50 protein-coding genes (2 of these 50 only partly in view) are annotated in these 57,671 nt (G+C 64.1%); 24 read left to right on the top strand and 26 right to left on the bottom strand.

Annotation, left to right across the window (positions count from 1 at the left end; all coding sequences use genetic code 11):
• A protein-coding gene (gene pdxA / locus GO488_RS16820; protein ID WP_162319000.1) for a 4-hydroxythreonine-4-phosphate dehydrogenase PdxA crosses the window boundary here: on the bottom strand, positions 1 to 489 show its 5' portion. It extends 507 nt beyond the left edge of the window; 489 of the gene's 996 nt are visible here — the first part of the coding sequence; its start codon is at positions 487 to 489; its stop codon lies off the left edge, out of view.
• A complete protein-coding gene (locus GO488_RS16815) occupies positions 482 to 1,750 on the bottom strand; it encodes a four-carbon acid sugar kinase family protein (protein WP_162318999.1) in 1,269 nt (422 codons plus the stop codon). The genes pdxA and GO488_RS16815 overlap by 8 nt, the downstream gene beginning before the upstream one ends.
• 158 nt (positions 1,751 to 1,908) lie before the next feature.
• Between GO488_RS16815 and GO488_RS16810 the strand changes: the two genes are divergently transcribed.
• The 4 genes from GO488_RS16810 (at position 1,909) to GO488_RS16795 (ending at position 6,813) form a co-directional block, all read left to right on the top strand.
• Complete coding sequence (locus tag GO488_RS16810) at positions 1,909 to 3,222, top strand: nickel pincer cofactor-dependent isomerase, group 22 (protein WP_162318998.1); 1,314 nt, start codon at positions 1,909 to 1,911, stop codon at positions 3,220 to 3,222.
• Between the two features lie 139 nt (positions 3,223 to 3,361).
• A complete protein-coding gene (locus GO488_RS16805; protein ID WP_162318997.1) occupies positions 3,362 to 4,192 on the top strand; it encodes an ATP-binding cassette domain-containing protein in 831 nt (276 codons plus the stop codon).
• 347 nt (positions 4,193 to 4,539) lie between these two features.
• The gene (locus GO488_RS16800) at positions 4,540 to 5,754 is read left to right on the top strand and encodes a sugar ABC transporter substrate-binding protein (protein WP_162318996.1); all 1,215 of its coding nucleotides are present in this window, start codon (positions 4,540 to 4,542) and stop codon (positions 5,752 to 5,754) included.
• Between the two features lie 21 nt (positions 5,755 to 5,775).
• On the top strand, positions 5,776 to 6,813 hold the full coding sequence (locus GO488_RS16795) for an ABC transporter permease (protein WP_241692962.1): 1,038 nt from the start codon (positions 5,776 to 5,778) through the stop codon (positions 6,811 to 6,813).
• Between the two features lie 126 nt (positions 6,814 to 6,939).
• Here GO488_RS16795 and GO488_RS16790 read toward each other — a convergent pair whose 3' ends face one another.
• Complete coding sequence (locus tag GO488_RS16790; protein ID WP_162318995.1) at positions 6,940 to 8,070, bottom strand: hypothetical protein; 1,131 nt, start codon at positions 8,068 to 8,070, stop codon at positions 6,940 to 6,942.
• An 831-nt stretch (positions 8,071 to 8,901) separates the two neighbouring features.
• Here GO488_RS16790 and GO488_RS16785 point away from each other — a divergent pair.
• The 6 genes from GO488_RS16785 (at position 8,902) to GO488_RS16760 (ending at position 14,851) form a co-directional block, all read left to right on the top strand.
• The gene (locus tag GO488_RS16785) at positions 8,902 to 9,675 is read left to right on the top strand and encodes an IclR family transcriptional regulator (RefSeq protein WP_162318994.1); all 774 of its coding nucleotides are present in this window, start codon (positions 8,902 to 8,904) and stop codon (positions 9,673 to 9,675) included.
• Positions 9,676 to 9,875: 200 nt separating this feature from the next.
• Positions 9,876 to 10,829: a mannonate dehydratase gene (locus tag GO488_RS16780; RefSeq protein WP_206674427.1), complete on the top strand. Its 954-nt coding sequence runs from the start codon at positions 9,876 to 9,878 to the stop codon at positions 10,827 to 10,829.
• Positions 10,830 to 11,014: 185 nt separating this feature from the next.
• Positions 11,015 to 12,082 carry a TRAP transporter substrate-binding protein gene (locus GO488_RS16775; protein ID WP_162318993.1) on the top strand — a complete coding sequence of 356 codons (1,068 nt, stop codon included), beginning with the start codon at positions 11,015 to 11,017 and terminating at the stop codon, positions 12,080 to 12,082.
• Between the two features lie 25 nt (positions 12,083 to 12,107).
• Positions 12,108 to 12,656 (top strand): TRAP transporter small permease, encoded by a 549-nt coding sequence (locus GO488_RS16770; protein ID WP_162318992.1) that lies wholly within the window; start codon positions 12,108 to 12,110, stop codon positions 12,654 to 12,656.
• A 48-nt stretch (positions 12,657 to 12,704) separates the two neighbouring features.
• Positions 12,705 to 14,003 (top strand): TRAP transporter large permease, encoded by a 1,299-nt coding sequence (locus GO488_RS16765; protein ID WP_162318991.1) that lies wholly within the window; start codon positions 12,705 to 12,707, stop codon positions 14,001 to 14,003.
• A gap of 77 nt (positions 14,004 to 14,080) precedes the next feature.
• Positions 14,081 to 14,851, top strand: coding sequence for an SDR family NAD(P)-dependent oxidoreductase (locus GO488_RS16760; RefSeq protein WP_162318990.1), 771 nt, complete (start codon positions 14,081 to 14,083; stop codon positions 14,849 to 14,851).
• 20 nt (positions 14,852 to 14,871) lie between these two features.
• Here GO488_RS16760 and GO488_RS16755 read toward each other — a convergent pair whose 3' ends face one another.
• On the bottom strand, positions 14,872 to 15,915 hold the full coding sequence (locus tag GO488_RS16755; protein ID WP_162318989.1) for an NAD(P)-dependent alcohol dehydrogenase: 1,044 nt from the start codon (positions 15,913 to 15,915) through the stop codon (positions 14,872 to 14,874).
• 380 nt (positions 15,916 to 16,295) lie between these two features.
• Between GO488_RS16755 and GO488_RS16750 the strand changes: the two genes are divergently transcribed.
• Positions 16,296 to 17,384, top strand: coding sequence for a PLP-dependent cysteine synthase family protein (locus tag GO488_RS16750; RefSeq protein ID WP_162318988.1), 1,089 nt, complete (start codon positions 16,296 to 16,298; stop codon positions 17,382 to 17,384).
• 174 nt (positions 17,385 to 17,558) lie between these two features.
• On the opposite strand, the gene GO488_RS16745 is transcribed toward GO488_RS16750, so the two are convergent.
• Entirely contained in the window at positions 17,559 to 20,498 is a 2,940-nt protein-coding gene (locus tag GO488_RS16745; RefSeq protein WP_162318987.1) for a PAS domain S-box protein, read from the bottom strand.
• A 1,631-nt stretch (positions 20,499 to 22,129) separates the two neighbouring features.
• Here GO488_RS16745 and GO488_RS16740 point away from each other — a divergent pair.
• Complete coding sequence (locus GO488_RS16740; RefSeq protein ID WP_162319019.1) at positions 22,130 to 23,404, top strand: AAA family ATPase; 1,275 nt, start codon at positions 22,130 to 22,132, stop codon at positions 23,402 to 23,404.
• 881 nt (positions 23,405 to 24,285) lie between these two features.
• Here the strand turns inward: GO488_RS16740 and GO488_RS20305 are convergent.
• The 5 genes from GO488_RS20305 to GO488_RS16725 form a co-directional block, all read right to left on the bottom strand.
• Entirely contained in the window at positions 24,286 to 24,471 is a 186-nt protein-coding gene (locus GO488_RS20305) for a DUF8106 domain-containing protein (protein ID WP_164509653.1), read from the bottom strand.
• Positions 24,468 to 24,725, bottom strand: a complete 258-nt coding sequence (locus GO488_RS16735) for a DUF8028 family protein (protein WP_162318986.1) — start codon at positions 24,723 to 24,725, stop codon at positions 24,468 to 24,470. The genes GO488_RS20305 and GO488_RS16735 overlap by 4 nt, the downstream gene beginning before the upstream one ends.
• A gap of 284 nt (positions 24,726 to 25,009) precedes the next feature.
• Positions 25,010 to 25,495: a universal stress protein gene (locus GO488_RS16730; protein ID WP_162318985.1), complete on the bottom strand. Its 486-nt coding sequence runs from the start codon at positions 25,493 to 25,495 to the stop codon at positions 25,010 to 25,012.
• A 110-nt stretch (positions 25,496 to 25,605) separates the two neighbouring features.
• Positions 25,606 to 25,710 (bottom strand): C2H2-type zinc finger protein, encoded by a 105-nt coding sequence (locus GO488_RS19800; RefSeq protein WP_174242506.1) that lies wholly within the window; start codon positions 25,708 to 25,710, stop codon positions 25,606 to 25,608.
• A gap of 83 nt (positions 25,711 to 25,793) precedes the next feature.
• Complete coding sequence (locus tag GO488_RS16725; RefSeq protein WP_162318984.1) at positions 25,794 to 26,462, bottom strand: helix-turn-helix domain-containing protein; 669 nt, start codon at positions 26,460 to 26,462, stop codon at positions 25,794 to 25,796.
• Between the two features lie 140 nt (positions 26,463 to 26,602).
• On the opposite strand from GO488_RS16725, the gene GO488_RS16720 reads away from it, so the two are divergent.
• The 4 genes from GO488_RS16720 (at position 26,603) to GO488_RS16705 (ending at position 32,006) form a co-directional block, all read left to right on the top strand.
• On the top strand, positions 26,603 to 28,270 hold the full coding sequence (locus GO488_RS16720) for an ABC transporter substrate-binding protein (RefSeq protein ID WP_162318983.1): 1,668 nt from the start codon (positions 26,603 to 26,605) through the stop codon (positions 28,268 to 28,270).
• Complete coding sequence (locus GO488_RS16715; RefSeq protein ID WP_162318982.1) at positions 28,267 to 29,574, top strand: APC family permease; 1,308 nt, start codon at positions 28,267 to 28,269, stop codon at positions 29,572 to 29,574. The genes GO488_RS16720 and GO488_RS16715 overlap by 4 nt, the downstream gene beginning before the upstream one ends.
• A 70-nt stretch (positions 29,575 to 29,644) precedes the next feature.
• The gene (locus tag GO488_RS16710; RefSeq protein WP_162318981.1) at positions 29,645 to 30,331 is read left to right on the top strand and encodes an SPW repeat domain-containing protein; all 687 of its coding nucleotides are present in this window, start codon (positions 29,645 to 29,647) and stop codon (positions 30,329 to 30,331) included.
• Between the two features lie 103 nt (positions 30,332 to 30,434).
• Positions 30,435 to 32,006: a TrkH family potassium uptake protein gene (locus tag GO488_RS16705; RefSeq protein ID WP_162318980.1), complete on the top strand. Its 1,572-nt coding sequence runs from the start codon at positions 30,435 to 30,437 to the stop codon at positions 32,004 to 32,006.
• A gap of 36 nt (positions 32,007 to 32,042) precedes the next feature.
• Here GO488_RS16705 and GO488_RS16700 read toward each other — a convergent pair whose 3' ends face one another.
• The 10 genes from GO488_RS16700 to GO488_RS16655 all read right to left on the bottom strand — a co-directional run bounded on the left by GO488_RS16700 (position 32,043) and on the right by GO488_RS16655 (position 44,113).
• Entirely contained in the window at positions 32,043 to 32,324 is a 282-nt protein-coding gene (locus tag GO488_RS16700) for a hypothetical protein (protein ID WP_162318979.1), read from the bottom strand.
• Positions 32,325 to 32,383: 59 nt separating this feature from the next.
• Positions 32,384 to 32,656 carry a hypothetical protein gene (locus GO488_RS16695; RefSeq protein ID WP_162318978.1) on the bottom strand — a complete coding sequence of 91 codons (273 nt, stop codon included), beginning with the start codon at positions 32,654 to 32,656 and terminating at the stop codon, positions 32,384 to 32,386.
• Between the two features lie 96 nt (positions 32,657 to 32,752).
• Positions 32,753 to 33,091 carry a hypothetical protein gene (locus GO488_RS16690; protein ID WP_162318977.1) on the bottom strand — a complete coding sequence of 113 codons (339 nt, stop codon included), beginning with the start codon at positions 33,089 to 33,091 and terminating at the stop codon, positions 32,753 to 32,755.
• A gap of 17 nt (positions 33,092 to 33,108) precedes the next feature.
• Positions 33,109 to 35,520, bottom strand: a complete 2,412-nt coding sequence (gene fdhF / locus GO488_RS16685) for a formate dehydrogenase subunit alpha (RefSeq protein WP_162318976.1) — start codon at positions 35,518 to 35,520, stop codon at positions 33,109 to 33,111.
• Entirely contained in the window at positions 35,517 to 36,461 is a 945-nt protein-coding gene (locus tag GO488_RS16680; protein ID WP_162318975.1) for a 2Fe-2S iron-sulfur cluster-binding protein, read from the bottom strand. Before GO488_RS16680 ends, fdhF begins: the two co-directional genes overlap by 4 nt.
• Positions 36,462 to 36,536: 75 nt before the next feature.
• Positions 36,537 to 38,003 carry an NADH-ubiquinone oxidoreductase-F iron-sulfur binding region domain-containing protein gene (locus GO488_RS16675; RefSeq protein ID WP_338401344.1) on the bottom strand — a complete coding sequence of 489 codons (1,467 nt, stop codon included), beginning with the start codon at positions 38,001 to 38,003 and terminating at the stop codon, positions 36,537 to 36,539.
• A 1,118-nt stretch (positions 38,004 to 39,121) separates the two neighbouring features.
• Positions 39,122 to 40,123 carry an AIR synthase family protein gene (locus GO488_RS16670; protein WP_162318973.1) on the bottom strand — a complete coding sequence of 334 codons (1,002 nt, stop codon included), beginning with the start codon at positions 40,121 to 40,123 and terminating at the stop codon, positions 39,122 to 39,124.
• A gap of 41 nt (positions 40,124 to 40,164) precedes the next feature.
• Complete coding sequence (locus tag GO488_RS16665; RefSeq protein WP_162318972.1) at positions 40,165 to 41,217, bottom strand: ABC transporter ATP-binding protein; 1,053 nt, start codon at positions 41,215 to 41,217, stop codon at positions 40,165 to 40,167.
• Entirely contained in the window at positions 41,214 to 42,998 is a 1,785-nt protein-coding gene (locus GO488_RS16660) for an ABC transporter permease (protein WP_162318971.1), read from the bottom strand. The genes GO488_RS16665 and GO488_RS16660 overlap by 4 nt, the downstream gene beginning before the upstream one ends.
• A 2-nt stretch (positions 42,999 to 43,000) precedes the next feature.
• Positions 43,001 to 44,113 carry a thiamine ABC transporter substrate-binding protein gene (locus GO488_RS16655; protein WP_162318970.1) on the bottom strand — a complete coding sequence of 371 codons (1,113 nt, stop codon included), beginning with the start codon at positions 44,111 to 44,113 and terminating at the stop codon, positions 43,001 to 43,003.
• Between the two features lie 168 nt (positions 44,114 to 44,281).
• Between GO488_RS16655 and GO488_RS16650 the strand changes: the two genes are divergently transcribed.
• Entirely contained in the window at positions 44,282 to 45,127 is an 846-nt protein-coding gene (locus GO488_RS16650) for a ParA family protein (protein ID WP_162318969.1), read from the top strand.
• On the top strand, positions 45,124 to 45,597 hold the full coding sequence (locus GO488_RS19975; RefSeq protein WP_241692959.1) for a DUF7970 domain-containing protein: 474 nt from the start codon (positions 45,124 to 45,126) through the stop codon (positions 45,595 to 45,597). Before GO488_RS16650 ends, GO488_RS19975 begins: the two co-directional genes overlap by 4 nt.
• A 33-nt stretch (positions 45,598 to 45,630) precedes the next feature.
• Here the strand turns inward: GO488_RS19975 and GO488_RS16640 are convergent, their stop codons facing one another.
• The 4 genes from GO488_RS16640 to yicI all read right to left on the bottom strand — a co-directional run bounded on the left by GO488_RS16640 (position 45,631) and on the right by yicI (position 51,023).
• The gene (locus GO488_RS16640) at positions 45,631 to 45,960 is read right to left on the bottom strand and encodes a hypothetical protein (protein ID WP_162318968.1); all 330 of its coding nucleotides are present in this window, start codon (positions 45,958 to 45,960) and stop codon (positions 45,631 to 45,633) included.
• Between the two features lie 667 nt (positions 45,961 to 46,627).
• Entirely contained in the window at positions 46,628 to 47,407 is a 780-nt protein-coding gene (locus GO488_RS16635) for an IclR family transcriptional regulator (protein ID WP_162318967.1), read from the bottom strand.
• Between the two features lie 54 nt (positions 47,408 to 47,461).
• Positions 47,462 to 48,589, bottom strand: coding sequence for an ABC transporter ATP-binding protein (locus tag GO488_RS16630; RefSeq protein WP_162318966.1), 1,128 nt, complete (start codon positions 48,587 to 48,589; stop codon positions 47,462 to 47,464).
• A 91-nt stretch (positions 48,590 to 48,680) separates the two neighbouring features.
• Positions 48,681 to 51,023 (bottom strand): alpha-xylosidase, encoded by a 2,343-nt coding sequence (yicI, locus tag GO488_RS16625; protein ID WP_162318965.1) that lies wholly within the window; start codon positions 51,021 to 51,023, stop codon positions 48,681 to 48,683.
• A gap of 151 nt (positions 51,024 to 51,174) precedes the next feature.
• Here yicI and GO488_RS16620 point away from each other — a divergent pair, with 151 nt between their 5' ends.
• Both GO488_RS16620 and GO488_RS16615 read left to right on the top strand, forming a co-directional pair.
• The gene (locus GO488_RS16620; protein ID WP_162318964.1) at positions 51,175 to 52,440 is read left to right on the top strand and encodes a mandelate racemase/muconate lactonizing enzyme family protein; all 1,266 of its coding nucleotides are present in this window, start codon (positions 51,175 to 51,177) and stop codon (positions 52,438 to 52,440) included.
• Between the two features lie 24 nt (positions 52,441 to 52,464).
• Positions 52,465 to 53,430, top strand: coding sequence for a C-terminal binding protein (locus GO488_RS16615; protein WP_162318963.1), 966 nt, complete (start codon positions 52,465 to 52,467; stop codon positions 53,428 to 53,430).
• Positions 53,431 to 53,595: 165 nt separating this feature from the next.
• Here GO488_RS16615 and GO488_RS16610 read toward each other — a convergent pair whose 3' ends face one another.
• Both GO488_RS16610 and GO488_RS16605 read right to left on the bottom strand, forming a co-directional pair.
• Positions 53,596 to 54,462 carry a carbohydrate ABC transporter permease gene (locus tag GO488_RS16610; protein WP_162318962.1) on the bottom strand — a complete coding sequence of 289 codons (867 nt, stop codon included), beginning with the start codon at positions 54,460 to 54,462 and terminating at the stop codon, positions 53,596 to 53,598.
• Between the two features lies 1 nt (position 54,463).
• Positions 54,464 to 55,459 (bottom strand): carbohydrate ABC transporter permease, encoded by a 996-nt coding sequence (locus GO488_RS16605; protein ID WP_162318961.1) that lies wholly within the window; start codon positions 55,457 to 55,459, stop codon positions 54,464 to 54,466.
• A gap of 114 nt (positions 55,460 to 55,573) precedes the next feature.
• Here GO488_RS16605 and GO488_RS16600 point away from each other — a divergent pair, with 114 nt between their 5' ends.
• The 4 genes in view from GO488_RS16600 to GO488_RS16585 are tightly spaced (at most 49 nt apart) and all read left to right on the top strand, a layout consistent with a single transcriptional unit that may run on beyond the window.
• On the top strand, positions 55,574 to 55,711 hold the full coding sequence (locus GO488_RS16600) for a hypothetical protein (RefSeq protein ID WP_162318960.1): 138 nt from the start codon (positions 55,574 to 55,576) through the stop codon (positions 55,709 to 55,711).
• Positions 55,711 to 56,694 (top strand): YeiH family protein, encoded by a 984-nt coding sequence (locus GO488_RS16595; protein ID WP_162318959.1) that lies wholly within the window; start codon positions 55,711 to 55,713, stop codon positions 56,692 to 56,694. Before GO488_RS16600 ends, GO488_RS16595 begins: the two co-directional genes overlap by 1 nt.
• A gap of 49 nt (positions 56,695 to 56,743) precedes the next feature.
• A complete protein-coding gene (locus GO488_RS16590) occupies positions 56,744 to 57,067 on the top strand; it encodes a UxaA family hydrolase (RefSeq protein ID WP_162318958.1) in 324 nt (107 codons plus the stop codon).
• A 5-nt stretch (positions 57,068 to 57,072) separates the two neighbouring features.
• Positions 57,073 to 57,671 carry the 5' portion of a UxaA family hydrolase gene (locus tag GO488_RS16585; protein WP_162318957.1) on the top strand. It continues 568 nt past the right edge of the window, so the window shows 599 of its 1,167 coding nt (coding positions 1-599); the start codon lies at positions 57,073 to 57,075; the stop codon falls past the right edge of the window.

Below are 57,671 nucleotides of genomic sequence, written 5' to 3'. Positions count from 1 at the left end.
GTGCGTCACCATCAGGTCGTCCTCGATCAGCATCATCGAGTAGTCGTCGGTCCCGGTGTAGTCCGCGAGCATCCCCGTGTGGCCCGCGTACTCGCTGCCGGCCATCCGGGTCGCCTGCTTGTTGATCGGGGCGGTGGTTATCGCGTCTATCTCGCCGGCCTGTGCCAGTTCGATCGCTCGCTCGACGTACTCGAGGCTCGCCGCGCCGTTCGCTTGCGAGAGTTTCCCGTACTCGTGAGCGGCCACGTTGTCGAGGTCGATCACCGGCAGTGTCGCGGGGTCAGCCTCCGCCTCCAGGGGCGAGTCGACGCGACGGACGGTGAGGCCGGAGGCGAACCGGTCTGCTGCGTCCTCCAAGACGGCGGCGTCGCCGATGACGACGACGGTCGCCGTCTCGACCAGCGTCGGGTACGACTTGACTATGACTTCGCTTCCGATGCCCGCGGGGTCACCCATGGTAACCCCTACGGTGGGAGTTCGATCACTCATCACGAAGACCGAGACGAGCGAGGGACTTAATTATTGCCCGCTCGCCGCCGAAGCCGCCGGCTTTCGTCACGGCCGTCGCCCCGTCTGCGACGCCCCCTTCGACGGTCGCGAGCGGTATTCCCGGAGCGACGCCTTCGCCTGCCATGCGGAGCGCCGTCGCGTCGAGGCCGTCGAGAACCGCCCGAGCGGTCTCCCCGCCGGTGAGAAAGAGGTTCGACGCCTGTCCGTCGCCGACGACCTCGACAGCGCCCGCAGCGAGCGCCTCCGTGATCCGCCGTCGCACCGTCGCTCCGTCGACGCCGGCTCGCTCACCGGCCGCCATCGCCCGGTCGACGTCGCCGCGCTCGTCGGCGCTGTGGAGTAACACACCGCCGTGTTCGTCGACGGCGGCCGTCCCCCGAGTGGCCAGATCGGTCGCGGCGGTAGACGAGTCCGTGACCGCCGTCTCGATATCGAGGCGTCGCCGCTGGCTCCGTGGGACCGCTTCGATCTGTTCGAGCGTCTCCGGCGCGACGCTACCCGAGACGCCGACCACGGGCCGGGTTCGGTCGACGTCGATTCCGGCTCTGGATGGCGTCCCCGGGACGGCGACGTGACGCGCGAGACCGCCGCTACCGACGTATAGGACTCGCTCAGAGAGGGTATCGGCCGCCGTGGCGATAGCCGCGAGGTGGCTGTCAGTGACGGCGTCGCAGGTGACGACGACCGGACCGTCGCTCGAGGTCGTCGACTCGAAAGCCTCGCGCACGGCGGCCGCGCCGCGAGCGACGGTCTCGATACCGATCCGCTCGACGGGGTGGTCGCTCGACGCGAAGAACTCGGGAAGCGAGTCGTGCGTGGGTGGTCGTTCTTCGTCTTTACCGGGCGGAGAGTCGGTCACCAACTGGCCGTCGACGAGGTGATACCCACACGCCGTCAGACGCCCGTTGTCCGGAAACGCCGGCGCGACGACGACGAGGTCGGGAGCGATCGCTCGCGCCGCGGCGTCGACCTCCGCGCGGACGTTCCCGCGGAGGGTCGAATCGACCTTCTTGAACGCGACTGCCGGATCGGTGTCCTGAAGAACCGATCGAACGCGTTCGGCGGCGACAGCGGGCTCCTCGTAGCGTGAGTCGGTGTTGTACACGGCGACGTCTCCCCCCGTCGTCGTATCGGTCCGCGCGGAGAGGACGACGCGGGTGTCGCAGTCGCGCGTCGCGAACTCGTGACCGGCGTCACAGCTCCCGGTCAGGTCGTCCGCGACGACGACACAGCGGGTCATCGGTGAATCCCCTCCCGCGATCGCGTACGCTGGGCTGGAATGCGAGCGTCCATGATCCGTATGGCGCGGCGCTCCGTAAAGAAACATTCGCACGGGAACCGACAGCTACGCGAGAGGGACAACACATAAGGTCGAGATGGGCTTTAGTACGCGTATCCATGGAGTTCGAGTTTCCAGACCGCGACCGTTTGGAGGCGGCCAACGACGCCGACGTGGCCGACCTGCCCCGCGCCTACCGTGTCAGTCGCACCCGCGACCATCCCACTATCCCGGACGTCACGGAAGCCTCGACAGATGCCGTGACCGACGTTCCCGAACTCGACGAACTCGAACCGGGGAGTACTGTCGGCATCACCGCCGGGAGCAGAGGTATCGAGGTCCTCCCGGAGGTCCTCGAAGCGATCGTTTCCGAGCTACAATCTCGCGACCTCGAACCGTTCGTCTTCCCCGCGATGGGCAGTCACGGCGGAGCGACCCCCGAGGGCCAGCGCGAGACGCTCGCGACGCTCGGTATCACGCCCGACCGGCTCGGCTGTGAGATCCGGTCTTCGCTCGCCGTCGAACAGGTCGGATCCGACTCGACCGGGCGGCCGGTGTACGCCGCCGAAGACGCGCTCGAAGCCGACGCGGTCCTGCTCGTCAACCGCATCAAGCTCCACACTGACTTCCAGGGAGACGTCGAGAGCGGGCTCTGTAAGATGGCCGTCGTCGGACTGGGCAAACAACGCGGTGCCGACAACATGCACAACGCCGCGCTCAAACGCGGGTTCCACGAGGTCATCCCGGAGTGGGCCGGCATTCTGATCGAGGAGACGCCGATAATCGGTGGTGTGGGCATCATCGAGAACGCCGCGGAACGGGCGGCCGAAATCCACGGCGTCTCCGCCGCCGACCTGTTGGAAGAGGAGCCGAAACTGCTGGAGCGCTCGAAGGAGTTCTTCCCCGAACTCCCGGTCGACGACCTCGACTTGCTCGTCGTCGACGCGATGGGCAAGGAGATCAGCGGGACCGGGCTCGATACGAACGTCGTCGGTCGGGTCAGGTTCCACAATCAGGCGGAGGTCGACGAGCCGTCGATCACTCGGATCTACGTGCGGTCGCTGACACCGGCGTCCCACGGTAACGCCCTCGGGATGGGGCTCGCTGACCTCGTCCACCGCGACGTCGCCTCGGCCGTCGATTTCGAGGACACGTACGTCAACATCGTGACCAGCGGCGAGCCGAACCGGGCGAAGCTCCCGTTCGTCGTCCCGAGCGACGCGACGGCGTTCGTCCTCTCGGCGTCGATGACCGGCGTCGCCAGCGCGAGCGACCTCCGAATCGCCCGTATCGAGAGCACGATGGAACCCGGAGAGCTGTGGGTGTCAGAGCCGGTCGCCGAGGAACTCGCCGATCGAGAAGACATACAGGTCCACGAGGACGAACCGTGGCACTTCGACGAGCACGGAGAACTCGCGATGGACTGGGACTAACGTCGTACGGTCATCGACGGCCGCAAAGAAACGGCGGAGTGACGATACTGTGGACGGGAATGCGGACTCCATCACCAAAATTTACTTATATTGGTAGTGGGGATATGGTGTCAGGCCGACTCGTCTATAACCACCAGCCATGACCACAGACAGTTCACATCCACGAATCGAGGTGGAACACGTCAAGAAGCGCTTTGGCACCGTCGAGGCGCTTTCGGACGTTTCTCTCACGCTCAAAGACAACGAAGTCCTCTCGCTCGTCGGCGACAACGGCGCCGGCAAGTCGACGTTCATCAAGACGCTCGTCGGCATCCACCAGCCGGACGGCGGCGAGATACGGTTCGACGGTGAACCGGTCACCATCGACGGCCCGAAACACGCCCGCAAGCTCGGGATCGGGACGGTGTATCAGGACCTCGCGCTCGTCGACGAACTCTCCGTCGCGGAGAACCTGTTCCTCGGCCGAATGCCGGTGAAGAAGGTGGGCGGACTCGTCCCGGTCGTCGACCAGGAGTACATGGCCGAGGAGGCCGAGCGCATCCTGAGCGAGCACCTCAACATCCACGTCGACCCGGACACGCCGGTCGAATTCCTCTCCGGTGGGGAACGACAGGCAGTCGCCATCGGACGCGCTCTGGTTACCGACCCGGATATCGTCCTGCTCGACGAGCCGACGTCGGCACTCTCGAAAGCGGCCGTCGAGCACGTCGAAGAGCTCGTCCAGCGGTTGCGCGATAGCGGGCACTCGGTCATCCTCATCGATCACAACCTCGAGGAAGTCCTGTCCATGAGCGACCGCGTCGCGGTGCTCTTTCAGGGTCGAATCGTCGACGTGGTCGATGCCGCGGACGTCACCCGCGACGACGTGGTCAGTATGATGGTCTCCGGGCACCGCGCCAACGAGGATACTGACGACGAACTGGCCGGAGATGAGTCGGACGTTTCCTCGTCGCGTTCGTCCACAGCCTGAGTTCTATCGGGTGAGACGGCAGTTCTGTCCCATCCGAGCTCAGTGGCGTACACGTCTCACCCGACGCCACGTTACTCATCGGTCTCTCGAACTCCGGTACCTTCGGCTTCAGTCGCCTCGTCCACCACGCTCCGCGTCGAGCAGCGCCTGTCCAGTCGCTCGTAGGGGTCTCCTCGACACCGACCGACGGCGTTCAGAGGGGTCGCTACTTGGACGGCTGCGAGCCGAAGAATCCAGTGGTGGACGGCTCGCAAGCCCCGGGAGACAGGGACGAGCTCCCGTCGCGCCTCGACGAAACCTTTAAGTATCATTGCTCGAGAGCTAAGGTTGGAAATTAATCAAAGACCATGATTAGTAGACGCAACCTTGTCCGAGCAGTCGGAGCAGCGGGTATCGCCGGTATCGCCGGCTGTTCTGGCGGCGGAGACAGCGACCAGTCAGGGGGCAGCGACGGCGGTTCGAGTGGCGGGACCTCGACCGGCGACGACAGCAGTGACGGTTCGAGCGGCAACACCCAGCGGTTCGCGGTGTCGATGAAGTCGATGGGCCAGGCCGGGCTGTACGTGCAGGGTCAGGCCGCGAAGTGGTACACGCAGGACCGCGACGACGTCGAGATCGTCATCCTGGACGCCCAGTTCGACGCGTCAAAACAGACCCAAGACGCCATCAACGCCATCAACCAGGGGCTCGACGGCATCCTGCTGAACCCCTTCGACGCCAAGGCGTCGCGACAGATCGTCGAGGCAGCGGCCGAAGAGGACATCCCGGTCATGAACTTCGACACGGCGACGCTGTCCGAGGACATCGTCATGGGCGCTCTCTTCGGTCAGTACGCCGGCGGGCAGGTCGCTGGCGAGCGGTTCACGGAAATGATAGACGAGAAGGGCATCGAGAACCCGAAGGTCATCACGAGCGTCTTCAACTTCGAGTCGACGACGAGTCAGGCGCGCCTGTACGGCTTCACGGAGAACATCCCAGACAGCGTCGAAGTCGTCAACCGGATCGAGAGCGACGGGACGCCCGAGGACTCCGCCCCGGCGACCCAGAGTGCACTCCAGGCCAACCCCGACGTCGACGCCATCTACTCCAACAACGTCGGTAGCGGGATGGGTGCCCTGACGGCGCTCCAGCAGATGGACATGTATCACAAGAAAGACCACGAAGACCACGTCATGGCCTTCGGTATCGACGGCGGCCCCGAACTCAACCAGCGCATCGGGAGCGGCTATTACGACTTCGCGATCGACCAGCCGCTCCACATGTACGCGCCGCTGACACTCGAGCTGATGTGGGACTACCTCGAAGGCGGCGAGAGCGCTCTCCCGAAGGTCGGCGACACGGTCAAGCCCGGCGAGGACCTCTCCATCGAGAACAAGACGGTCGAGGGCATCAAGCCGTGGTCCAATCAGTTCTGGGGTCCGGCCGAGATGACCGAGTACGAGGCCGAAGACAAGGCCTGGTGGCCGTGGATGAAGTGTCAGCATGCTACTATTTCACAGGACAACGCCGACGCCTCCTACCTCTACGGGAACGTCTACCGAGAGATAGAGGGGTCGAACTGAGTCACTTCACACGAAGATACGATGAGCACACTATCCAAGGTAGGTTCGACCATCTCCGATCTCCAGGAAGACCGGACGCGGATGATGTTGTTCGCGCTGGACAACCTCATCTGGCCGATCCTGTTAGTGGCATTTATCGTCTTCTCGGTCCTCCTTCCCGAGATCTTTACCCAATACCGAAACATCGAGTTCCTGCTGTACACGAGCGCCGGACTCGGAGCGATAACGCTCGCCGAAGCGGTCTGTCTCATTAGCGGGAACTTCGACCTCTCGGTCGGGTCGGTCGCTGGCTTCTCGTCGATGTTCACTGCGCTGTTCCTCACGAGCTGGTTCCCGTCGGTGCCCGGCGTCGTCGGAATCCTGATCGTCCTCGCGGTTGGGGGGGCGATCGGCTTGATGAACGGGTTCTTCATCGCGAAGTTCGACGTGAACCCGTTCCTCCAGACGCTCTCGGCGCTCATCGTCTTCGAGGGCGGGATACTGGTCCTGTCCACGCGGTCCGTCTACGAGTTACCGAAGAGCTACCTGTGGCTCGGCGGTGAAGAGGTCTCGCTCGGGGGCCTCCTCCCCCAGTCGGTTCCCGTCGCTGTCCTCTTCATGCTCGGTCTCTTCGTCACTGTGTGGTTCGTCCTGACGAAGACCCGATTCGGTCGAGCGATATACGCGGTCGGTGGCGACGAGGAGTCATCCGCCGAAGCGGGTATCGACACGGACCGAATCGTCATCGCCGTCTTCGTACTCTCGGGCATGCTGGCCGCCACTGGCGGCCTGCTGCTGACGGGGTTCAACGGCGGGGCAACGCCGACGCTCGGGACCGCACAGCTGTTCCCCGCCTTCACCGCTGCCGTCATCGGTGGGGTTAGCCTGTTCGGCGGCCGAGGAAACGTCTTCAACGCACTCGGTGGGGTCCTGTTGCTCAGCACCATCGCGGCTGGCCTCGTGATGCTGAACATAGACCCGCAGATCGTCCAGACGATCAACGGACTCGTGCTCTTCGCAGCCATCCTGCTGTACACCTTCGTCCAGCGGTTCCGGGGCCGACTACTCTCGGACCTCTGACCCCCGACGAAACATCTTTGTCTCGAAGCCGACCGCGTCGACTCTCGGCTACGAACGCCTCGTCAGCTCGCCGGCTCCGGACCTACTGTCGTAGACGGGGATGGCGACTGGAGAACTGGTCGCGTACTACTCGAACTGTGCGTCGTAGGTCGTGACGGCCGAGGCGACGTCGTCGTACGACGGCGTCTCGCCGGTCCGGACGAACTCGCGAGCGAGCGCGTTGCCGAGCACGACGGCAGCTGTCTCCGGTAGTCCCTCGACGAGACCCAGGGACAGTCCCGCGTTGAAGTGGTCGCCGGCGCTGGTGGTCAGCTCCGGAGAGTCGACGGGGTTCACGCTCACGCTCGTCGTCCCGTCGTCGCTCACGACCACGGACTCCGTGACGCTGTGACCGACGAACCGGTCGACGGCCAGGGAGTCGAACACGACGCGGGCGTCCGCGACGATATCGTCGCTCGTGTGCGCGCCGAGGACGGACGCGAGTTCCTTCGTCTCGTAGCGGTTCGCCGAGACGGTCACCTCCATTTCCGCTGCGAGACGGCGCGTCGCCGCGACGATCGGTTCCAGCGCCTCCTCGTCGAGTTCTCGGATGTCCGCGGGGTCGAGCAGGACGTGCTCCGGTGGGTCTGCGAGCTTCGGTAAGACCTTTTCTCGCAGTCCGTCGATGATACCCGCCAGCTCGGGAATCACCGCCCAGTAGCCGATGCCGAGGAGTTTCGCGCCATCGAGTTCGTCGACCAGCGTCTCGATACCGACCCGCGACTCGATCGTCTTCCAGTCCAGCGTCGCGGCACCGCCACTCTCCATCAGCATGAGTTTCCCGTCGTCGAATTCGATGGCGTCGGTGACTCCCGGGTCTCCCAGCGAGTACATAGTAGACGCTTCGAATTCCCGTTCGAAGATGTCCAGAGTCGGGTCGCCGCACATCCCGACGAGCGTCGTATCGAACCCGAGGGTCTGGTACGCACGGGACAGGTGGCTGACGTGCCCGCCGGTTCGCTGGCCGTGGCGCTCCCACGAGATGGCGAGCGAGCTGTCGGCGGCCGCCGACGTCACGATCTCCTCGCCGAACTCGCGAAGCGTCGTGATGCGTTCGTCGCCCGACGAACCGGCGTTCGTTCCCGCCTGTCGGACGTTATCGACGAAGCCGTCGAAGCCGAACACCACCGTCCCACCGCTCAGTTCCGTCGGGAGGTGATTCTGACACGACGCCACGGCATCACGCGTCTGGGAATCCGGATAGCTAGTTGGCGACATTCGTTTCAACTCCGTCGACGGCCTGTGTTCGTGCCCGGAGAAATTCCGGGGCAGAAACGGTGACGTGGGTGCTATCGGTTGCTTTCGAGAGAGACTCCGGGGAGTGCCTCGACGCTTCGGGTTCAACTGGGCAACGCAGAGCGCGTTGATCGCTGTCGGGCCGGTTTAGTTCGAGTACTTTCGGTGCCCGAGACGCTGCTAACAGACGCATGTGTACCGGTATATCTGGGGATAGTATAAAAGATTATGTCACAACGCCGGATTTGGCTCTGCCGACATTAAGTGGTAGTAATCCGCCGCTCTACGAGAGAATAGGTTTTCTCGGTGTACTTCCCAGAATATCTATCCCTATCGAGTGGATATCTGCCAGAATAGTAATGGTTATTACACGATTTGCACAGTCGCATATAGATTTTCCAGATAAAGCCACAATATCGACAGATATAGAGTTATAATTTGGCTCTATTACACTATTATCTATATTTAAACCCTTTGTTGGGTGATAATTCACGATATGCCTCTGTCTCTCTCCGATTGATTCTCGGGTTTGTGAGTTTGGCATTATTCCGAACCGTGATACGACGATCCTGGGCTCACCATACTCGTCGCGGTGTCGTATAGTTCGGGAGAAACAGCCGACATCTGATAACACAGGTACGACCGTTATTTGTTGGAGGCGAGATGTAATCCACTATGAGTGGATGGATGTGTCGAGTTACGCGAGACAGGTCCGTACAACGGGCCAATGAGGTGCAGTTCCCGACTTCCGTCTCGGAGAATGGGATTCCACTCATGGTAGATTTTATCACTCCCGCTGCCGTAGGTAGTCGCATGAACCTAAACGACCCGGACGACGGCGGAAAGCGAGTGGCCGCCGTACAGCGGGCGTTCGAAGTCGTCAGCGTGCTGCGAGACGCCGGAACGGTCCGGATCAGCGATGTCGCAGACGCACTCGATATCCCGACGAGCACGGCACACGTCCATCTCAAAACGCTGGAATCGGCCGGCTACGTCGTCCAGGGCGCTGACGGATATCGACTCGGACTGCAGTTCCTCAGGGACGGCGCCGTCGCCAGAAGCGAACTGCGCGCGTACTCGACCGCGAAATCCGAGATCGACAACCTCGCCGAGAGCACGGGTGAAGTCGCAAATCTGGGCGTCGAGGAGAACGGACAGCGGGTCATCGTGTATCAAGCAGAGGGGAGCGAGGCGGTCTACGACAACGCCCTCGTCGGCGAGTACACCAATATGCACTGGACGGCGCTAGGGAAAGCAATCCTCGCCGAACTTCCGGACGACTACGTGGAGGAGATCGTCGACAGCTACGGCCTCCCGACGGCCACGGAGAACACGATCGACACGCCAGAGGCGCTCTTCGAGACGTTGACGGCCATCCGCGAGCGCGGATTCGCGCTCGAAGACGAGGAACGGCGCACCGGCATTCGCTCGATAGCCGTTCCACTCGAGGTAGAAGACCGCGTCGTCGGGGCCGTCTCGCTCTCGGGACCGAAAGAACGATTCGACGACGACCGAATCGAAGACGAACTGTTGCCGGCACTCAAGGACCGAACGAACGTCGTCGAGGTAAAAATTGCATACGAGTAGGGTGCGTAGCTCGCCCGGCGTTCGAGAGTATCGGTGGCGCGAGAGCCAAACACTCAACACCGACAAGAGCTCGATGACGTGTGAGTAATATCTACTATTAGTGGAGTGCCCCGTGTGGTCGTCTCACAAGCCCCGGGAGGTCGCTCACTGGGAAGTTTGTAAGCAAAGTTTACATAGGAGGAGTCTCTCACTTCGGGCGTATGAATCCAGCACTGATGCTGCCGCCCTCCCCGGATAGACGATGGACCCTCGCCAAGCAGTTGGGCGTGGACCGCGGCGTCGTCCGGTTCTGGGGAGTCGACGACTGGTGGGAGTATGACACGCTTTTGCGGACGCGAAATCGGTTCGAGGACCACGACATCCCCCTCGAAGTCGTCGAGGACAGACCGCCGATGACCCGGACCGTCCTCGGCGAGGAAGGCCGTGACGAGGAGATAGCGACGGTAAAGCAGCTACTCAGGAACCTGGGGCGGCTGGGCATCGGGACGTACTGCTGGGTTTGGACCGAAAATCCCGTCGGCGTCCTGCGGACCTCCGACTCCGTACCGGACCGCGGCGGTTCGCTGCTGACGGGCTACGATCACGAACTGAGTCAGCGAGCGGGCGACCACCCCGCGGCGGGCATCACCGAGGAGGAACTCTGGGAGAATTTGCGGTACTTCCTCGAAGAGGTCGTTCCCGTCGCCGAGGAGGCAGGGGTGAAGATGGCACTTCACCCCGACGACCCGCCGGTCTCGCCCGTCCGGGGCGTGCCTCGTCTCGTTACGTCCGTCGAGAGTTACGAGCGGATTCTGGATCTCTACGACAGCCCGAACCACGGCGTCACCTTCTGTCAGGGGAACTTCGCCGCAATGGGCGGCGACGTTCCCTCGGCGATACGGCGGCTCGGCGACCGAATCCACTTCGTCCACTTCCGAGACGTCGCCGGGACGCCCGAGTCGTTCGTCGAGACGTGGCACGACGACGGCCCAACTGATATGAAGGCGGCTATCGACGCGTACCGAGACGTCGGATTCGACGGACCGATTCGACCCGACCACGTCCCGAAGATGCTCGGCGAGGAGGACCGGGAGGGCGTCCACGCGGGTTACACCGATATGGGCCGGCTGTTCGCTATCGGCTACATTCGCGGCCTGCTAGAGCAGACGGCGTAACTGTCGCTGTGTCGGTGCGAGCGAGGCGAACCGGAACTACCGCTCGCAGAAGCGCGTTTTTGCGGAGACGTCGAGACCGGTCGTCGCCGTCGAGTCCGCGCTCGCGTCATACAACATCAGTGGACGATGATTATCATATATTATTGAGCAAGATATAAGTAGTAGCGTCCAAAGTGGGTGAATGTATGTCACAACAGAGTCGAAGACGCTTCATCGAACAGCTCGGTGTGCTCGGCGGCGCAGGCACGCTCACTTCGCTCGCGGGATGTTCCGGCGACGGCGGGTCCGGGAGCGGGGACGGCGGGTCCGGAAACAACGGGACGACCGGCACCTCCGGAGACGGCGGAAGCGGCGAGAGCCAGGAGATGCTCATCGGGAGCGTCTTCCCGAGCGGTCACGTCATCAACGAAATGGCGAAGTCGTGGGCGGAGACGGTCTCCGAAGAAACGGGCAACCGCGTCTCGGTCACCATCGAACCCGCGTTCGGCGGCGAATCCGAAGTGATGGAACAGACGCGTATCGGGTCCATCGACGGGACCATTATCGGGACTCGATGGGTCATCGACTACGACCCGAAGAACTTCTGGGTCGAGTCGCCGTTCGTCTTCGATAGCTGGGAACAGCAGCGACGAGCGTTCCAGACGGAATATCTCGAAGATGGAAAGAAAGCGCTCCGTCAAGAAGGAAATCAGCACCTCGTCAACCAGCCCATCTACCGCGGCTATCGACACACGTCGGGCAAGAAGGCCTACGAGACCCCGGACGCGATTCAGGGGACCAACCTGCGCGTTCCGGACCTCTCGCCGTGGGTGAACATCTGGGAGGGTATCGGAGCCAGCCCGACGACTGTCGCCTTCGACGAACTGTACAGCGCGCTTCAACAGGGCGTCGTCAACGCACAGGAGAACCCAGCGGAGACGGTTCTGTCGGCGTCGCTGTACGAAGTCCAGAGTCACTACACGCTCACACAGCACCTGGCCTCGACGGGCTGGTTCACGTTCAACAGCGACACCTTCTCCAGCCTCTCCGAGGACGACCAGACGGTGTTGACCGACACGCTCACGCAGGACATCAAGGAACTCAGTAGCAGCATCAAAGATTCAGAGTCCAAAGCTATCGACGAACTGGAGAGCAACGGGATGAACATCGTCGAACCGGATCGCGACGCGTGGCTCTCGGCGGCCGAAGAGCCGCTCAAGGCCCAGTTCGAGGCGAACTGGGAGCCGTCGTTAGAAGAAGTGCGAAACATTTGAGACCCCCCGCGAAACACAGTGAACTATGGTTGAGAACAGCACCAAATCGACACCAATGCGCTATTTCGACCGGGGAGTCAAGGCGCTGGCCTTGCTGCTCTACGGCCTGATGATACTGGTCGTAGGGTTGCAGATACTGACTCGGTGGGTACTCGGGTCGTTCATCGGCAGTAGTCTGCCGTGGACTGTCAATCTCTCACAGATGCTTCTCGTTTACATCACGTTCATCGGCGCGGCCGTTGCGAGCGAGAAACGAGAACACATCTCACTTGACCTGCTGTCCTCGCGACTTCCGGACCGGGCGGTTCGAGCGCTCGCTGGGCTCCGGGCGATACTCGTGCTCGTGTTCATCGGCGTCCTCGTCTCGGGCGCGTACCCGCTGTACCTCCAGAATCGGGGTTCGGTCATCGGGGCGTTGCCGACCTATCCGCCATTCACGCAGGCGTGGCTGTACGTCCCGGTCGTCGTGGGCGGGGCCATCATCGCCGTCTACTGCGTCCGTGACCTCTGGGAAGTCATCGCGTCGCCGGAGACGATAATCGCGGAGACCAAAGGGGACGACGATGCGAACTGAGACGCCCGCGGGCCGACCCGCCACGCACCAGCAGGGGGTGACACGCTGATGGCAGACATCGTCCTCTTGACCCTGTTCGTCGGGGTCCTGCTGGGACTCTACCTGTTCGAGATTCCGGTCGTCTACGCGCTGGGACTGACGAGCCTCATCCTGATGTGGACGACGTCGATCCCCTTCGAGCCGCTGCTCGTCGCACAGACGATGGTCAGCGGGAGCAACTCTTTCGTCCTACTGGCGATTCCGCTATTCCTCCAGACGGGACTGCTGATGAACGCGCTCGGTCTCACCGATGTCATCTTCGACTTCGCGAAGGCCATCGTCGGGCCGATCCGCGGCGGCCTCGCCCACGTCAACATCGTGGCGAGCATCATCTTCTCGGGGATGACCGGGACCGCCGCGGCCGACGCCGCCGGCCTCGGTGCCATCGAGTATCAGGCGATGCGCGACGAGGGCTACGAAGAGGGATTCAGCGTCGCCGTCACGGGGTCGTCCTCGATTATCGGCCCCATCATCCCGCCGAGCGTCCCGCTCATCATCTACGGCGTCATCGCGCAGGTGTCCATCGGGACGCTGTTCATCGCGGGCCTCGTCCCCGGTCTCATCATGGGGGTCGGCCTGATGGTCCTCTGTACGGTGTACGCCCACCGACGCGGGTACGAACGCGGCGAGTGGTGGAACCCCGGCGAAATCGCCAGAACCGGCTACCGTGCGCTCCCGGCGCTTGGAACGCCGCTACTCATCATCGGCGGTATCCTCGGCGGCTGGTTCACTGCGACGGAGGCCGGAGCGGTCGCGCTGTTCTACACGCTGCTCATCGGGACCGTCTTCTACGACGCGCTCAGCTTAGAGGAAGTCGTAGATAGCTTCGAAGACGGGATGACGCGCACGGCGTCGCTCACCTTCATCGTCGCCGCCGCGGCACTGTACGGCTTCCTCATCCGGCGCGCGCAACTGCCGGAAGTTCTGGCTAACGCGGTCATGAACGTCTCTACCGACCCGCTCGTCGTCCTGCTGCTGATAGCGGGCGTGCTGTTCATCGTCGGCCTGATGTTGGAGACTATCGCCGCGATCACGATTCTGACGCCGGTCTTCCTGCCGATAATCGAGCAGACGGCCATCAGCCCGATTCACTTCGGCGTCATCATGATCATCACGCTGATGATCGGCCTGCTGACGCCGCCCTTCGGCGTCATCCTGTTCGTGCTCAACGCCGTCACGGGCGTCTCGCTCGAACGGATCACGCGGAACATGGTGCCGTTCTACGTTCCGCTACTGATCGCGCTGATTCTCGCAATCGTCTTCCCGGGCGTCGTCATGTGGCTGCCGCGGACGATGGGACTCGCCTGAGTCTCCGTCCGGATATTTCTCGTCTCCGAGGGGGACATCGTAAGAGTAACGGAGCGTTGGGTGGTCGTTGGTATCGTATGACTGAGCCAGCAACGCCGACAGTCAGCGTCGCGGAGAAGAACGCCGTCGTCATCGGCGGGACGAGCGGTATCGGTCGGGCCATTGCACTCGCGTTCGCGGACGACGGGGCCGACGTCGTCGCGACGAGTCGTCACGAAGACGCGGTCGAATCGACCGCCGAAGAGCTCCGAGAACGCGGCGCGGAGACGGCGACCGTCACCTGTGACGTGCGAGACGAAGAGTCGATCGAGCACCTCTACGACGTGGCCGCCGACGCACTCGGCGAGATAGACGTTCTCGTCAACTCCGCCGGATCCGTGGCGAAAGCACCGGTTACGGAGATGGAAGAACCGGACTGGGCGCGCGACATCGACACGAACCTCACAGGCGTCTTCCGCGCGTGCCAGGTGTTCGGCCGCGAGATGGACTCGGGAAGCATCATCACCATCTCCTCGATGTCGGCCGGGCAGGCCCGCGAACAGCGTCCCGCGTACTGCGCGGCCAAGAGCGGCGTCAACGGCCTCACGCGCGCCGCGGCCGCCGACCTCGGTCCCGAGGTACGCGTCAACGCCATCGAACCCGGCTTCGTGGAGACGCCGCTGGCCGGCGACGCCTTCGAAGAAGGGACGGAGCTACGAGAACAGATCGACGAGCGGACGCCGCTGGAACGGGTCGCCCAGCCCGACGAGATCGCGGGAGCCGCAGTCTACCTCGCCAGCGACGCGGCGTCGTTCACGACCGGCGAGATGATAAAAGTCGACGGCGGGTACGACGACAGTTCGCTCTGATAGGCGCGGTCGTCAGTCGTTTAGCGTTCCTGTGACCCGTTGCTGACGCGTACGACACCTTTCACGTTCTCCGGCTCCATCGCCCGGTCGAACGCCGCCTGCGTCTCCGTCAGCGACTGCTCGAAGCTCACGATGCTGTCGACGTCGAACCGCCCCGTCCGAATACCCTCGATGGCCTCCGGGTACGTCCCGCAGAATCGGAACGACCCTTTCAGGTCGTACTCCTCGCCGATGAGCCCGACGACATCCGTCGGGAGCGCCGCGTCCATCGGAATGCCGACGAAGACGACGGTCCCGCCTCGCTTGACGGCCTCGGTCGTCAGCTCGATGGCGCTGTCCGCACCGGAACTCTCCATGACGATGTCGACGCCGTCAGGGTCGATTCGGTCGTGAATCACGCTGACCGGATCGTCCGACGTGACATCGACCGTGTGAGCCACGCCGCGTCGCTCGGCCAGTTCGAGTTTCTCCGGGACGACGTCGGTCAGCACGACCTCTGCGCCCTGTGCCATGGCGACTTCAGAGACGAGTTGTCCGATGGGACCACCGCCGGTGACGAGCACCGTGTCGCCCTCGGTGATCTCGCCGCGTTCACAGGCGTGCATCGCGACGCTCAACGGTTCGGCGAGCGCACCTTCCCGGAGCGAGACGCCCTCGGGGAGCGGGTAGACGAGTTCGGCGGGCCACGCGACGTACTCCGTCAGCGCGCCGTCGACCGGTGGGGAGGACATGTACTCCATCCGTTTACACAGGTGATACTCGTCGCCTTCGCAGTACGAACACTCGCCGCACGAGATACCCGGTTCGATAGCGACGCGGTCGGATTCGGAGAGAGCCGTGACGTCGCGTCCCACTTCGACGACGGTCCCCGCCGACTCGTGTCCCAGAACGTGTGGGAACTGCACGACGTTCCCGCTGTTCTCTCCGTTCTGGTAGTAATGGAGGTCCGACCCACAGATTCCGACGCGATCGATGCGGACGAGCACTTCGCCCGGGCCGGGATCCGGTCGGTCTCGTTCGATTACGCTTAGCTCACCGACGTCAGAGAGAACGCACGTTCGCATAGTTCGATATGAGGAAACAGACAGTTATCGTTTTCGGTAGTCCGAGCGAGGGGTGGTAACGGGTCGTCCCTATTTCCATCGATTGATTTCCATATATAGACATTTTATACCAAGTCTATGTGTTTTTCACCACATCTAGAATTGTATTCTGTGATACATCTTCATAATTTCCGAATATATCTATATTTTACTATCTTATCTTTCTTATTTCCGCATCTGGGTCAAGATAGTGATAGATATGGATCGTCGCCGTTTCCGCGGACGAGGCAAACGGGGGATGACTACCCGCAGATGTGTCTCTCAGACGTACTATTCGCCGGACACTTTATATCGTCACTTGGCCCAAGAATTTATCCCGAGACCGGGGTAGTATATCGACAATGGGCGAGGAGTCTTCGTACGACGACGTACTGAACGGTAGCGGCTCCGCTGAAACGATGGGACATGCATCGGAGGCTCGCGGTCGCTCCGACGCCGACGTAGACCCCGAGGACGATCTCGACGTAACTTTTCTCGACGTGGAAGCGGAGGACGACGTGCCCTTTCCCCGCATCGCTCGCGACCCGGTGCTCCGCGAGATCGGAAACACGCCGCTGGTCCCCCACCCCGAGAACGAGCAGATCGTCTGCAAGATGGAGCGCGAGAACCCGACGCTGAGTCACAAGGACCGCCTCGGTGCGGGGATGATACTCGGGCTCCGACAGATGGGGAAACTTAGCGAGGGCCAGCGCGTCGTCGAAGCCAGTTCCGGCAACACGGCCGGGGGCGTGGCGCTCGCCGCCAATCGCCTCGGACACCCCTGTACGATCGTCATGCGCGAGACGACCAGCCCCGTCAAACAGGGCTTCGTCAAATCGCTCGGAGCCGAAGTCGTCACCGCTCCGGACGTGGGCCACGAGGAGCACTTCTATTACCAGAAGGTCGCACGCCGCTACGCCGACGAGCACGACGCCGTCTACCTCAACCAGTACGAACGGCCGCTCAACCGCCACGTCCACTACGAGTGGACCGGACCGGAGCTGTACGACCAGATAGAGGGAGAGGGGGTCACGCACGTCGTCGGGGCCGTCAGCACGTGCGGATTCATGACCGGCGTGGCCGAGTACCTGAAGGAGACGGAGCCGGCGATTCGGATGGTGGGCGTCGACGGCGAGGAGTCGAACGTTCACCGCACGTTTCACGACAACGAACTCGGCCGGTACGACGTCGATATCGAGGGACTGGGGCAGTGGCGCGTGACCGACGTGGGCAACCTCGCTGCTCTCGACGACGTTCGAACCGTGCCCGACTCGACGGCGATCTCCCGCTCGAAGCACGAGAGCGCCGACAACGGCCTTCTGATGGGACTGAGTTCCGGCGCGGCGATGGAAGTCGCCCAGACGATCACGCAGGAGAACGACGACGCGCGGGTCGTCGCGGTCGTCCACGACGGCGCGGAGCAGTACTTCCACGAAGTCGAAGGGTGGTAGCTGAGAGGCTGACTCGCAGGCCGTCTCTGATATCGTATCCGAGTCGGTATCCGCATAACCGTCTTTCGTGCATATTTCTCCGATATCTGTTCATAGATGTCGCATAGGCGGAGACATATGGATGGTTACGCAGATGGTGGCAAAGAGCCGACAGCGTAGCGCTACGAACGCACCCTACGTGTCCCCTCCGATACACTTGAACTCGAAGCGCGCGCCGCCGCTCTCGCTCTCGGCAATACGGCAGCCCCACTCGTACGCATCGGTTAGCTCCCTGACGAACGCTAATCCGAGGCCGGTGCCGCCCTCTTCGGCAGCCGTCGTGTAGCCGACTTCGAACACGGAGTCCCGCTCGTCTTCCGGGATTCCAGTCCCGTCGTCTTCGACGTAGAATCCCGACGACAGTTCGCCGACGGCGACGGAAACGTCCTCGCCGCCGTGTTCGACCGCGTTCCGATAGAGGTTAGCGAACAGGTGCTGGAGGTACGTCTCGTCGGCCTGAACCGTCATATCGAGGTCGACATCGAGCGTCGCCTCCAGCGTGTCGACGTCGTCCCACGCTTCACGCGCCATCTCCGCCAGATTTACCGACCCGGTCGTATCGACGGCGTCGTTTCCGCGGGCCAGTACCAACATCACGTCGATCATCGTCTCGATGCGGTCGAACGCGTCCGTGACGTATTCGACGGCGTCGGAATCAGTCTCGTCGGGCAGCTGTCGACTGTAGATGTGGCCGATCGTGACCGGATTTCGGAGTTCGTGAGCGAGCATGCTCGCGAAGCTCTCTAACCGCTCGTTGGACGCTTCGAGTTCGGCGACCAGCTCCTCCAGTTCGGTCTGATAGGCGTGGCGTTCGATGGCCTCCGCGAGGATGTTCGCGACGCTCTGGACGAACGTGACGTCCTCGTCGGTGAACGACTTCCGTTCGGTGTCGTGCGTGCCGAGGATACCCCACGGATCGTCGTAGGAGCCGATGATCGTACTGATGCCGCTACTGACGTCGTGCGCGCGAAGCAGTTCGGGCCCCGAAAAGCGCGACTCGGTCGCCAGGTCGTCGACGACGACGGGCTCCTTTGAGTGGAGCGTGTACGACGCCTGCGAGTCGTCTTCGGACGCCGAGACCGTCCCGGTACCGACGGTTCCATCCTCCCAGCCGACGCCCTGCCGAAGGAGCAGTTCGTCGTTGGACTGATCGAGGTCGAGGACCTTCGCGTACTCGTTATCGAGAACGTCGGCGACCAGGCGAGCGGCCCCGTCGAACAGCACGTCGAGGTCCGTGTCTTCGAGCGCGCGCCGACTCAGTTCGGAGACGACCCACTGCTGTCGGGCGCGGGCTTCGAGTTCCCGCTCGGATTCGACGCGTTCGGTCACGTCCCTGACGTAGATCGACAGTCCCGTCTCCGAGGGATAGGCGTGAATCTCTACCCAGGCTTCGAGCGATTCGTTGTACCACTCGAAACTGACCGGCTCCTGTGTCTCCATCGCCTCGTGAGCTTTTTCCCAGACGATCCCCGTCTCCGCCTGGGGGAACGCCTCCCAGACGCTCTCGCCGAGCACCGTCGCTTCCTCCCGTTCGATGAGTTCCTCGGCGGCTTCGTTGACGTGGGTGAAGCGCCATTCCTCGTCGAGAGCGATGAACCCGTCGGTGATCCGGTCGTACACCTCGTCGAGTTCGGCCTCGAGTTCGGCGCGCTGGCGTTCGAGCTGCCTGGCCTGCGTCTTCAGTTTCGTGATGTCCTTGACGGCGAGGACGACGCGTTCGGGCGGCGATTCGTCGCCGAACGGGACGGCGGTCACCGACATCCACGCGCGTCCGCCCGGCAGGTCGATTTGTCCCTCCCAGTCGGTGACCCGGTCGCCGGTCTCGAACACCCGCATGTAGGGTCGCTCCGACGGCGGAACCGGGTTGCCGTCTGCATCGTAGACGAGTTGGTCACCGATAGCGTACTCGTCGGATTCTTCGAGACCGAGGCGGTTCCGGGCGCGCTGGTTCAGTTTCTCGATACTCCCGTCGCGATTCACGACGAGGATACTCAGCGGGGCGGCAGCGAGAATCTGATCGACGAAATCCCGTTCCCGGCGGAGTTGGGCCTCTTGACGTTTGAGTTCGGTGATGTCCTCGCTGGCGGAGATTATCCGTTCGAGCGACCCCTCGGAGTCGAACTGCGGGACAGTGTTGACCGAGACCCAGAGGCGGTCGCGGTCGGGGCGGTCGATGGCGATCTCCTCGTTGAACAGCGGCTCACCGGTCTCGTAGACGCGGGCCATCGGCGTTTCGCTGGGAGCGAGGGAGTTGCCGTCGCTGTCGTAAAATTCCCACTCGTCGCGAACCCCGGGGTCACTGACGAGCTCCTGTTCGGAGAGATCAAGGACGTCTTGTGCGCGCTGATTGGCCATGACCATCTCGCCATCGCCGTCCTGTACGGTGATGGCGACCGGTGCCGTCTTCAGGAGATGTTCGGTCAGCTCGTTCTCTCGGCGGAGTGCCTCCTCGCGTTGCTTTCGCTCGGTCAGGTCTCGGGTGACTTTCGTGAATCCCTTCAGCGAGCCGTCGTCGTCCCAGATCGCGGTGATGGTGACGTTCGCCCAGAACTCCGAGCCGTCGTTTCGAACGCGCCACCCCTCGGATTCGATACGGCCGCTCCTCTCGGCGGCCGCCAAGTTCCGAGCCGGGACCCCGCGTTCGGTGTCCTCGTCGGTGTAGAACGTCGAGAAGTGCTTGCCGACGATTTCGTCCGCGTCGTACCCCTTGATCCGCTTGGCCCCGTCGTTCCAACTGGCGACGTACCCGTTCGGATCGAGGACGAAAATCGCGTAATCTTCCACCGAGCGGACGAACTCGGCGAATTGGTCGTCCTCGTCCCAGGGCGAATCGATATTAGTGGTCGCGTCGGCTTCTACTGGACGCCACCAGATACGGCTCTCGGAACCCGTCTCTTTCGTTTCGAGCACGCCTCGATCTGCGAGTCGAGCGAGCGAGCGGCGGGCACGTTGACGGTGACAATCGAGCGCATCGGCGACCTCGGCCGTCGTCAGCGGCGTCGATGGCTGTTCCAGTCGCTCGAAGACCGCTAGCGTGTCCGCGACGGTACCGTCAGTCCCTTCCCCGGGTCCCATAATAGCGCGTAATACCAGCAATGTACCCGCCAGCGTTCTTAAACCTGTGGTACGTCGGGATTTCGGGCAATCGCAGTGTAGCCGGTCTCTCGTCCGACCGCTATCGTCGGAGAGGAAACTATCGGTCGGAACAGTGTCCTAGAACTGCCGATGTAGCCACAGAGGATAGGAAGAGGTGTAATCATAAGCCCATAAGTGCGTGTTTTTAGGGAAGAGAAGAATTTATATACGGACATTTTGTATATAGTCTTTGCCTATATAGGAAGAAAAACGGATATTATAGGACTATTCTGAAAAATAAGGAGGTTCTTTGTCTTTTTCAGGTGGTAAAATAGATATGAACAGTAATTTTTTGAACCTATACAGATATCCGGATGACTGATAATTGTTAGCAGATGAAAGGGGTAAAACGAGTCGAAGAGTGGTTTGTAGGAACACCGCTTTCGAAAGCAGTAAATAACTGATTTGATCGGTGACCGCGTTCGAGGGGAGACACAGACACCCCTCTATCGATGTGTTCTGGCTGTTAGGGAGTGTGGTACCAGCTGGGAACTCGTGGAAGCACAGAATAATCGAAGGCTGTGTTCGAACAGTTGTGGACACAGACACCCCTCTATCGATGTGTTTTGGCCGACTACGAAGGGTGACATCGAACAGAGAGCCGGCAGCGAACGACGTAACGCAGCTCGTAGAGTGTGCCAGAAGGCAAGGGACAACCTGGGAGAGTATAGGAACGACGAAGCAGTTCTAAGCGTGGTTCTACAGTAGTCTCGAAAATTAAACGGGAAATGTACGACCCGCCTGTTTCACGCTCCTTCCAAAGTGAAGATCTCTCCCTTCGGAACACATCGAACACATCGATAGAGGGGTGTGTGTGTTGTTGCTAGTAAGCTAGAAGAAGAAGAACGAATATCGAAGTGTGAACGGTTCTGTATCCTATATTTCCGCTTCTAGCGTTATAGACGAGGACGCGACTTGCTTCACCGAATTTACTTTGGCACCTCCCTCGACGAGTCCGACTGAAACCCCCACCCCTTCCTTTCCCTCGAACACATCGATAGAGGGGTGTCTGTGTTCCCCCCTCCTCTCGAACACATCGTCGCTACTTTTGTCCTCTCTCACATCTCGAAAGCGCGAACTCGCAGTAACGCGCTACTGACGAACTCAATAACGGAATCACACATCGATAGAGGTGGGTAACGCTTTTCCCTCCCGGGCGTCTCGGTTCGGTCATGAACGCTGACGACTCCGAGGCTGACGACACCACCGAGTCGTCGGAGCCGGACGATTCCGAAGAGACGACACAGTCTGATCTCCTGGCGAGCGCGGACGAGCGGACCACGACCGACGAGGGCGAGTCCACAGACGAACTCGACCCGGTTTCTGATCCGAATACAACCCGAACGAACACAGAACTGGCACCTGCGACCGAGTCCAACGAGGAACAGTCGTCACCACCTGAAGAGAGAGCGTCGTCACCCGTGGAAGAAGATCCGTCGTCTCCCGAAGAGAGCGAGTCGTCAGATCCCGATACCGGTGTGTCACTCTCCACCGAAAATAGCGAGTCCGTCTCTCTCGACGCGGAGGAATCGTCGGCTCGCGACAGTGACGGCTCGCAGTCTATCGAGGACATGCTTCTCGAGTTCGAGGAGCAGGAGGGGCTGATCCGCGACCGCTCGCTGCTCGATCCCAATCACGTCGTCGAGGAGGACCGCATCGTCGGCCGCGACCGACAGCTCCAAGAAGTAACGAAGATGCTTCGGGTCGCACTCGGTGACAACCGACCACCGAATCTCTTTTTATACGGTCCCTCGGGGACGGGGAAGTCCCTCATCACCAAGGCCGTCTGTAAGAACATCAGCCAGATCTGTTCGTCGAGGGATATACGATTCGGGACGGTCGAAGTCAACTGCCAGGACCTCGATACGCTCGGCATCGCCGTCTACGAACTCGGTCGCCGCGCCGCCGACGAGGCGGACGTCGACATCGAAGTGCCGAAACACGGCGTCGCCACGAAGGAGAAGTGGGACGAGCTGTATCGCATCGTCAACGAGAACTTCGACTCCGTGGTGTTCGTTCTCGACGAACTCGACATGCTCGTCGGCCGCCGTGACAAACAGGACCCCGCGTTCTCACGGCTCCTCTATCAGCTCTCGCGTGCGGGTGCCAACGACGAGATGACCGCTCACATCTCCGTCGTCGCCATCTCCAACGACACGAAGATGATGGAACTGGTCGGCAGCCGCGCGCTGAGTTCGTTCACGCCCGAGGACGTCCACTTCGACGATTACGACGCGAACCAACTGCAGTCGATCCTCCGACGGCGACAGGACGCCTTCCACGAGGACGTCCTCGACGACGGCGTCATCTCGCTGGCGGCGGCCTTCGCCGCACAGACTCACGGCGACGCGCGGAAAGCCATCGATCTGATTCGAGTCGCCGGCGAACTCGCGGAGCGGGAGGGCGATTCCAACGTCCGCGAACGACACGTTCGAGCCGCTCAGGACAAGGTCGAGAAGAACCGCGTATTAGAGGTCGTCCGCGGCATCAGCACGCAGAAGAAGCTCTGTCTGTACGCGACCGCAGCGGTAGCGACCGAGACCGAAGACGAGACCGCCCGGAGTACGACGGGGTATCGCGTCTATCAGTTCCTCACCGAGTCCATCGATGCCGACCAGTATCACCAGGAGACGTACGTCAACAAGATGAAGGAGATGACGACGTACTCGCTCGTGGACTTCGAGCGGCGGAGCCACGGTCCGAGCTCGGGGATGTTCTTGGAGTTCCAGTTCGGCGAGCGGCCACGAACCATCCTCGAAACTCTCAGGGAAGACTCTCGACTGGAGATGGTCGCCGCCGACGAGGTACAGTCCGTCGTCAGGGCACAGATCCGAAACGAGGCGTAACTCACACACGCCGGACTCGACAGACCCCTCTATCGAAGTGTTCTGTCATAACTGAGCGGTTTCGAACCGGCGTCGTCTCCGTGTACTCGGTCTCCTCAGGTATTCTCCAGCAGTCACCCTCCTCTATCGAACGTCTCACTCTCTTCTTCCCCGTTTCTCCTATCCAAATTTCCCCCTCTGTTTCACCTCTTTTACCCCACCGGTGTCGCTCGATTAGCTCACAGAGCCGACTGATCCGACCGAGTGGTTCGTCGGGTCACCACACCCCTCTATCGAAGTGTAGAACCGGTTCAGAGACGCTCTGACATCGATATCTACCGGTTCAGAATGTCGGACCTATCGCCTCCCGATAGTGATAGGCGAGATCGGGGCGCGCTCCCTTCTCGGATAGAATAACGCTCAGGTCGACCTCTCCGTCGAGGGTCGTGTCGGCCGGCTTGCTCTGACAGTCGCCCCCCTCTATCGAAGTGTTTTCGCTGATCAGTTTCACTCCGCCCCGCTCCCCACTATCGATGTGTTTCCTCGGCGATTTCTCCGAGCAGTCACCCTCCTCTATCGAAGTGTCTTTTCGACGAGTTCGTTCGGACGGTCTCTCCTCTATCGAAGTGTTCGGTCTCTTCTACTGTTACCCCGTGATCGTCCGAAACCGGTAGAAAGAGGGTCACTGCGCTCGTCTCTGTTCGATACTGGTTCGCCCGCTCTCGATCCATCGACCGGCAATCGAAATTTTCGCCGGCGGTCGTTCCCGGTTACCCAACACTTCGATAGAGGGGTGTGTGACCCCGTTCGATCTCGATATCGACGGGCCGGAGCAGGTCCGAGAGACGAACGAAAACAGAGCGACTCCAGAGAGAAAGAGAGAAAGCCGGAAACGAGTGGGATCACCGGAGTGACCGGTCGACCACGACAGCTTCACAGCGCGGACAGAGCAACCGGTCGGAATCGCTCGAGCGGTCGGACAACCACTCACCGTCTATCGGGCTCTCGTGGTTGCAGGTAGGACAGAACAGGACCGTCTTCGAATCTCTTCGATCCGGCTCTCGTGAGCGTGGTCGTTCCAGACTCATCTGCCCGGCGAGTAGTTCTGTCCGAAGACGGCACACACGACGTTCAGAACGAACAGACTACCCACGAAGTGGGGTGAGGAGGCGACGACGCCGGCCAGCAGCGTCGCAGAGATGACGATCGGGAGCAGGATGGCCGCCCAGAAGGCGAGGCCCCGAACGGTCGTCACGAGCGCCTCGATGGCGGTGACTGCTGCCGACTGGACGACGGTGATGATCGCGGGCGGGCGTGGAAGCGAGGAGGATGCGGTCGACATAGGTGATTTCCTTACTCGGACCTATCAACGCATATCATCATATAAGCGCCAGATGATTGGTACTGTTTCGGATTTGTTTACGAAGAGAACGCCGTTTCACCCCATTTTAGCCGCTTTCTGATAACGTCTGAAACCCTCTAAGAATCCTTTAGACGTTTCATTATTGGACGAAACACAGTATATTTCTGACAACATATCTCTATGGCTGCGTGACGATCACTCTCGATACGGGCCGGCTCGACTCTTCAGAATAACTGATAGATACGCTGCGAGGTGGTGAACGATTACGCTCGGTCGCGGACGAACGTCACCGGGCAGGGAGCGTTTAGCATCACCGTCTGGGCGGTGCTACCGAAGACCGCTTTGCCGGCCGGCGACCGCTGGCGACCGCCGACGACGACGCGGTCGGCGTCCACCTCCTCGGCGATTTCGACGATCCCCTCGCCGCGTCTCCCGGTCGTGGCGCGCGCTTCACAGTCGATGGAGTCGTCGGCCAGCTCTTCGGTCACGACCCGCGTGACGCCCATCTCCGCGGCGAGTTCGTCCGGTTCGATGTCCGCCGTCTCGGCGTCCAGTATCCGCTCCACCGCCTCTCGGTAGGACCCGTTGTCGAAGACGTGAGCGATCACGACGGTCGCGTCGTTCGGCGGGGCGATCTCGCGAACGGTCGTCACGAGCGAGTCCATACGCGCATCGTCGCGGCCTCCGATAGCGAGAAGCACCGTCTCCAGTTCCGCGTCCGCGCGCTCTGCCGTGGGTTCTGCGCTCATTCTATTCGCGTAGAAACGACCGAGACGTAAAATACTGGCCTCGATTTACTATTATTATAGTAATTATTTGGATCGGGTGGCGGCAGCCGGTGGAGCGCGCTCTCCGGTCTTTACGGGCCCAGTTTCTCTTGGTGGTTCTCGTCTCGATGGTCGTTCAGCTCGGTCACGCTCTCGAACGCCGCGTCGCAGTACTGACACTGATACTGATCTGTCACGAGTGCCCTCCGGCCGAAGCTACGGTACGCGTCGGCGCGAACCTTCCGTGCGAATATTCAGGTCTCTTTAGGAAGAAACAGAGTCACTCGTCGTCGCTCGCTTCCTCTACGGCGGTCGGTAGCGCGCTGCTGATGAGCTTCTCGTGTCCACGCCGGAGTCGCTCGGAAACCGACTGTGCCGAGACGTCGAGCTTCTCGGCGAGTTCTTCGACGGTCGTCTCACGCGGTACCTCGAAGTATCCCTCGCGGTGGGCTGTGATGAGAGTCGTGTACTGGACCTCGGAGAGCCCGAACTGTGTGCCGGGTTCGCTCTCCATCTGTGTGACGCTCTCGATCTCCATCGTCAGGTCCTCTTCCTGACAGAATTGGTACGTCCGCGAGAGCGCGTCCGAGTCGGGGAAGACGATTCGGAAGCTCCACCGGTCGTTTCTCCCGTGGGCGTCCGTGATCGTCCCCTCCTCGTAGACGAGCGATTGAACCACGGCCGCGATATCGTCGACCCACGCCATCCGATAGAGCCACTCGTCGTTCAGGTCGACGAGCAACTCCTCGTCTTCGACGCTCGGGTCGGCGTCGAACGCGTCGCTGATCTCGTCGAGCTCGGCACCGCTGGCCCAGAGGATCGGCATCACGCGTGCCTCGCCGTGGGCTACCACTCGTTCGACGTCGAACACGACATCCGGTATTCGAGTGAAAGTCTCCCAGAGCGCGAACTCCTCCGCCGGGAGACTGATCTCTGCGGCTGTTGCCATCTCATCGGAAGCGACGGCCAGCAGTGACATAGGCGTGTGGGTGTCCCGAGCGAACCGACCGGGCTGAAACGCGGTGCTGACTTAAGTAGCCTGAATGATTCAGCAAAGGGCATGTCCAGTTGGGTCTCCAAAACTAGGTCGTGACAGAGAGTACAGACAGTGAGACCGGCGACCGGAACGAGGAGTCACTGCGGTCGCCAGACAACACGAAAGGCCTGAGTCGTCGACAGTTGTTGACGGGGCTCGGGACGGCAGGAGCGACGGCGCTCGCGGGTTGTTCGGCGAATCCGACGACGCCCGACGGCGGCGACCTCCGTATCGGGACACTCCACCCGCCCGTCACGCTCGATCCGATCGAGATCCACGACGTCGGATCGGCACAGATGGCCGAGAAGATCTTCGACAGTCTCTACACGTACGACGAGTCGACCGAGCTCGTTCCGCAGATCGCGACCGGTCGACCGCAGACTGATGGGAGCGATCGGCGCTATACGGTCGAGATACGGGAGGACGCCGCATTCCAGAACGGGCAGTCGGTGTTGGCAGAGGACGTTAAATACTCGTTCGAGGCCCCGGTCGAGGAGGACGCGCCCGAGAGCTGGCGGTTCGACATGATCGAATCGATCGATACGCCCGACGACCGGACCGTCCGGTTCAACCTGGCGTACCCGTACCCGGCGTTCACTCACTCCCTGACGCACGAGATCGTGCCGAAGTCGGTCCGCGAGGCGGGCAGAGAGAAGTTCGCGGAGGAACCGGTGGGTTCCGGTCCGTTCGAGGTACGGCACTTCTCGAAGGAGAAGAAGGCCAAGGTCGTCCGCTGGGAGGACTACTGGGGCGAGCCGAAACCCGCTATCGCGAAGATAACCGCCATTCACCAGGAGTCGCCGATAACCCGGATGATGAGCCTCGTCTCCGGGCGGAACAGGATCATCGAACCCGTCTCTCCCCGGATCCAGGACCGACTCGCGAAGCGGAGCGGCACGAACGTCGGTCTGCGAAAGGGGCACAGTACCTACCATATCGGCTTCAACATGAACGACGGGCCGACCACCGACGAGACGGTTCGGAAGGCCATCGACTACTGTATCGATATGGGCAACGAGGTCGAGAACTTCATCGAGCCAGTCGGCGAGCGGGTGCACAGCCCGCTGCCCAAGGAGATGGCCGAGGAGTGGGACATGCCGTTACAGAAGTGGCGCGACATGTCGGTCCCTCGGAATACCTCGAAGGCCGAGCAGCTGTTCAGCGAGGCCGGAGTGAACAAGGAGATCGAGATTCTCGTCCCGAAGGACCCCAAGCGCAAGGAGATCGGGCGCAAGCTGGCGACCGGAATCCGCGAGGCCGGCCAGCGCGCTTCCGTGTCGCCGGCGACCTGGGAGGGGTATCTCGAGAAGCACGTCAGCGGTTCGGCGAGTGATTACATGGTCTACATCGACGGCACCCACGGTGGCACCGACCCCGATTCGTTCATCTATCAGACGCTCCATCACGATCAGGAGGGGAAGACCCAGGGGTTATTCTACGACAACGCGGACCTCATGGAGCACATCAAGCGCGCGCGGAAGACGACTGACCGGGAGAAACGACGAGAGCTCTACGCGTCCATCATCACTGAAGCCCTCGAAGACCGGGCTATCCTCCCGGCGTACTCCTACCAGAACAGTTTCGGGTACAAGAACACGGTCAGGAACTTCCGGATTCATCAGAACGCGCAGCTCAACCCGCGCGTCGTGAGTCCGAACAACGTGATGTCGATAAACGACACCGACTTCCTCGGTAGCGACCAGGGCGGTGGTTCCCGATGAGCAACCAGTTCGGACTGCCGACGAGCGTCGCGCTCGGCGTCGGCGGAATCGTCGGCGGCGGCATCTACGCGGCGATCGGCATCGTCGTGGCGGCCGCCGGCGTCCTGACGTGGCTCTCGTACACCATCGCGACCATTGTCGTGCTCTGTGCGGCGTACTCGTACACCAACATCAACCAGATCACGGACAGCGAGGGCGGCTCGGTCAGTTACATCGAGGAACTGACCGGCTGGTCGACGGGCGCGGCGGTCGTCGGCTGGACGCTCGTCGTCGGTTACATCGGTACGATGGCGATGTACTCCTACGCGTTCGGGGCGTTCGCCGAGATGATGATCGGTGCCTCCTATCTCGGGGGCTTCCCGATGCGGCGCATCCTCTCGGTCGGAATGGTCGCCCTGTTCATCGGGATCAACCTCCTCGGAGCGGGTTCGTCGACTTCCATCGAGCGCTGGCTGGTCTTCGCACAGGCCGGCATCATCAGCGTCTTCGCCATCTGGGCGGTGTTTTTCGGCTTCAGCAATCAGAGCCTCACCGTTGGCCTCTCCGAGTTCGGCATCAACGCGTTCATCGCTGCGTCGGTCTCGTTCGTCTCCTTCGAGGGATGGCAGTTACAGCTATACAGTCAGAGCGAGTTCAAGAACCCGAAAGAGACGCTGAAACGCGGCATATACATGTCTATCGGCATCGCCGCGTTCATCTATATCCTCGTCGGGTTCGTCATCACGAGCCTGCTGCCGCCGGCGACGGTCGGCGCGCAGCCGGAGGCGGCGCTGCTCTTCGCCTCTCTGGAGATCAACCAGTATCTCGCGCTCGCGGTCGGCATCTCGGCGCTGGTCTCGACCGCCAGCGCGGTCAACTCGACGCTGTTCAACAGCGCTATCTTCGCGGACAACCTAGCGTCCGAGGACATCCTCCCCGAGGAGATGGGAGCGCACGGCGACCGGACGGTGCCGATGTACGCGGTCCTCATCATCGGCGTCCTGACGGCGCTGTTCACGAGCTTCGGGAGCCTGGAGGCGGTCGTGGAGTTCGCCTCGCTGATGTACATCGTGGTGTTCGGTTCGGTGTGCGCGCTCGCCTTCCTGTACCGCAACGAGGCCGACATCTCCGCGATCCCGCCGCTCGTCGGCGTCGCCGGCTGCGCGTTCTTCTTCTGCGCGCTGCTCTGGTACCTCTACACGCAGCTGTACTCGGTGTTCGTCCTCGTCGTCGCCATCGCCGTGATAGTGTTCGCCATCGAAGCGCTGTACTTCAAGCGCGACGCGATCGGCGAGGGAATCAAGCAGGTCCAGGAGGACATATGACGAGCGCACTCACGCACGGGTCCGTCGGGCCGCGACCGGCGGCCGAACGACCGAACGGAGGGTCGGGCCGATGAACACGGCGTCGCTGATCAAGTGGCTCTCGGCCGTGGTCGTCGCGGTCGGGTGCTGGCTGATCGTCGGGCCGCCCTTCCTCTACGAGGCCCCGTTCGCGGACTTCTGGAGCGACCTCATCGTCGGTGTCGTGCTCGTCGGCCTCGCGGCGTACACGTACGCGAGACGCGACCAGTCGGCGAGTCAGTGGAGCGCGGCGGCGATCGCGGTATTCGGCGCTTGGTTGGTCGTCGCCGCCGTGCTCTGGGAGACGAGCGCGGTGCTCCACTGGAACGACGTCGCCGCCGGCGTTGGCGTCGCGCTCGCGGGCGGCATCAGCGCCTACGGGAGCCACGCCGAGTACGCGTCGAACGACGATTCGGACGACTCGAACGACGATTCGTCGGACGATTCGAGCGACTCGGGCGGTAGTTCAGACGATAGCGACTCGGACAATAGCGACTCGTCGGACGATTCGAGCGACTCGGGCGATAGTTCAGACGATAGCGACTCGGACAATAGCGACTCGGACGATAGCGATTCGAACGGAGATTCGGACGACAGCGATTCGGACGACGGCGGTTCGGACGATAACGCCTCGAACGATAGCGATTCGGACGACGGCGGCTCGGACGACTCAGACGATAGCGATTCGAACGGAGATTCGGCGGACGACTCGGACGACGGAGAACAGAGCGGTAACTGACGCCGAACGGCGCGAACGCGGTGCGGTTCGCCCTCATAGCCGTCGCAGGTACTATACATCAAATGCTCACTGACAAGTGCAGTTACAACAGGGGTGTGGGACCATGACTAACTACCGCCAGGTCGGTCACAACGTCGGACGGGCGCTCACTCGCCTCGCCCCCGTGATGGGAACGTTAGTCGTGGTTTCCCTCTACTACGGGGAGTACTACGCGATTCCGGGGACGCTCCTCACTATGGGAATCGTCTTCGCCGTCGGCTGGACGCTGACGCGGCTCTGCTCGGCGGCCGACGACGCCTCGAAGGCGGAGGTCTTCGCCTCCGCGGGGGCGGTCTGGTTCGTCGCCGCGCTGGCGGGGACGCTCCCGTTCCTCGCCGTCGCGTGGACGGTCGCCCTCGACCCGGCCGTCCTCCCGGTACCGGACTCAGCGACCGATTCCACGCTTCGGGCGTTCCGCCGGCCGGTCAACGCGTGGTTCGAGTCGATGAGCGGCCTCACCGGGAGCGGGCTGACGATGGCGCGAAAGGAGAGCGAGCTACCGCACACGCTCCTGTGGTGGCGCTCGCTCTCCCAGTGGCTCGGCGGCCTCGGCGTGATCGTGTTCACGGTCGCCATCGTGAACCAGTCCGGGAACTCCATGCTCACCCAGTTCTACGAGTCCCGGTCGCCGCTCGGCCAGTTCCAGTCGGGCGACCGGTCGAACTCGCCGAAGCTACTGGTGGGAGTCTTCGCGGCCGTGACGCTCCTCTCCGCCGCCCTCTTCTGGGTCGTCGGCATGCCCGCGTGGGAGGCCCTCAACCACGCGATGACGGGGCTGTCGACCGGCGGCTTCGTCGTCACCGATACGAGCTTCAAGGCCTACGGCCCGCAGATCCAGGTGGCGGCGCTGCCGATAATGCTGATCGGCGCGATCCCCCTGCCCGCCTATTACCTGCTGTACAAGCGGGATTTCTCGGACCTCTTCACCGACTCACAGATCCGGTGGCTGGCCGTTACCGTCTGCGGCGGGACGCTCCTCGTCCTCGGGAACCTCGCCACTCACACCGTCTACCCCTCCCTCTCTAAGTCGGCGCTCCGCGCGGTCTTCCAGTTCGTCTCCGCGAACTCCGGCGCCGGGTTCTACACCGTCTCGAGCGTCGGTCGGAAGTGGCCGACCATCTCGATACTGCTGTTGACGATGGCGATGGCCCTCGGCGGCGCGTCGGGGTCGACGGCGAGCGGTATCAAGATCATTCGCGGAATCAGTATCAGTCGCGGGCTCCGGTCGCGCATTCGAGACCCGTTTCCGGACGAGACGCTCGCCGACTCCATCGACAAGTCCGTCTCGGGGCAGTACTCCTCCGAGAACTACGCCAACGCGGTGACTATCACGCTGCTCTGGCTGACGGTCTACCTGCTGGGCGTGTTCGTCCTCCTCGTCCTGCTGCCGATCGGACCGGAGGGGGTTCCGCTGCGGAACGTGCTGTTCACAGTCGCCAGCGCCCAGGGGAACGTCGGACTGGTCAGCGGCATCGTGACGCCCTCGTCGCTCTCGAAGCCGGCGGTGGCGGCCGGCGTGAAGCTGATGTTGACCGTCAACATGTGGATGGGCCGACTCGAGATCATCCCGCTGCTCGTCTTCTTCCGAGCGATACTGAACGAGGCCGAGCCGAGCGACGAGTCCCAGTCCGGCTGACAGACGCCACGGCGGCGTCGGCGGGCCGGTGTCCCGTCACTCCTCCCGTTCTAACGCGTCGGCGATCGCCTGCAACTGGGTCTTCCGGAACGGACGTTCCGCCCGCGACGGGTCGTCGTCGTCTAACTCGCCGATTCGCCAGAGGATCCCGGCTCGCATCTGCGGCTTGGGCGGGAGCGCGTTCGAGTCGACGTCGTACCCGACGGCATCGCAGATAGCGGCGAGGGCCTCCTTGGTGAAGGCGGTCGATTCGACGCGCTCGTAGCGCCCGACGGCCTGTCTGATCTCGTTTCGGAGGTCGTCGACGGTTCGTGCCATGCCCGGTGTAGCGAACGGGTCCGTTGTGTGTATTCCGGTTCCCCTTCGGTCCGCCGCACTCAGGTGCGGGACCCTTCTTTGGGGTACTTCCCCGTCACGACGTTGTAGGTCGCTTCGAGGCCGGCGAGCGTCATCGCGAACAGCAGGTTGAACCGCGCGTTCGGCGTTCTGGTTCTCGTTCGGTATATCTGACTGTCACACGCGGGGCAGGTCGTGCGGGCGGTGTCGAACGTCGTCCCGCAGACGGTGCACTCGCGGTCGGTCCGCTCGTCGTGACCGATGCCTGTGTCGTCGTCTCGGCCGAACAGCCTATCGAGTATGGTCAGTATCACGGGTTAGTGTGCTCGCTGTTACCGTACCGTGCGTGCGGCGGTCGTATAACGTTGCCGCCGCGCCGCCCGCTCGTTGCTGGTGTTCGATTCTCCCGGCTACTGCCGCTCCCCGGGTTCCTCGTGGCCGCCTTCCTCCGGAATCTCCTCGTATTCGACGGCCTCGTGTCGCGCTTCCGCGGCGTAGGACGGCCAGAAGTGGATCTCCTCGTCGGTGACGCCCTCTATCGCGCCGATGGGCGCGCCGGCGAGCACCTTCCCGTTCGATCGCTTCGACGTGGTCTCGGAGACCTTGATGTCGCTGCGGAGTCCCTCGTCGATCTCGTCGTCGATCTCGACGTAGATCGTGGGATAGTCGATCTCCCGAAGCGTGCCGATCCGGTTCCCCTCGGCGGTGAGCACGGGTTTGCCGACGTCGTCCGCTGTTACGTCTCTCATTGTGAAGTCCTCGCTGATCAGTCGTCCGACGGTGCGTCCGCGTCCGTCTCGTCCGCGGTGTCGGGGTTCGAGACGCGGACGACGGAGCCGTCCGCGTCCGTGTCCGCGTCGGCGGCGAGCGCGATCTGCACGTCCGTGACCTTGTACTCGGGCGTCCGCGCCGGGCCGTCGAGCGGTTCCTCCTTCGTCAGGTTGTTCGCGCCGCCCTCGAGGTAGTGCATCGGGATGAAGATCTCGCCCTCGCTCGGGCGCGTCGTGAGCTGCGCCATCGCCGTCGTCTCGCCGTGGCGGGACGTGATCCGGAGCATGTCGTCCTGCGAGACGCCGTACTCCGCGGCGGTGTCGGGGTGGATCTCGACGAAACTCCTGTCGTTGTAGGACATGTCGCCCTCCTCCCGGAACGTCATCGTCCCGGTGTGGTACTGATAGAGCACCCGGCCGGAGGTCATCACGAGCGGGTAGTCGTCGTCGGGCGTCTCCGAGGGATCGACCGTGTCACAGACGTGCATGTGGGCCAATCCGGACGGCGTCTGGAACTCGTCCTCGTAGGTGTACGGCGTCCCGGGGTGGTCCTCGTCCCAGACGGGCCACTGGAGCCCGTCGCCGTCGTCTAAGTTCTCCAGTCGCTCGTGAGTGACACCGCCGTATATCGGCACGAGGTCGTTGACCTCGTCCATGATGTCGCTCGGATGGTCGTACTCCCACTCGTAGCCGAACTCGGCGGCGAGCTCCTTCGTTATCTGCCAGTCGGGTTTCGCGTTCCCGACCGGGTCGATGACCCGCTTCACTAGCTGGACGTGGCGCGTCGACGACGCGTACGTGCCGTTGGATTCCATCGACGAGGTGGCCGGCAACACCACGTCGGCGTACTCCGCGGTCTCGGTCAGGAAGATGTCCTGCACGGCGAGGAAATCGAGTTCTTCGAGGGCCTTCTTCGCGTGTCCGCTGTTGGGCTCCGAGGTGACTGGGTTCTCGCCCTGGATGAACATCCCGCGGAGGTCGTCCTCGCCGACGGCGAGGAACATGTCCGTGAGGCGGTACCCCTCCTCGTCGGGCATGTCCTCGACGTCCATGTCGTAGGCGTCGGCGAACTTCTGCCGGTTCTCCTCGTCGGCGACCGGTTGGTAGCCGGGGAAGTTGTTCGGGAGCGGGCCCATGTCCCCGCCGCCGCCCTGGACGTTGTTCTGCCCGCGGAACGGCGAGACGCCGGACTTGGGGTTCCCGATGTGGCCGGTCACGAGCGCGAGGTTCGCGATCGCGTAGATGTTCTCCGTCCCGTGGGAGTGCTCGGTCAGGCCGAGCGTCCAGCCGAAGACGCAGGAGTCGGCGTTCGCGATGGTCTCGGCGGCGTTTGCGATCTCCTCGGGCGGGACGCCCGCCTTCTCCTCGACGAACTCCGGCGTGAACTTCTGGACGGTCTCCTCGATCTGCTCGAAGCCGGTGGTCCGCTCCTCGATGAACTCCTCGTCGTGAAGGTCGTTCTCGATGATGTAGCGGGTCAGGCCGTTGAGCCACGTCGTGTCGTAGCCCGGTTCGACGCGGGAGTACTGGTCGGCGTACTCGGCGATCTGGACCTTCCGCGGGTCGAAGACGAACAGATCCGCGTCGTTGTCCTTGACGTTCTGCTTGATTCGCGTCGCCAGCACCGGGTGGGCCTCTGTCGTGTTCGACCCGGTGAGCAGGTAGCAGTCCGTCTCTTCAAGCGCCTCCATGCCGACCGACGCGGCCCCGAACCCGAACGTGCTGGAGAGGCCCGACACCGTCGAGGAGTGACAGAGGCGGTTGCAGTTGTCGATGTTGTTCGTCCCGATGACCTCGCGGGCGAACCGCTGCATCACGTAGTTGTCCTCGTTGGTCGCCTTCGAGGACGCGACGAAGCTCAGCGCGTTCGGCCCGTCCTCCTCGCGGATCTCGTCGAGTCCCTCGGCGACCCGCGAGAGCGCCTCGTCCCACGACGCCTCGCGGAACTCGCCGTCCTCTTTCACGAGCGGCTGGGTCAGCCGGTCGTCGCTGTTGACGTAGCTGTGACTGAACTTCCCCTTCACGCAGGTCGAGATGCCGTTGATCGGCGCTTTGTCGGGGTTCGGCCGCGTCCCGAGTATCTCGCCGTCCTTCGAGTAGACGTCGAACCGGCAGCCGACGGCGCAGAACTCGCAGGTGGTGTCCGTGACGTTGATCTCGTTGAGCTGGTAGTCGCTGACCGCGTCCGCGACCGAAAAGAGGCGGCCCTCCGACATCGCGTTGCCCGCGAAGTCGGAGACCGCGTGTTCGAACGGCCGGACGACGTGCTCGTTGACGGCGTCTTTCGCCCGCGGTTTCACGTGTTCGTCGACGGCGTCCTCCGCCTGTGACTGCGCCTGTTCGCGCGCGCGGGCCATGAAGCCCGCGACGCCCTCTTTCTCCGTGTCTGGCGTCTCGTCGTCCGTCATAGCCAGTCGTCCTCCGCGGTGGCCGCAGGTTCCGGCCGCGACACTCGCGGCTCGTTTCGGGTGTCGCCCTCCCGCTTCATCGGCGTCATCTGAGTCCGTTGACGCTCGTAGTCCTCGCCGACGATGCCCTCGGCGGAGTTCTTGTGCGTGAAGCCGGGCACGGGCAGCGTCGTCGCGTCCACCAGTCCCTGCTCGACGAGCGCGCCGGTCGGACAGACAGTCGCGCAGTGGCCACAGGAGACGCAGGTCGAGTCCATCATCGTGTCGGCGTCGTTCTGGAAGCCGATGCGGGTCTCGCCGCCGGACTCCTCCATCCGGAGGACGCCCTCGACCTGGACGTCGTTGCAGGCCTCGACGCAGCGGTTACAGAGGATGCACTTGTTCCGGTCGATCTGGATGAACGGCGAGGAGTCGTCTATCGGTTCCAGCTGGCTCCGGTCGTGAAGCACCCCGTAGCGCGGCTCCTCGACGTCGTTCTCGATGGCCACGTCCTGCAAGTCACAGCGGCCGTTGGCCCCGCAGGTCGTACACAGCAGGTTGTGGTTCGAGAGGATGAGGTCGAGATTCACGTCCCGGGCCTCGCTGGCCGACTCGGTGTCCGTCGAGACGGTCATGTCGTCCTCGACGGGGAAGCTACAGGAGGGGACGACCCCGTGTTCCTCCGTCTCGACCATGCAGGTCCGGCACTCGCTGCGCGGGCCGATCTGCTCCTCGTCGTCGTACGAACAGAGCGCGAGCACGTCGCCGTCCGTCTCGACGGCCTCGCAGGCGTCGAGCAGCGTCGAGCCCACGCTGGCTTCGACGGTCTGGCCGTCGACGGTCAGCGTCGCGGCCTCCGTCGAACCCGCGGGCGGGTCGTTCGCCGTCCCCGGCGCGATGTCTTCTGTCAACGGGACGTCGGCTCCGGTCGTGGTGTCCTCCCAAATCGGGTCAGTACTCATCGAATCCCTCGCACACCGCAGCGTTGCTGATCGGTCGGTTCGAAACGTCGAGACGTCGGCGTGGTGTAGCTGAAATCATAGTTTCGTACACGTCCCGCTCGGACAGCGGCCGTCGGCGTGGGCGTGAAATTCGGTTTCGAAAACGTCGATAGTCGTCGTCACCGGTCGCGCGGCGTCGCTCCCGAACCCGCAGAGGCTGGTCTCGCGCATGGTGCGGCCGAGCTCGCGGAGCATCCCGTCCGCGAACTCGCCGTCGTAGACGTCCCGGAGGAGGTCCACGAGCTGTTTCGACCCCTCCCGGCAGGGACCGCAGCGCCCGCAGTTCTCCTCGCGGGCGAACTTCGCTCGCTCGCCGGCGAGCGCGACCATGCAGGTCGACTCCCCGACTAATTCGACCGCACCGTTGGTCCCGAGGCGCGCGCTCTCCAGTCCGGGCGCGCTCGCGGGCACGTCCAGCGAGCGGGTCACGCCGCCGAAGACGCCCCCGACGCAGGCGGCCTTCCGGGACCCTTCGGGCTCGACCGCCGGCAGGGCGTCCGAAAGCGTCGCCCCGGTCGAGAGCTCGACCGTCGCGGGCGCGGCGACGTCGCCGGCGACGGTGAACAGGCGCGTCCCGGGGTCGGCCGGCACGCCGCCGGGGTCCACTCCGGCGAGGACGCGCCCGACCTGTGCGAGCGTCCGCGGCGTGTGAACGAGCGTCGGTCGGCCGTTCAGCCCGTACTCGCTCGGGCCGGGCGGCCGCCGCCGGGCCTCGAGTCGATGGTTGCCCTCGATCGCCTCGAGCGCCATCGTCGGTTCGCCCGCCTTGTACTCGTCCGGGCCGACGACGACGCGGAGCGAGGCCTCGGGGTCGCGGGCTTCGACCAGCGCGTCGGCGGCCGCCCGCACTCGCTCGCGGGCGAGGTCCGCGTCCTCCGAGAGGTAGGCCACGACGTCGGACGCGCCGAGTGCCTCCGCCGCGGTCAGCGCCGGGTCGAGCACCGAGAGCGGCGCGCCTTCGAGCAGGAGGTCGTCGCCGGCGGCGCGGTCGTCGGCCTCGTTCGCGTTGACGACGACGACCGGGTCTCCAGCGGCCTCGCTCGCGGTCGTCCACTCGTCGGCGACCGGCGCGTCGGCGCTCGCGTCGCCGCGGCCGCGGCCGCGGAGGCCGCTCTCGCGGAGCCGCGACAGCGCGTCGGCGAGTTCGAGGTCCGTCGGGAGCGAGCCCGCTCCCGCGCGGTAGTCCTCGATACTTCCGGGGACCGCCCAGCCACACGAGCCGAGCACCCCGCGTTCACCGACGGCCAGCGGCCCTTCGTCCGGGACGGGCAGTGTCGCGGCCCCCGGTTCGTGTTCGACTACTGCCACCGCGTCCTCGGACGGAAGCGTCCCGCCGTCGAGTGCCTCGGTCACGGAGCGCGCTCGCCCCGGCGAACACTCGGAGAAGAACGCCGTTTCGCCGTCGAGCGTCGCCGTAACGAGCGGCTCCAGTCCGACGTGCCCGGTCGACCCGACGGCCGCCGTCGCGACCGACGCGTCGGCGTCCCGCGCCGCCTCGAGCACCACTCGACCCTGCGAGTGGTTCTCACTACCAGTGGAAACACGAACGGCTGGGTCCGACTCGATGATTCGCTGTCCGGTCACGGTCTAAACCGTCGCGTGCGAGCGTATTTAATGTATGGGGCAGTCGATCCGATACCCGGCGAGCGAGGCCGTCGCTCGGACCGCGACGCACGGCTCCGATTCAGCGTGCGCTTCTCGCTCGCCGCTTCGCTACGTACTCGGCCGCTGGTGTCTTCTACGCGAGAGTCCTCTCGAAGGCTCTTTCGGGGTTCTCGCAGCGCCACGCCACCCCGACCTGAACCCTGCTTGCCATGGCGTGGGCAACGCTAAGTATATACAGCACGCAGAGCGACACTCAAAAAGTAAAGAATACAACTATTCGAGGATGCGAGAACTATATTGTGTCTAATATCTCTGTCCACAGGTCTCGAACGTCGGCTTCGCGAAAGTCGATAACGGACGTACTTTCGTTATCCAATACGTGTATCTTTCTTGACTACGTGTGGTTCGGCCCCTCGCTCGACGCGGTCACTCTAGCGCCACGGCGAGTCACCTGCAAGCGCCATGCTCAACACCCCGACCGTTCCGATATCGGCGGAACGGTCCCTCTTCTCTCCGGGCACTCGTTTACCCGGCGTGACTACCGGCGGACGCGAGGCCCTGTGACTCGCGGGCCGTGCTATCCCACGCCGCGCGGTCGACGTGCGGGCACGGGCGACGGCACGACGGCCGCGGGTCGGAACGAGAAGCACCGCGACCGGTCACGCAGGACTCGGCCCGCCGGGATCGGCGAGACGAGTGTCTGGCCGCTGATCGTCGTCGTCTTCCGGCCGCCGGTTCGCCCCGTTCTGACGCTCGTGCCGGTAACGTCGCTCCTCGTCCGACTTCTCCCCGACGAGGACGGTGGCCGCCGAGCCGATACACGCGTAGCTCGAACCTTCCGAAGAATAAACCAAAATACCCCCCTTCATCGATATCTGTGTCAGTTCTATCCAAACCTGGGGCCATTTAGAGCCATATGGGGTCGTTCGATATCAAAAATCGTCCATACGCGGGCAACACCTCGGGACGACAGCAATATTAGGTGCGTTCACCCTCGAGAACACGCTCTCCACCTCTCAGGAGAACCGAGCGAAGACGTCCCACGAGGGGTCGCTCTCGGGAGCAGCGATTCGGTCGCCGTCAGCGTAGACGCCCTCTCCCGACGTGACGTTCCCGACGACGGCGGCGGGCGTCCCGCGGTCGCTGACCGCCTCGGCGACGGCGGCCCCGCGGCCCGGTTCGACGGCGAGCAACAGCGTGCCCGCGCTCGTCACGGTCCACGGGTCCACCTCGACCGCCTCGCACACCGCCTCGACGCCGTCCGCGATCGGGACCGCCTCGGTATCGACCTCGAAGCGCGCGTCCGCCCCGCGCGCCATCTCGACGAGTCCGCCGGCGACGCCGCCCTCCGTCGCGTCGTGCATCGCGGTGACGCCGCCCGCCTCGAAGGCCGCGCGGGCGTCCGCGACGGCCGCGATATCCTCGACGCGTTCCTGCGCCGTCGCGACGGTCTCGGGTGAGAGCCCCAGCTGCTCGGGAAACAGCGTCGCGAGCAGGCCCGTGATCTCCGCGGCGGGACCGGTCGTCACGACGACTTCGTCGCCGACGCTCGCTCCGTCCGGCCGGACGATCTCGTCGCGGTCGCCGATACCGAGGACGGTGGCCCCCCCGACCCACGAGCTCTCGATGCCGGGGTAGCGCGCCGTGTGGCCGGAGACGACGCTCACGCCGAGGCGCTCGGCGTGCGAGGCGAGCCCGGTCCACGCTCGCGCCAATTCCTCGTCGCTCCACGACGGCGGGAGCGTCAGATTTATCGCCAGATGCGTCGGCGCGACGCCCGAGACGGCGACGTCGGTCAGCACTATCTCCAGGGCGAGTCTCCCCGCGCGTTCGAGACCGAGATCCGGTAGCAGCGAGACGGGGTCGGTGGCGATCACGACCGCTTGATCCCCGAGGTTGAGGACGCCGAAGTCGACGCCGTGTCGCGGCCCGACGGCCACGTCGTCCCGGTGTGCACCTAATTGGGGGTAGATTACCTCCTCGAACGTCTCGCGGTCGATTTTCCCCAGATCGCTCATCGCGTTTCGCTCCGGCGGGCGCGGCTAAAACCTCCCCGATATCAGAGGACGTTCGCGTCCGCGCTGTCGAACCGGAGCGTCACGTCGCCCGCCGGCGGCTCGGGCGACCCGGTCTTGACGACGACCGTTCGGCCGTTCCACAGGCAGTGGACTCGGTAGGCGTCGCCGAGGAACTCGGTCGTCTGGACCGCCGCGTCGAGCGCGGTCTCGCCCCCGGTCGCGCCATCGATGCCTTCGAGTGAAATAGACTCGGGCCGGACCGAGAGCGCCACTGATTCCCCGTCTCGCACGTCGGTCCAGTCCGGCAGCGGCAGGGTCGCGCCCCCGACATTGAGTCGCGACCCACCCCCCGTGACCTCACCGTTAAACACGTTGTTGTCGCCGACGAATCCGGCCACGAACGGGGACGCGGGGTCGCGATACACCGTCTCCGGGGTCGCCACCTGTTCGACGGTCCCGTCCTGTACGACCGCGATGCGGTCGCTGATCGCCAACGCCTCGGCCTGGTCGTGCGTGACGTACACCGTCGTGATGTTCAGTTCCCGCTGAAGGTTCTTTATCTGCACCCGGAGCCGTTCGCGCAACTGAGCGTCCAGCGCCGACAGCGGTTCGTCGAGGAGGAGCACGTCGGGTTCAGGGGCGAGCGCTCTGGCGAGCGCGACCCGCTGTCGCTGCCCCCCGGAGAGCTGCGTCGGGTCGCGGTCGCCGAACGACGCCAGATCGACCAGCTTGAGCAGCTCCAAGACGCGTTCGTCCTCGGTGCGCCCGTCGTCGAGGTCGTGGAACTGCAGGCCGTAGGCGACGTTCTCGCGCACGCTCATGTGCGGAAAGAGCGCGTAGTTCTGAAACACCATGCCGACGTTGCGCTCCTCCGTCGGGAGGTCGGTCACGTCGCGGCCGTCGATGGCGACGCGGCCGAACGACGGCGTCTCCAGTCCGGCGATCGAGCGGAGCATCGTCGTCTTCCCGCAGCCCGAGGGGCCGACGAGCGTGAAGAATTCGCCCTCCTCGATCGACAGCGAGACGTCTTCGAGCGCGGTCACGCCGTCGTACGCGACCGCGAGGCCGTCCACTTCGACGCCGGCGGTTCTCATCGTTCCCACCGTCCGCCGACGCGGTCGATGACCACGAAGCTGACGGTCGTCACCGCCAGCAGCACCGTCCCCATCGCCGTCGCCGGGCCGAGGTTGGGTCCCAGCGACCGGTTGCCGATGTAGCGTTCGAGCGCGACCGGCATCGTCGCGCTGTCGAGGCCCTCCGCGAGCAGGACCGTCGAGTCGAACTCGCCGACGCTGATGGCGAAGGCGAAGGCGGCACCGGCGACGAGCGCCGGCGCGACCAGCGGCAACTCGATGTCGGTGAGCACGGCGGTCCGGTCGGCTCCGAGCGCTCGCGCGGCCTCGCCGAGGCGGTCGTCGACGCCCGAGAGCGCCGGGGTGACGTTCCGCGAGACGAACGGATAGCCGGCGACGGCGTGTGCGGCGACGATGGCGACCGGGCCCGTGAGCGTGATGCGATGACCGAAGACGGTCGTCCCGAAGACGAGCGTCCGTAGCATCCCCAGTCCGAGGACGATGCCGCTGACCGCCAGCGGTGCGGTCAACAGCGCCTCGGCGAGCCGCGAGCCGCGCCCGTCGCGCGTGGCGACGACGGAGACGACGACGCCCATCGGCAGCGCCAGCAGTAACGCCCCCGCACCGAACAGCAACGAGTTGACGATGGCCGGTAAGGGTCGAGTCGTCCCCGCCGCCGCGGAGGACTGCTGGGACAGTAAGAACGCGTAGTACTCGAGGGTCAGTCGGCCCGACGGCGTCGTCACGCTCTCGATGACGAGACTCGCCAGGGGACCGACGAACAGCACCAGTACGACGGCACCGTACGCCAGCAGTCCCAGCCGTCTGGGGTCGATGAGCGACCGCCACCCGTCGACGAGCGGCGTCCGCGCCAGGCCGCGGCCCTCGCCGCGGGCGCTGATCTGCATGGCCTCGAAGCGCAGATAGACGTAGACGAGCCCGAGCGAGAGCGCGGTCTCCAGCGCGCCGAGCGTCGCCGCCTCGGTCAGCGCGAGGTCCTGGACGCGGGCGTACAGCCAGACCTCGACCGTCGCGAGCTGGAGGCCGCCGAGCGCGAGCACGAGCGGGAACGACATGAACGTGAAGACGAACGTGAGCACCGACGCGGTCAGCAGCGCCGGGAGAATCTGTGGGAGCGTCACGTCGCGGAACGCTCGGTAGGGCGTGGCCCCGAGCGTTCGCGCCGTCTCGACGCGGTTCGCGTCCACTGACTCCCAAGCTGTCGTCACCAGCCGCGTGACGAGCGGGGCGTTGTAGAAGGCGTGCGCGAGGACGATGAGTTCGAGCGTGAACGTCAACTCGACCGGACCGAGTCCGACGACACCGAGCAAGTCGTTGAGCAGGCCGCTCCGGCCGAACATCGCCAGAAATCCGACCGCAACCATGATCGAGGGGAGGACGAACGGGAGGATCGTCACCGAGCGGACGAACCGCCGTCCCGGGAACTCGAAGCGGGCGAGCAGGTACGCGCCGGGCAACCCGACGGCGACGCTCGCGAGCGTCGAGAGGAGCGCCTGATACGCCGTGAAACCGAACAGCCCTAGGCGAACCGACGGCATCCCGGACTCGGCCCAGCGCGCGAGACCGCGCGGAACCGTCGCCGGCGCTGTCACGAGCGAGTGGAACGCGCCCGTGTAGAAGGGGTCGGCGAGCACCGAGACGAGCGGGGACAGCGTGAGACGACCGCCGACGGAGACGGCGCTGGCGAGGACGCTCCCGACGGGGTAGTAGAACACCGCGACGAGCGTCAGCAGCGTCGCAGCCACGCCGATCAGCAGCGCTCGGTCGCCCCCGACCCGCATCGTCAGTTACTCGCGATCTGGCGCGCCCACTCCTCTATCCATCCGCCGACGTTACCCGAGAGCTCCTCGTAGCTGAACGTCACGGCCTCCGGCGGTTCGAGCGCGTACTTCCCGAACGTGCCGCCGGGTTCGACGCCTTCGACGGCCGGGAACTGGACGTTTCGCACCGCGATCTCGGCCTGGGCCTCCTCGCTGAGGACGAACGACATGAACTCGCGCGCCAGCTCGGGGTTCTCGGCGTCGGCGAACTGCGCCATCCCCTCGGGATTCGCGTACCCCTGGTCGTTGAGAAAGCCGATCTGATGGCGGGACATGTCCACGTCCTCGCCGTGGTAGTAGACCTGGTCGGTGGAGTAGGAGACGACCATGGGTGCCTCCTCGTTCATGTATGCCTGATAGGCGGGCTCCCAATCCGAGAGGATCTGGACGCCGTTGTCGACCAACCGCTGCCAGTAGTCGAGATACCCGTCTGTCCCCTGCTGTTTGATGCTCCACAGCAGGAACGCGCGTCCGGGGTCGGACTGCTGGGCGTTCTGGACGATGAGGCCGTCCTCGTAGGCCGGTTCCAGCAGCGAGTCGAACGTCTGCGGTTCGTCGACCGCTCCCTCGTCGTACACGAGGCTGATGTAGCCCGTATCGTAGGGAATCACTCGGCCGTTCGGGTCGAACCGGAGCGACGACTTCACCGAGTCGGCGCCCTCGATCCGCTCGCTCGTCGCCGCGAACAGCCGGTCGTCTAACTGCTGGTCGACGCGCACCAGTTCGCCGGTGTTCAGCCCGACGAAGAGGTCGGCGTCGATCGGTGCGCCCTGGGACTTCCGCTGGATGTACTGGTTGACGCCGCTATCCGGCGTCCGGAATTCGACGGTGACGTCCGACCGCTCGGACTCGAACGCCGATTTGAGCCAGTTCCCGGCCGTGTCCTCCCCGGTGAACGAGGAGTACGTGGCGACCGTGAGCGTCCCGCCGCTCGATCCGGCGGTCCCCGTCTTCCCGCCCGAGTCAGTCGTCTCTGTCCCGCCGTCCGGATCCGATGAATCGCCCATACAGCCCGCCAACGCCGCCAGTCCCGTGACACCGACGCCGGCGCGCGAGAGGAACGCTCGTCGTTTCATATGCCGGTGGTTACACCGAGTAATACTTGAACGACTCGCTCTCGATAGCCACTCTTAGAACTGCTGACAATCCGACCATGAGCCGACCGGCGGCGAAAAAGAATAGCTATACTGGTTAGCTATACCGTCTGACTAACTTTTATGTCCGTATGCGGCAACTGAGCGGATATGTTGACATACACGGTGTACAGCGAGGCGGGCGGGGTCGGGAAGACCACTCTGGCGGTGAACCTCGCCGTCGCGGACGCTCGCGCGGGCCGGGACGTCCTCGCGATCGACATGGACCCACAGGAGGGGAGTCTCTCGTATCTCCTCGACGTGGGTGACAGACGCACCGACTCCGATGCGGACAGCCTCGTCCGACACCTCGTCGAGCGACCGCGGGGCCCGTTCGAAGACCTGATCGAGACCTCCGAGGGCGTCGACGTCGTCCCGGCGCACAACTCGCTCGAAGTCCTCTCGAAGCACCTGCGCCGCCGCGAGGAGGAGGCCGCCGATTTCGGGGAGAACTGGAACCCGAACGTCCAGTTGCTCCGCGTGCTGAAGGAGGCCGACGTGCCCGCCGAGTACGACACCGTCATCGTCGACCCGCCGGCGACCGCCGACGTGAAACTGTACAACGCGATCCACGCCACGCGGAACCTCGTCATCCCGTTCGAACCCAGCGGGAAGGGCCAGCAGTCGGTCACCGGCCTCACCGACCTCGTGGACGGGCTCGAAGAGACGCTCGATATCAACGTCGGCGTCCTCGCCGCGGTGCCCAACCGATACAAGGGAACCAACGACCAGGAGGAGATGCTCGAGCAACTCGAAGCGATGGACTACGACGTGCCGGTCGTCTTCCGCGAGCGGACGTCGCTCTTGGAGGGCTGCTGGCGACAGCAGTGTTCGGCGTTCGCCTACGTCGAGGACCACCGCAGCCGGGAGCGGGACTACGAACTGGAGACGCTCGAACGGTTCGAGACGCTCGCTCGCCGGCTTCGAGAGACGCGCGAACAGGAGGTGACGGCATGAAAGCCGGCTCCGGTGACGACCCGTTCGCGGAGATCGAGGAGCGAGAGGAGACGGCGGAAACCGAGGACGTGGCCGACGAAGCGGCGGCGGCGACGGCCGAGACGACCGGGCAACGGACCGGGACATTGGGAGGGGAGGGTGACGACCAGCCCGACGCGAACGGCGGCGACAACGGCGACGATGCCGACGACGCCGATGACACCGGCGGGGGCGGTACGACCGCCGAGTCCGCGCCGTCGATTCCCTACAAGTTCCGGCGCTCCTCCGTGAAGGAGGGACGGACACAGCGACCGATATTCGTCCGCCCGCACGTCGAGGAGCGCGAGAGCGACTTCCTCCGCGAGCTCGAAGACGATTTGGGTGAAGATGTCTACAAGACCGACGCGCTGGAAGCGGCGCTGGTCGTCGCCATGAACAACCCCGACCTCGTCGCCGACGAACTCCGCGAGTGGGGCTACGACTGGGACTGACCGCGAGAGCGGCCGCTTCTCTACCGTTCTCGCCTATTCGCCGAGACGCGGGCCGGGTTTCCAGGTGTTGCCCTCGAGGACGACGAGGTCGTACCGTTCGAGCACCTGGCACGTCTCGACGACCGCCTCGGCGTCGAAATCGGCGGTCATCTCCGGCGGCAGCTGGTCCGCGATGGCGCTTCGCGTTCCGCCGCCCATCCGCTCGACGGTCTCTAAGAGCAACTGAACGTCGCCCAGCAGCGGACCGACCGCGTCTCGCTCCGTACTGCTGGATTTTAGCTTCGAGATCACGTCGTCGTAGGAACCCGTTATTTCCATCGATACCGAGACGCCGTCCGCGTTTTCGTCTTCGTCGTGTGCCATATAGACGAGATGGGCACACATCGGCTTAATAGTTTCTATATATCTGTGATATACGACCACTCACGGGCATCGATAGAGTTCACTCTCTCGATTTCACAGGTGAATGTTCGAATCGATTTTCCGATACGGCTCACCGATTGCCAGCGGCGACAGCGCGTGATTCGATTCCCGTGCTCGGCCGAACGACGGTCACGCGATCCGGTCGCCGGTCGTCGGTCGCTGACCGCCGACTCGTCTCACCGCGCTACCGCATACGCGGTCACTGCTGATGTCTGTAATAACTCTTGTACCCTTGTTATTCCTGTCTCCCGGACTGGCCGAGTGAGTCACAGTCGACATCCTCCGGAACTCGACCCCGTACTGGCGTTTGCGAGATGTAAATCGGAACGTCGAGACGTCACCCGGATTCGGGAACTTTCCGGTTTCCACGGCCGCGCGGACGGATCATCGACGGAAAAGCGCGGTCGATGCGGCGTCGATGCACGAACGAGGCGGCGTATTCGGGCTCTTGGGTGGCTATGGTCGAGAGTTTACCGCTCGTAAACGATTCCGCTGGCGAAACTGTCGCTCCGTGAGACCGAATCCCGACCGAAGCGCCGGAGAGGGGGGACACGAGGGGCGAATCGAGCAGCGGCGGGAGATCGACGCGTTTGGCCTTCGTTAACGGTCAGACTTGCGTGGCGTTGACTTCGATGACGTTGGCGGCGCCCTGGACGATTTCGGGCAGTTCCTCGCGGAACCGCTCGCCCTTGAACCGGTTGGTCGGTCCGGAGATGCTGATCGCCCCGTGGAGATTCCCCTTCGGATGTTCGATGGGGGCGGCGATACAGCGCAGTCCCTGGAGGATCTCCTCGTCGTCGAAGGCGACGCCGCGGTCGCGGATCTCCTCCAGGTTCTCGAAGAGTTCCTGGCGGGTCGTGACAGTCCTCTCCGTCCGCGCGGGGAGCCCGTGGCGTTCGATGACCTCGTCCACTTCCGACTCGGGCAGCTGCGAGAGGATCGCCTTTCCGAGTGCGGTGCAGTGGAGGTCCTTCCGGTTCCCGGTGTAGGAGGCGGTCTGAATCGCGTTCTCGCCGCTTGCCTTGTGGAGGTAGACGCCGCGGCCGTGCTCTTTGACCATGAACTGTGCGACTTCACCGGTCTCTTCGGCGAGCCGGTCCACCTCCTTGACGGCGATATCGTGGATGTCGACCTGACTCTTGGCGTACTCGCCGATATCGACGAAGCGCAGGCTGATCTCGTAGGTATCCCCGCGCTTGACGACGAACTCGTTGTCCGCCAGCGTCGCCAGGTGACCGTGAATCGTCGCCTTCGACCAGTCGAGTTCGTCCGCCAGTTCCGAGATGCCGGCACCGTCGAGGTCCCGGAGCGCTTCGAGAATCTCACAGGACGTATCGACCGCCTGTATCCGCCGTCCGGCGTCGTCCGCTGCCGTTGGTTCGGGCATACCCGGGGCTAGGGACAGCGGTCACTTAATTGTTTGCGAGAGGTAAACGACGTTTCAGACCCGCGGCGTGTCGACGGTCTCGCCCAGATTGCTGTTCTTGACGGCCTCGCCGGTCCGCCCGTCGAAGACGTGGATCTTCTCCTCCGGGAAGACGACGTGGACCGTCTCGTCCGCCTGGATCCGTCGCTCGCCGTCGATACTCGCGGTGTAGGTCTCCCCGCCGATCTGGAAGTAGGCGTAGGTGACCTCGCCCATCGGTTCGACGACCTCGATGGTGGTCTCGACGGCGTTCTGATCGCCGCTCTCGGCCAGCCGGATGTGCTCCGGGCGGATACCGAGGGTGAGGTCGTCGCTGGCGTCCGCGATGGCGTCGCGAGTCGTATCGGAGATGTGGTAGGTAAACTCCTCGTGAGCGAGCGTCTCTCCGTCGCGGTGGACCGAGAGGAAGTTCATCGACGGCGACCCGATGAACCCGGCGACGAAGCGGTTCTTGGGCTGGTGGTAACAGACCAGCGGCTCGCCGACCTGCTGAAGCTCACCCTCGTTGAGGACGGCGATGCGGTCGCCCATCGTCATCGCCTCGGTCTGGTCGTGGGTGACGTAGATGGTCGTGATGTCCATGTCGCTCTGGAGCTGCTGGATCTCCGTTCGCATCGTCGTCCGGAGCTTCGCGTCCAGGTTCGACAGCGGCTCGTCCATCAGGAACACCTCGGGCTCGCGGATGATGGCCCGACCCAGCGCGACGCGCTGTTGCTGACCGCCCGAGAGGTCCGACGGTTCCTTCTCGAGTAGGTCGCCGATCTCCAGCAGCTCGGCGGTCCGTTCGACGCGGTCGTTGATATCGCCTTTCGAGAGGTCCGTCGTGATCTTCAGCCCGTAGCCGATGTTCTGGCGCACCGTCATGTGCGGGTAGAGCGCGTAGTTCTGGAACACCATCGCCATGTCGCGCTCCTTGGGCTTCTTGTAGGTGATGTCCCGGTCGTCGAGCGTTATCTGTCCCGACGTCGCGTGTTCGAGCCCGGCGATACAGCGCAGCGTCGTGGACTTCCCACACCCCGACGGCCCGACGAGGACGAGGAAGTCCCCGTCCTCGACGGTGAGGTTCAGGTCGTTGACCGCGACGATCTCGTTGTCTCCGGAGTCGAACACCTTGGTCAGGTCGTTCAGTTGTAGGCGTCCCATTGTGTCACCATGTATCCGTGTCCCATGCTTTACGACGTCGGTTAATAAATCCACCTCTCCCGCCGAGAGCCGTGAGCGAGTGTTCCGCGCCTCAGACGACGAGGAGCAGTCCGTCCTCGGTCGCGGTCCACTCGCCCGACGCCGGGTCCTCGCTCACTTCGGTCGCCGCCTCGCCGTCGACGACGACTGACTCGGGCGTCGTATCGCGGACGGTGACGCGGACCGTCTCCGCGCTCACCGCGCCGACTTCGACCGAGAGCGTGTCGTCTTCGGCCGTCACACCGAACTCGCGGAGCTCGTCCGCGTCCGCGTCGTAGAACCGGCCCGACGCCTCGCCGTCGTCGAGCGTCGCGTCGAGTTCGAGTTCTTCGGGCGTCCCGTCCTGTACCGACTGAGTCGGCTCGCGCTGGGGGACGACGCTCCCGGTCCGGACGAACAGGGGCATCTCGCGGAGGTCCACGTCCATCTCGACGGTTCGGCCGCCATCGTAGCGCTCGCCGGTCCAGTGGTCGCGCCACTCCCCCTCCGGGAGATACACCGAGCGCGTCCCGCTCTCGGTGAAAACCGGCGCGACCAGCAGGTCCTCGCCGAGCAGGTACTGGGTGTCCATGCGGTGAACCGTCGGGTCGTCCTGATATTCGAGGACGAGCGGGCGGACGACGGGCAGGCCCGTGCGCGCCGCCACCTCGGCGTAGGTGTAGACGTACGGGAGCAGGCGGTAGCGGAGGTCCGCGTACTCGCGGAAGACGTCCACGGCGTCCTCGCCGAACTCCCAGGGCTCGCGGGGCGTCGTGCCGTGACAGCGCGCGTTCGAGGAGAGCAGACCGAACTGCGCCCAGCGGACGTACAGCGGGTCCGAGGGCGTCCCGCGGAAGCCGCCGATGTCGTGGCTCCAATAGGCGATACCGGACAACGACGCCGAGAGGCCGCCGCGCAGCGCCGCGCTCATCCCGTTCCAACTGGTCTGGGGGTCCCCGCCCCAGTGCATCGGGAACTGCTGGCTGCCGGTCCACGCCGACCGACCCCAGACGACCGCTTCCTCGTCGCCGTTGACCTCGCCGACCGTCTCGTAGACGGCCTCGTTGTAGAGGTACGGGTAGAGGTTGTGCATCGACTTCCCGCTCTTCCCGTTGGCGAAGACGGCGTCCTCGGGGACGTACTCGCCGTAATCGGTCTTGAAGACGGCGACGCCCTGCTCTAAGAGGCGGCGGTGTTTGTCCTTCCACCACTCGACGGCGTCGGGGTCGGTGAAATCGACCAGCGCGCCGCGGTAGTCGCCCTGACAGGTGTGGTCCATCACGTAGGGTTTCCCGGTGCCGTCCGTGACGAAGTAGCCGTTCTCCGCGCCCTCGGCGAAGGCGTCGGTGCCGACGGGGACGTGGGGGTGTTCCCACAGCGAGAGGCGGAAGTCGTCCTCGCGCAGTTCGGCGATCATCCCCTCGGGGTCGGGGAACTGCTCGGTGTCCCACTCCATGTCGCAGGAGGAACGGTCGCGCATCCAGAACGGGTCCAGATGGAGCACGTCGCTCGGCAGTTCCTCCTCGCGGAGACGCTCGGCGACCTCCTCTAACTCCGCGCGGGACTCGTAGCCCAGCCGGGACATCCACGTCCCGAAGCTCCACTTGGGCGGCCGGTCGGGTCGGCCCGTGACGGCGGTGTACCGCTGGAGAATGTCCGTAAAGTCCGGCCCGTAGAAGAAGAGGAAGGCGAACGAGTCGTCGTCGACGGCCATCGTCCCCGACGCCGTCGACTGTTTCCCGAAGTCGTAGTGGACGCGGTTCGTCGTATCGAGCAGGAGACCGTATCCCCGCGTCGAGAGGTGAAAGGGGATGTTCTTGTACGCTCGTTCGGTCTCGGTGCCGAGCGGTTCCTCGTGCCAGAGGTCCAGTTCCCGGCCGCGGCGGTCGAACTCCACGAACTGCTCGCCCGCGCCGTAGATCTTCTCGTCGGGCGAGAGGCGGAACGACGTGCCCGTCTCGGTCACCTTTCGGGGGTTGTGATTGATCTCCTCCTGCGTGAACCCCAGCGCGTCGACCCGCTGACGGCCGAACACGTCGGGGTCGGCCCGCTGTTCCTCGAACACCGTCTCGCCGGTATCGGCGTCGGTCACCGAGAACGCCCACTCCGCCAAGCCGACCTCGACAGTTAGCTCGCCGGTCTCGACGGTCAGCGCGCCGTCGTCCTCGCGCGCGTCGAGCGAGACGGCGCTGGACACGGCGTCGGTGTCCAGTTTCGGGTACTCGCTCTCGACGGCGACTTCGGGGTTGGCCTGCAGTTCGAAGCGGAAGGTCCGCTCGTCGTAGAACGTCAGCGTCACGGGCACTGTCCGGGGCGTGACCGTCTCCGGGGCGTCGATGGCACAGTCGAAGCGGACCGCGTCGTCCTCGACTGCGTACTCCTCGACGGCGGCGACGGTGATGCGTTCGCTCGTCATCCTACCTTCCACCGGGGCGCTCTCGCTAATAAATCTACTCCGTCCTCCCGGAATTACGCCTTCGCTGAGACCGCCGGCCGCTCGCCGAATTGCACCCGTGCGCGAGTGACCACCACAATCTTTAACGTCGGCTTCCGCGACAGGGCAGACGATGACGCAAGACGACCAACCGGACTATCGCATTCCGCAGGGCGGCGGCGTGCCGTGGCGGGACATGGGCATGGAGGAGACTCACCGACCGGCCGAACGGGACGTGGAGATAACCGGCATCGAGACGATGGCCATCGCGGGCAACTTCACCTGGGGAATCGTCAAGGTCGAGACCGACGCGGGCGTCTACGGGCTCGGCGAGACGTTCCGCGCGGAAGCGGCGCTGGACATGGCGGGGCGGATGGACGTAGACTTGGAGGGCGAGAACCCGCTCGATACGAGCCGTATCCGCGAACTCCTCGAACAGCGCTACACCGGTACCGGCCGCATCGGACAGGCCGCCTTCACCGCCATCGAGACGGCGTGTTTCGACATCAAGGGAAAACTGTTCGACGTCCCGGTCTACGAACTGCTCGGCGGGAAGTACCGCGACGAGATCAAGATCTACTGCGACACCCACGGCGGCGAATCGCTGGGCGAGGCTAGCCAGCACGACCCACAGGACGTCTACACGCCCGAATCGTACGCCCGCGCGGCCCGCGAAGTCGTCGACGAGGGGTTCGAGGCGCTGAAGTTCGACCTCGACGTGCCGACCCACGCCGAGTACGACGAGGCCAACCGGCGGATGGACAACGAGGCGCTCGAACACAAGGTCAGCCTCGTCGAAGCGGTCCGGGACGAGATCGGCTACGACGTCGACCTCGGGATGGACCTCCACTGGAACTTCACGACGGAGACGGCCATCCGGCTCGGGAAGAAGCTCGAACGCTTCGACCTCGCGTGGCTCGAAGACCCGGTCCCACCGGAGAAGACCGAGTCCCAGAAGCGAGTCACCGAGGCGCTCGACATGCCGGTCCTGACCGGCGAGAATCTCGTGACGACGAGCCAGTTCAACGACGCCGCCCGCGAGGGGATGCTGGACATCGCCGCGCCCGACGTGAACAAGTGCGGCGGCCTCGGTGAGTACGTCGACATCGCCACCGTCTGTGACCTCTACGGCGTCCCCATCGCCTCGCACAACATCTCCTCGCCGCTGGGCACCGTCGCGGGCGCGCACGTCTCGGCGGCCATCCCGAACTTCCTCTGCATGGAGTGGCACTCCCGCGACGTGCCGTGGTGGAACGACATGGTCGACCGCGTCGCGGGCTCCGGTCCGATTCTCGACGACGGCTACATCGACCTCCCCGAAGGCCCGGGCCTCGGCGTCGAGTTGGACCGCGATCTCTGTGCGGAGTACCTCGTGGACGGCTACGACCTGATTATTTAACCCCGGAGCGTCCACTCTTCCCCTATGTCACGACACACCGTCGTCGTCACGGACCACGACTTCGAGGACCTATCCATCGAACGCGAGGGCCTCTCCGACATCGCCGACGTAATCGAACTCACCGGCGACGTAGGCGAGGACGCCGCCGACGCCCACGAGACCCTCGCCGACGCGGACGCGGTGATCAACCTCCGGTACGACTTAGACGAAGCGGCCATCGGCGCCTTAGAGGACTGTCGGGTCATCTCTCGGTACGGCATCGGCGTCGACAACATCGCCGTCGACGCGGCCAGCGACCGCGGGATTCCGGTCACGAACGTCCCCGACTACTGCCTAGAGGAGGTATCGGTCCACGCGCTGACCCTGTACCTCGCGCTCGCCCGCGGTCTCAAGTCCTACGACGCCTCCGTCGCCGACGGCGAGTGGGACCGCTCGGTCGCCGCGCCCATCCACCGCCTCTCGACCCGGACGGTCGGCGTCGTCGGCTACGGCGCGATCGGCCGCGCCGTCGGCGAACGCGCCGACGCGCTCGGAGCAGATGTGGTCGCCAGCGACCCGTTCCTCTCCGCGGAAGACGTAGCGGACGACCCCGCCGACCTCGTCGAGTTCGAGGAGGTACTGGAGCGGGCCGACTTCGTCACCGTCCACTCCCCGCTGACGCCCGACACGCGCGAGCTGTTCGACGCCGACGCGTTCGCCCGCATGCGCGAGGACGCCTACTTCGTCAACGTCGCCCGCGGCCCGATCGTCGACACGGACGCGCTCTACGACGCGCTCGAAGCCGGTGAGATCGCCGGTGCCGGCCTCGACGTATTCCCCGACGAACCGCCGGCCGAGGACGACCCGCTCCGGGACCACCCGAAGGCGCTCACGACGCCCCACGTCGCGTGGTACAGCGAGGAGGCCAACGACCAGCGCCGCCGCACCGTCACCGACATCGTCCGCTCCGCGCTCGTAGGCGAGGAACCGTACAACGTCGTCAACGAGTAGAAGGGCCGGCGCTGCCGTTTTACCGTTTCTCACGGCTGGACCGACGGCGAGCGCGCTGAAGGCCGACCCAGCGGGACCTCCGGCCCTATCGATTCTCGGAACTGACTCCGGACGACCGGCACACGAGAGAAGAACAGACGGAAAAAAGCGATCGAAGCCGCTGGCTCAGGCCTTGCCCGTGGCGGTCAGTCCCTCGACGACCTTCCGCTGGAAGAACAGCATGAACAGGATGAGCGGGATGACGGACATGAACACCGCCGCGGAGATGGTGCCCCACGGGTACTGGAACTCGCCCTGGTAGAGGGCGATCCCGACCGTGATGGTCCGCATCGAGTCCTCGGTCATGAACGTCAGCGCGAAGAGGAACTCGTTCCACGCGTAGATGAAGACGATGATGGCGGCCGTCGCCATCGCCGGCGCGGAGACGGGGAGGATGATGCGGAAGAGGACGCCGACCCGCGAGAGGCCGTCCATCAGGCCCGCCTCCTCCAGCGAGTCGGGGAGCTCCTTGAAGTACGCCTGGAAGATCCAGACCGCGAACGGCAACTGGAAGGCGGCGTAGGGGATGATGAGGCCGAGGTAGCTGTTCAGCAGCCCCCACGAGCGGGCCAGCGAGAACAGCGGGATGAGCCGCGCGATGAAGGGCAGCATCGCCGTCCCGAGGATGAGCAACAGGACGGGAAGCTTGAATCGGAAGCGGAGCCGCGAGAGCGCGTAGCCGGCCAGCGACCCGAGGAACACGTCCAAGATGGCCGTGCCGCTGGCGACGACGAAGCTGTTGAACAGGTATCTCAGGAACGGGGCCTGTTCGAGGGCCGCGCGGTAGTTCTCCAGGGTCGGATCCTGGGGGACGTACTGGACCGGGAACTGGACGACGTTGCCCGGCTGTTTCAGCGACGTGATGAGCATCCAGAGGATGGGGAACACCGACACCAGCGCGATGATGAGGATGCTCCCGTAGAAGCCGACCTTCTTGCCGACCCACTGGAACGTCTCGAGTTCGAAGCCGCGGTCGCGGTCGCTCGTCGCCATCTCAGCGCACCTCCGGTTCGTACAGCGTGCCGACGTAGAGCATGGCGATGGCGAGCGCGATGAGCGTGATCACCGTCGCGGCGGCCGACCCCTCGCCGAAGTTGAGGCGGTTGAACGTCAGCTGGTGGTCGAACAGGACGAGCGTCGTCGTCGCGCTCGCGGGACCGCCCCCGGTCAGGCCGTAGGGCAGGCCGAACGCCTGGAACGCCGGGAGCGTCCGGAAGATGAGCGCGACGAGCAGCGTGGGCTTCAGCAGCGGCAACGTGACGTCCTTGAACTGCCGGAGTCGGGAGGCCCCGTCCATCCGAGCGGCCTCGTAGAGGTGGTCGGGGATCGACTGGAGCCCGGCCAGAAGGATGAGCGCCATGAACGAACTGGTCTTCCAGATGGTGATAAAGAGCATCGCGCCCAGCGCCGCGTCCGGCTTCGCCAGGAACGGGAACGGATTGGCGATGATGCCGGCACGGACCAGCAGGTCGTTGACGACGCCGTACTGGCCGTTGAACATCCACGCCCAGATGCGGGCGTTGATGACCGTCGGGATGGCCCACGGGAACAGGATGGCGGCCTGCGCGAAGTACTTCCCTCTGAACTCGCGGTTGAGCAGGAGCGCCAGCCCCAGCCCCAAGACGAGTTCGACGGGGACGCTGACCACGGTGTAGATGAGCGACACCCGAAGCGCGTTCCAGAAGCCGCCGCCGTTCAGGAACTGATCCAGCAGCGGACCGCTCCCGTACAGGCTCCGATAGTTCTCGAGACCGACGAACTCGCGCGGCTCGATCTCCAGGACGTAGCCGGTGTGGAGGCTCGCCATCACGGTGTCGAAGATGGGGTAAAACGACACCGCGAGCAGGAACGACACGACGGGGGTCAACAGGATGACCGCCAGTTCCTCCTCGGTGAATCTGAGGTCGCGGTACCGCTCGAATCTGTTTTGCCGCCCGGCTGCCGGGTCTTGCGCGGCTGCGCCGGACGCAGTTTCGGCTGTGTCTGCCATTCGTATACATGGCACTCTCGGCGTCGATTATTAAACCTGTGGGACCCGCGCGCGACGCGAGCGGCGGCACGGACGGCGTACTTTTATGTAGGTGCCCCGCACCCGTTCTCGTACATGGACGTCATCGGTTCGAGCAGCAGTGCCCGGAGCCTCGTCGCTCGCTGCCGTCGACGGGTCGCCGCGGCGGACCGCGGCTGGAAGGCAACCGCGCTCGGCGTCGCCATCGTCGCCGCGACCACGCTGGTCCTCTGATGCGGCCGGGCGTCCGGCCGCTACCGGGGCTCGTCGTACTGGTAGCGATGGCTGTCGTCGCTCGCGCGATCGGCGACGCGACCCCGCTGAGCCCGCTCGTCGCGGCTATCGGGAGCGGCGCGGCCGTCGCGGCGACCGTCGGCGCGCCCGAGTGGGCCGAACCGGGTCTCGACCGACACAAGCTCCTCTTAGAGACCGGAATCGTCCTGCTGGGCGCGCAACTCACTCTGGGCCAACTGGCGAGTACGGGGCCGCTCGTCGTCGGACTGGCGGCCGGGGTCGTCGTCGTCGGCGTGGCGTTCACCGAGGCCGTCGGTCGCCGGGCGGGCATCGAGAGCCGAACCCGTTCGCTGTTGGCCGCGGGAGCGAGCGTCTGCGGCGTCTCGGCGGTACTGGCCGTCGCGGGGAGCATCGACAGCGACGAGGCCGACATCAGCTACGCCGCGGGGACGGTGCTGTTGTTCGACGCTGTCACACTCGTCGTCTTCCCGGTTCTCGGGTCGATGCTCGGCCTCCCCGACCGCGCGTTCGGTATCTGGGCCGGTCTGAGCCTGTTCTCGACCGGCCCCACGGCCGCTGTTGGCTTCGCCGTCTCCGAGACCGCGGGACAGTGGGCGACCGTAACGAAACTGGTTCGGAACACGTTCATCGGCCTCCTCGCCGTCGCGTACGCGCTGCGCTACGCGGGCGGAAGCGAGAACGAGAAGGCGGACGCCACCGAGATCTGGTACCGCTTTCCGAAGTTCCTCGTCGGCTTCCTCGCCGTCGCCGCCATCGTCAACGCCGGCCTCGTCGGGAGCGAGACGCAAGCGGCCGTCGGCACCGTTAGCGACTGGCTGTTCACGCTGGCGTTCGTCGGCCTCGGCTTCGAGTTGAACCCGCGGCGGCTCCGAGCGACCGGACTCCGGCCCATCGCCGTCGTCCTCGCGCACTTCCTGACGGTGAGCCTGCTCGCGCTCGCCGCGGTGACGCTCCTGCTGTAGGGGTGACATGAGAAAACGTTATATGGTGGCGTGCACCTCATCGGAGTGTATGCCCGACAGGTATCTACAGGTAGTCGAACCAACGGACAACGTCGCGACGGCGCTGCGCGAGCTCGAAGCCGGTGAGACCGTTTCGGTCGGCGTCGGCGACGAGGAGCGGACCGTCGAGATCGCCGAGGACGTCGTCTTCGGCCACAAGATCGCCATTGAGGACATCGCGTCCGGCGAGACGATCACGAAGTACGGCAAGAGCATCGGCAACGCGACAGAGGACATCCCCGCGGGCACGTGGGTCCACGTCCACAACGTCGAGTCGAACTACGGTCGCGGCGACCTCGCCGACGACGACCAGGCGAAAGTCATCAGTGAGTAACAGCAATGAGTGAATTCCTCGGATACGAACGCGACGACGGCAGCGTCGGCATTCGCAACCACACGGTCATCGTCTCGACGGCACCCTACGCCAACGATACGGTCAAGCGGGCAGCGGACATCGTCGAGGACGCGATTCCGATCACGCATCCGCTCGGGCGCTGTCAGACCAAGCCCGACGTCTTCCAGACCTATCGCACCCTGCTGGGGTACGCAACGCATCCGAATACCTACGGCGCGGTGGTCGTCGCCCACGCCGGCGAGATTGTCGACGGCGACGAACTCGCAGAAGACATCGCCGAGACCGGCCGTCCCAGCGACTCGGTCAACATCCACCGAGAGAAAGGTGTCATGAACGCCCTCAAGCGGACGGTCAACTCCGCTCAGGAGATCGCCCAAGACGCCAGCGCCCAGCGCCGCGTCCCCTCGGATATGTCGAACCTCACTTTCGGTATCAACTGCGCCACCTCCGATACGACGAGCGGTCTCTGTCAGCACAAGGCGACAGCAGGTGCGGTCTGGCGGCTCATCGACGACTACGGCGGCCGCGGTTGCTTCGCGGAGACGCCCGAATTCTTCGGCGGCGAGAACGAACTCGCAGAGCG

This window comes from Haloarcula limicola, from assembly GCF_010119205.1.
Classification (GTDB): domain Archaea; phylum Halobacteriota; class Halobacteria; order Halobacteriales; family Haloarculaceae; genus Haloarcula; species Haloarcula limicola.
Note: the sequence above shows the minus strand (reverse complement) of the source record. Positions and strands in the feature narration are given on the sequence as shown.

Coding starts and splice junctions, on each gene's coding strand:
- GO488_RS16600 (WP_162318960.1), top strand. CDS start 55,574: ATGGACGTCATCGGTTCGAGCAGCAGTGCCCGGAGCCTCGTCGCTCGC.
- GO488_RS16735 (WP_162318986.1), bottom strand. CDS start 24,725: ATGTCGACCGCATCCTCCTCGCTTCCACGCCCGCCCGCGATCATCACC.
- GO488_RS16670 (WP_162318973.1), bottom strand. CDS start 40,123: ATGAGCGATCTGGGGAAAATCGACCGCGAGACGTTCGAGGAGGTAATC.
- GO488_RS16635 (WP_162318967.1), bottom strand. CDS start 47,407: ATGCCCGAACCAACGGCAGCGGACGACGCCGGACGGCGGATACAGGCG.
- yicI (WP_162318965.1), bottom strand. CDS start 51,023: ATGACGAGCGAACGCATCACCGTCGCCGCCGTCGAGGAGTACGCAGTC.
- GO488_RS16665 (WP_162318972.1), bottom strand. CDS start 41,217: ATGAGAACCGCCGGCGTCGAAGTGGACGGCCTCGCGGTCGCGTACGAC.
- GO488_RS16740 (WP_162319019.1), top strand. CDS start 22,130: ATGCTTCTCGAGTTCGAGGAGCAGGAGGGGCTGATCCGCGACCGCTCG.
- GO488_RS16810 (WP_162318998.1), top strand. CDS start 1,909: ATGGAGTTCGAGTTTCCAGACCGCGACCGTTTGGAGGCGGCCAACGAC.
- GO488_RS16590 (WP_162318958.1), top strand. CDS start 56,744: ATGCCCGACAGGTATCTACAGGTAGTCGAACCAACGGACAACGTCGCG.
- GO488_RS16660 (WP_162318971.1), bottom strand. CDS start 42,998: ATGCGGGTCGGGGGCGACCGAGCGCTGCTGATCGGCGTGGCTGCGACG.
- GO488_RS16650 (WP_162318969.1), top strand. CDS start 44,282: ATGTTGACATACACGGTGTACAGCGAGGCGGGCGGGGTCGGGAAGACC.
- GO488_RS16815 (WP_162318999.1), bottom strand. CDS start 1,750: ATGACCCGCTGTGTCGTCGTCGCGGACGACCTGACCGGGAGCTGTGAC.
- GO488_RS16795 (WP_241692962.1), top strand. CDS start 5,776: ATGAGCACACTATCCAAGGTAGGTTCGACCATCTCCGATCTCCAGGAA.
- GO488_RS16595 (WP_162318959.1), top strand. CDS start 55,711: ATGCGGCCGGGCGTCCGGCCGCTACCGGGGCTCGTCGTACTGGTAGCG.
- GO488_RS16620 (WP_162318964.1), top strand. CDS start 51,175: ATGACGCAAGACGACCAACCGGACTATCGCATTCCGCAGGGCGGCGGC.
- GO488_RS16640 (WP_162318968.1), bottom strand. CDS start 45,960: ATGGCACACGACGAAGACGAAAACGCGGACGGCGTCTCGGTATCGATG.
- GO488_RS16610 (WP_162318962.1), bottom strand. CDS start 54,462: ATGGCGACGAGCGACCGCGACCGCGGCTTCGAACTCGAGACGTTCCAG.
- GO488_RS16790 (WP_162318995.1), bottom strand. CDS start 8,070: ATGTCGCCAACTAGCTATCCGGATTCCCAGACGCGTGATGCCGTGGCG.
- GO488_RS16690 (WP_162318977.1), bottom strand. CDS start 33,091: ATGAGAGACGTAACAGCGGACGACGTCGGCAAACCCGTGCTCACCGCC.
- GO488_RS20305 (WP_164509653.1), bottom strand. CDS start 24,471: ATGAGTCTGGAACGACCACGCTCACGAGAGCCGGATCGAAGAGATTCG.
- GO488_RS16765 (WP_162318991.1), top strand. CDS start 12,705: ATGGCAGACATCGTCCTCTTGACCCTGTTCGTCGGGGTCCTGCTGGGA.
- GO488_RS16700 (WP_162318979.1), bottom strand. CDS start 32,324: ATGGCACGAACCGTCGACGACCTCCGAAACGAGATCAGACAGGCCGTC.
- GO488_RS16755 (WP_162318989.1), bottom strand. CDS start 15,915: ATGCGAACGTGCGTTCTCTCTGACGTCGGTGAGCTAAGCGTAATCGAA.
- GO488_RS16770 (WP_162318992.1), top strand. CDS start 12,108: ATGGTTGAGAACAGCACCAAATCGACACCAATGCGCTATTTCGACCGG.
- GO488_RS16605 (WP_162318961.1), bottom strand. CDS start 55,459: ATGGCAGACACAGCCGAAACTGCGTCCGGCGCAGCCGCGCAAGACCCG.
- GO488_RS16745 (WP_162318987.1), bottom strand. CDS start 20,498: ATGGGACCCGGGGAAGGGACTGACGGTACCGTCGCGGACACGCTAGCG.
- GO488_RS16705 (WP_162318980.1), top strand. CDS start 30,435: ATGACTAACTACCGCCAGGTCGGTCACAACGTCGGACGGGCGCTCACT.
- GO488_RS16760 (WP_162318990.1), top strand. CDS start 14,081: ATGACTGAGCCAGCAACGCCGACAGTCAGCGTCGCGGAGAAGAACGCC.
- GO488_RS16775 (WP_162318993.1), top strand. CDS start 11,015: ATGTCACAACAGAGTCGAAGACGCTTCATCGAACAGCTCGGTGTGCTC.
- GO488_RS16710 (WP_162318981.1), top strand. CDS start 29,645: ATGAACACGGCGTCGCTGATCAAGTGGCTCTCGGCCGTGGTCGTCGCG.
- GO488_RS16715 (WP_162318982.1), top strand. CDS start 28,267: ATGAGCAACCAGTTCGGACTGCCGACGAGCGTCGCGCTCGGCGTCGGC.
- GO488_RS16680 (WP_162318975.1), bottom strand. CDS start 36,461: ATGAGTACTGACCCGATTTGGGAGGACACCACGACCGGAGCCGACGTC.
- fdhF (WP_162318976.1), bottom strand. CDS start 35,520: ATGACGGACGACGAGACGCCAGACACGGAGAAAGAGGGCGTCGCGGGC.
- GO488_RS16800 (WP_162318996.1), top strand. CDS start 4,540: ATGATTAGTAGACGCAACCTTGTCCGAGCAGTCGGAGCAGCGGGTATC.
- GO488_RS16780 (WP_206674427.1), top strand. CDS start 9,876: ATGAATCCAGCACTGATGCTGCCGCCCTCCCCGGATAGACGATGGACC.
- GO488_RS16615 (WP_162318963.1), top strand. CDS start 52,465: ATGTCACGACACACCGTCGTCGTCACGGACCACGACTTCGAGGACCTA.
- GO488_RS16725 (WP_162318984.1), bottom strand. CDS start 26,462: ATGGCAACAGCCGCAGAGATCAGTCTCCCGGCGGAGGAGTTCGCGCTC.
- GO488_RS16730 (WP_162318985.1), bottom strand. CDS start 25,495: ATGAGCGCAGAACCCACGGCAGAGCGCGCGGACGCGGAACTGGAGACG.
- GO488_RS16655 (WP_162318970.1), bottom strand. CDS start 44,113: ATGAAACGACGAGCGTTCCTCTCGCGCGCCGGCGTCGGTGTCACGGGA.
- GO488_RS19975 (WP_241692959.1), top strand. CDS start 45,124: ATGAAAGCCGGCTCCGGTGACGACCCGTTCGCGGAGATCGAGGAGCGA.
- GO488_RS16630 (WP_162318966.1), bottom strand. CDS start 48,589: ATGGGACGCCTACAACTGAACGACCTGACCAAGGTGTTCGACTCCGGA.
- GO488_RS16785 (WP_162318994.1), top strand. CDS start 8,902: ATGAACCTAAACGACCCGGACGACGGCGGAAAGCGAGTGGCCGCCGTA.
- GO488_RS16805 (WP_162318997.1), top strand. CDS start 3,362: ATGACCACAGACAGTTCACATCCACGAATCGAGGTGGAACACGTCAAG.
- GO488_RS16750 (WP_162318988.1), top strand. CDS start 16,296: ATGGGCGAGGAGTCTTCGTACGACGACGTACTGAACGGTAGCGGCTCC.